This is a genomic window from Holdemania filiformis DSM 12042, assembly GCF_000157995.1.
Lineage (GTDB): Bacteria > Bacillota_I > Bacilli_A > Erysipelotrichales > Erysipelotrichaceae > Holdemania > Holdemania filiformis.
This window is the reverse complement of record NZ_GG657556.1, coordinates 1-49,088: the sequence shown is the minus strand read 5'-3', so window position 1 is coordinate 49,088 and position 49,088 is coordinate 1. Positions and strand designations below refer to the sequence as shown.

37 protein-coding genes, 9 tRNA genes, 2 pseudogenes and 1 riboswitch are annotated in these 49,088 nt (G+C 50.9%); of the genes and pseudogenes, 6 read left to right on the top strand and 42 right to left on the bottom strand.

Features of this window, described 5'->3' with window-relative positions; translation table 11 throughout:
* From HOLDEFILI_RS06075 to pheA, 7 genes and pseudogenes are all read right to left on the bottom strand, one after another.
* Positions 1 to 474 (bottom strand): annotated as a pseudogene (locus tag HOLDEFILI_RS06075) (3-deoxy-7-phosphoheptulonate synthase); the annotation flags it as partial.
* 217 nt (positions 475 to 691) lie between these two features.
* Positions 692 to 1,924, bottom strand: a complete 1,233-nt coding sequence (locus tag HOLDEFILI_RS06070; protein ID WP_006058643.1) for a shikimate kinase — start codon at positions 1,922 to 1,924, stop codon at positions 692 to 694.
* The gene (gene aroC, locus HOLDEFILI_RS06065) at positions 1,909 to 3,033 is read right to left on the bottom strand and encodes a chorismate synthase (protein WP_039864176.1); all 1,125 of its coding nucleotides are present in this window, start codon (positions 3,031 to 3,033) and stop codon (positions 1,909 to 1,911) included. Before aroC ends, HOLDEFILI_RS06070 begins: the two co-directional genes overlap by 16 nt.
* A 110-nt stretch (positions 3,034 to 3,143) precedes the next feature.
* A complete protein-coding gene (gene aroB / locus HOLDEFILI_RS06060; protein ID WP_039864434.1) occupies positions 3,144 to 4,145 on the bottom strand; it encodes a 3-dehydroquinate synthase in 1,002 nt (333 codons plus the stop codon).
* Between the two features lie 308 nt (positions 4,146 to 4,453).
* On the bottom strand, positions 4,454 to 5,182 hold the full coding sequence (locus HOLDEFILI_RS06055; RefSeq protein WP_006058640.1) for a prepilin-type N-terminal cleavage/methylation domain-containing protein: 729 nt from the start codon (positions 5,180 to 5,182) through the stop codon (positions 4,454 to 4,456).
* Positions 5,183 to 5,294: 112 nt separating this feature from the next.
* On the bottom strand, positions 5,295 to 5,927 hold the full coding sequence (locus HOLDEFILI_RS06050) for a hypothetical protein (RefSeq protein WP_006058639.1): 633 nt from the start codon (positions 5,925 to 5,927) through the stop codon (positions 5,295 to 5,297).
* A complete protein-coding gene (gene pheA / locus HOLDEFILI_RS06045; protein ID WP_006058638.1) occupies positions 5,924 to 6,769 on the bottom strand; it encodes a prephenate dehydratase in 846 nt (281 codons plus the stop codon). The genes HOLDEFILI_RS06050 and pheA overlap by 4 nt, the downstream gene beginning before the upstream one ends.
* 93 nt (positions 6,770 to 6,862) lie before the next feature.
* Between pheA and HOLDEFILI_RS06040 the strand changes: the two genes are divergently transcribed.
* From HOLDEFILI_RS06040 to HOLDEFILI_RS06030, 3 genes are all read left to right on the top strand, one after another.
* Positions 6,863 to 7,456, top strand: a complete 594-nt coding sequence (locus tag HOLDEFILI_RS06040) for a hypothetical protein (RefSeq protein ID WP_006058637.1) — start codon at positions 6,863 to 6,865, stop codon at positions 7,454 to 7,456.
* A 179-nt stretch (positions 7,457 to 7,635) separates the two neighbouring features.
* A complete protein-coding gene (locus tag HOLDEFILI_RS06035; RefSeq protein WP_039864174.1) occupies positions 7,636 to 8,463 on the top strand; it encodes a MerR family transcriptional regulator in 828 nt (275 codons plus the stop codon).
* A gap of 305 nt (positions 8,464 to 8,768) precedes the next feature.
* The gene (locus HOLDEFILI_RS06030) at positions 8,769 to 9,221 is read left to right on the top strand and encodes a hypothetical protein (RefSeq protein ID WP_006058635.1); all 453 of its coding nucleotides are present in this window, start codon (positions 8,769 to 8,771) and stop codon (positions 9,219 to 9,221) included.
* A gap of 129 nt (positions 9,222 to 9,350) precedes the next feature.
* Here HOLDEFILI_RS06030 and HOLDEFILI_RS06025 read toward each other — a convergent pair whose 3' ends face one another.
* From HOLDEFILI_RS06025 to HOLDEFILI_RS05985, 9 genes are all read right to left on the bottom strand, one after another.
* Complete coding sequence (locus tag HOLDEFILI_RS06025; protein WP_006058634.1) at positions 9,351 to 9,932, bottom strand: TetR/AcrR family transcriptional regulator; 582 nt, start codon at positions 9,930 to 9,932, stop codon at positions 9,351 to 9,353.
* Complete coding sequence (locus tag HOLDEFILI_RS06020; protein ID WP_006058633.1) at positions 9,925 to 13,917, bottom strand: efflux RND transporter permease subunit; 3,993 nt, start codon at positions 13,915 to 13,917, stop codon at positions 9,925 to 9,927. Before HOLDEFILI_RS06020 ends, HOLDEFILI_RS06025 begins: the two co-directional genes overlap by 8 nt.
* Positions 13,918 to 14,077: 160 nt before the next feature.
* Complete coding sequence (locus HOLDEFILI_RS20040) at positions 14,078 to 14,890, bottom strand: response regulator (RefSeq protein WP_006058632.1); 813 nt, start codon at positions 14,888 to 14,890, stop codon at positions 14,078 to 14,080.
* The gene (locus HOLDEFILI_RS06010) at positions 14,880 to 17,441 is read right to left on the bottom strand and encodes an ATP-binding protein (protein ID WP_006058631.1); all 2,562 of its coding nucleotides are present in this window, start codon (positions 17,439 to 17,441) and stop codon (positions 14,880 to 14,882) included. Before HOLDEFILI_RS06010 ends, HOLDEFILI_RS20040 begins: the two co-directional genes overlap by 11 nt.
* Complete coding sequence (locus HOLDEFILI_RS06005) at positions 17,438 to 18,715, bottom strand: ABC transporter substrate-binding protein (RefSeq protein WP_006058630.1); 1,278 nt, start codon at positions 18,713 to 18,715, stop codon at positions 17,438 to 17,440. The genes HOLDEFILI_RS06010 and HOLDEFILI_RS06005 overlap by 4 nt, the downstream gene beginning before the upstream one ends.
* Before the next feature lie 446 nt (positions 18,716 to 19,161).
* On the bottom strand, positions 19,162 to 20,646 hold the full coding sequence (locus tag HOLDEFILI_RS06000; protein WP_006058629.1) for a DNA recombination protein RmuC: 1,485 nt from the start codon (positions 20,644 to 20,646) through the stop codon (positions 19,162 to 19,164).
* 173 nt (positions 20,647 to 20,819) lie between these two features.
* Entirely contained in the window at positions 20,820 to 22,778 is a 1,959-nt protein-coding gene (locus HOLDEFILI_RS05995) for an alpha/beta hydrolase family protein (RefSeq protein ID WP_006058627.1), read from the bottom strand.
* Positions 22,779 to 22,805: 27 nt separating this feature from the next.
* Positions 22,806 to 23,762, bottom strand: a complete 957-nt coding sequence (locus HOLDEFILI_RS05990; RefSeq protein WP_006058626.1) for a carbohydrate kinase family protein — start codon at positions 23,760 to 23,762, stop codon at positions 22,806 to 22,808.
* Positions 23,763 to 23,884: 122 nt separating this feature from the next.
* Positions 23,885 to 25,105: a GGDEF domain-containing protein gene (locus HOLDEFILI_RS05985; RefSeq protein ID WP_006058625.1), complete on the bottom strand. Its 1,221-nt coding sequence runs from the start codon at positions 25,103 to 25,105 to the stop codon at positions 23,885 to 23,887.
* Between the two features lie 311 nt (positions 25,106 to 25,416).
* Here HOLDEFILI_RS05985 and HOLDEFILI_RS19195 point away from each other — a divergent pair, with 311 nt between their 5' ends.
* A complete protein-coding gene (locus tag HOLDEFILI_RS19195; RefSeq protein WP_006058623.1) occupies positions 25,417 to 25,566 on the top strand; it encodes a hypothetical protein in 150 nt (49 codons plus the stop codon).
* A gap of 80 nt (positions 25,567 to 25,646) precedes the next feature.
* Here HOLDEFILI_RS19195 and HOLDEFILI_RS05980 read toward each other — a convergent pair whose 3' ends face one another.
* Complete coding sequence (locus HOLDEFILI_RS05980; RefSeq protein WP_039864171.1) at positions 25,647 to 26,516, bottom strand: retropepsin-like aspartic protease; 870 nt, start codon at positions 26,514 to 26,516, stop codon at positions 25,647 to 25,649.
* Positions 26,517 to 26,724: 208 nt separating this feature from the next.
* Here HOLDEFILI_RS05980 and HOLDEFILI_RS05975 point away from each other — a divergent pair, with 208 nt between their 5' ends.
* Complete coding sequence (locus HOLDEFILI_RS05975) at positions 26,725 to 27,603, top strand: DUF362 domain-containing protein (RefSeq protein WP_006058621.1); 879 nt, start codon at positions 26,725 to 26,727, stop codon at positions 27,601 to 27,603.
* Between the two features lie 81 nt (positions 27,604 to 27,684).
* On the opposite strand, the gene HOLDEFILI_RS05970 is transcribed toward HOLDEFILI_RS05975, so the two are convergent.
* The 23 genes and pseudogenes from HOLDEFILI_RS05970 to metK form a co-directional block, all read right to left on the bottom strand.
* On the bottom strand, positions 27,685 to 28,602 hold the full coding sequence (locus HOLDEFILI_RS05970) for a polyamine aminopropyltransferase (protein WP_006058620.1): 918 nt from the start codon (positions 28,600 to 28,602) through the stop codon (positions 27,685 to 27,687).
* Between the two features lie 424 nt (positions 28,603 to 29,026).
* Positions 29,027 to 29,102: transfer RNA gene (locus HOLDEFILI_RS05965), tRNA-Phe, on the bottom strand.
* Between the two features lie 2 nt (positions 29,103 to 29,104).
* Positions 29,105 to 29,181, bottom strand: a tRNA-Met gene (locus tag HOLDEFILI_RS05960).
* A gap of 23 nt (positions 29,182 to 29,204) precedes the next feature.
* A tRNA-Ser gene (locus tag HOLDEFILI_RS05955) sits at positions 29,205 to 29,295 on the bottom strand.
* A 9-nt stretch (positions 29,296 to 29,304) separates the two neighbouring features.
* Positions 29,305 to 29,381, bottom strand: a tRNA-Ile gene (locus tag HOLDEFILI_RS05950).
* Between the two features lie 20 nt (positions 29,382 to 29,401).
* Positions 29,402 to 29,478: transfer RNA gene (locus HOLDEFILI_RS05945), tRNA-Met, on the bottom strand.
* 14 nt (positions 29,479 to 29,492) lie between these two features.
* Positions 29,493 to 29,569 (bottom strand) — tRNA-Pro (locus HOLDEFILI_RS05940).
* A 40-nt stretch (positions 29,570 to 29,609) separates the two neighbouring features.
* Positions 29,610 to 29,686: transfer RNA gene (locus HOLDEFILI_RS05935), tRNA-Arg, on the bottom strand.
* 100 nt (positions 29,687 to 29,786) lie between these two features.
* Positions 29,787 to 29,873, bottom strand: a tRNA-Leu gene (locus HOLDEFILI_RS05930).
* A gap of 7 nt (positions 29,874 to 29,880) precedes the next feature.
* Positions 29,881 to 29,954: transfer RNA gene (locus tag HOLDEFILI_RS05925), tRNA-Cys, on the bottom strand.
* A 143-nt stretch (positions 29,955 to 30,097) separates the two neighbouring features.
* Entirely contained in the window at positions 30,098 to 31,180 is a 1,083-nt protein-coding gene (locus HOLDEFILI_RS20225) for an ABC transporter substrate-binding protein (RefSeq protein WP_006058618.1), read from the bottom strand.
* Positions 31,164 to 31,967: an ABC transporter permease gene (locus tag HOLDEFILI_RS20220; protein WP_006058617.1), complete on the bottom strand. Its 804-nt coding sequence runs from the start codon at positions 31,965 to 31,967 to the stop codon at positions 31,164 to 31,166. The genes HOLDEFILI_RS20225 and HOLDEFILI_RS20220 overlap by 17 nt, the downstream gene beginning before the upstream one ends.
* Positions 31,964 to 32,752: an ABC transporter permease gene (locus tag HOLDEFILI_RS05910; RefSeq protein WP_006058616.1), complete on the bottom strand. Its 789-nt coding sequence runs from the start codon at positions 32,750 to 32,752 to the stop codon at positions 31,964 to 31,966. The genes HOLDEFILI_RS20220 and HOLDEFILI_RS05910 overlap by 4 nt, the downstream gene beginning before the upstream one ends.
* A gap of 6 nt (positions 32,753 to 32,758) precedes the next feature.
* Positions 32,759 to 34,326, bottom strand: a pseudogene (gene potA, locus HOLDEFILI_RS05900) (spermidine/putrescine ABC transporter ATP-binding protein).
* A 25-nt stretch (positions 34,327 to 34,351) separates the two neighbouring features.
* Positions 34,352 to 34,891: a helix-turn-helix domain-containing protein gene (locus tag HOLDEFILI_RS05895; protein WP_006058613.1), complete on the bottom strand. Its 540-nt coding sequence runs from the start codon at positions 34,889 to 34,891 to the stop codon at positions 34,352 to 34,354.
* 527 nt (positions 34,892 to 35,418) lie between these two features.
* Positions 35,419 to 35,739 carry a thioredoxin gene (gene trxA / locus HOLDEFILI_RS05890; RefSeq protein WP_006058611.1) on the bottom strand — a complete coding sequence of 107 codons (321 nt, stop codon included), beginning with the start codon at positions 35,737 to 35,739 and terminating at the stop codon, positions 35,419 to 35,421.
* A 162-nt stretch (positions 35,740 to 35,901) separates the two neighbouring features.
* Positions 35,902 to 36,630 carry a glucosamine-6-phosphate deaminase gene (gene nagB, locus HOLDEFILI_RS05885; RefSeq protein WP_006058610.1) on the bottom strand — a complete coding sequence of 243 codons (729 nt, stop codon included), beginning with the start codon at positions 36,628 to 36,630 and terminating at the stop codon, positions 35,902 to 35,904.
* An 86-nt stretch (positions 36,631 to 36,716) separates the two neighbouring features.
* Positions 36,717 to 37,559 (bottom strand): aldose 1-epimerase family protein, encoded by an 843-nt coding sequence (locus HOLDEFILI_RS05880; RefSeq protein ID WP_006058609.1) that lies wholly within the window; start codon positions 37,557 to 37,559, stop codon positions 36,717 to 36,719.
* A complete protein-coding gene (locus HOLDEFILI_RS05875; protein WP_006058608.1) occupies positions 37,546 to 38,352 on the bottom strand; it encodes a Cof-type HAD-IIB family hydrolase in 807 nt (268 codons plus the stop codon). The genes HOLDEFILI_RS05880 and HOLDEFILI_RS05875 overlap by 14 nt, the downstream gene beginning before the upstream one ends.
* Complete coding sequence (gene nagA / locus HOLDEFILI_RS05870; RefSeq protein ID WP_006058607.1) at positions 38,345 to 39,481, bottom strand: N-acetylglucosamine-6-phosphate deacetylase; 1,137 nt, start codon at positions 39,479 to 39,481, stop codon at positions 38,345 to 38,347. Before nagA (HOLDEFILI_RS05870) ends, HOLDEFILI_RS05875 begins: the two co-directional genes overlap by 8 nt.
* A 234-nt stretch (positions 39,482 to 39,715) precedes the next feature.
* Entirely contained in the window at positions 39,716 to 40,852 is a 1,137-nt protein-coding gene (nagA, locus tag HOLDEFILI_RS05865; RefSeq protein ID WP_006058605.1) for an N-acetylglucosamine-6-phosphate deacetylase, read from the bottom strand.
* Positions 40,853 to 41,303: 451 nt separating this feature from the next.
* Positions 41,304 to 43,322: a YgiQ family radical SAM protein gene (locus tag HOLDEFILI_RS05855; protein WP_006058603.1), complete on the bottom strand. Its 2,019-nt coding sequence runs from the start codon at positions 43,320 to 43,322 to the stop codon at positions 41,304 to 41,306.
* A 268-nt stretch (positions 43,323 to 43,590) separates the two neighbouring features.
* Positions 43,591 to 44,691 carry a methionine adenosyltransferase gene (gene metK / locus HOLDEFILI_RS05850; RefSeq protein WP_006058602.1) on the bottom strand — a complete coding sequence of 367 codons (1,101 nt, stop codon included), beginning with the start codon at positions 44,689 to 44,691 and terminating at the stop codon, positions 43,591 to 43,593.
* Between the two features lie 89 nt (positions 44,692 to 44,780).
* A riboswitch (SAM riboswitch) is annotated at positions 44,781 to 44,869 on the bottom strand.
* 213 nt (positions 44,870 to 45,082) lie between these two features.
* On the opposite strand from metK, the gene HOLDEFILI_RS05845 reads away from it, so the two are divergent.
* Positions 45,083 to 45,916: a Cof-type HAD-IIB family hydrolase gene (locus HOLDEFILI_RS05845; protein ID WP_006058600.1), complete on the top strand. Its 834-nt coding sequence runs from the start codon at positions 45,083 to 45,085 to the stop codon at positions 45,914 to 45,916.
* 305 nt (positions 45,917 to 46,221) lie between these two features.
* Here HOLDEFILI_RS05845 and recQ read toward each other — a convergent pair whose 3' ends face one another.
* Both recQ and HOLDEFILI_RS05830 read right to left on the bottom strand, forming a co-directional pair.
* Positions 46,222 to 48,084: a DNA helicase RecQ gene (gene recQ / locus HOLDEFILI_RS05840; protein ID WP_006058598.1), complete on the bottom strand. Its 1,863-nt coding sequence runs from the start codon at positions 48,082 to 48,084 to the stop codon at positions 46,222 to 46,224.
* Between the two features lie 651 nt (positions 48,085 to 48,735).
* A partial coding sequence (locus HOLDEFILI_RS05830) for an SIMPL domain-containing protein (protein ID WP_006058596.1) occupies positions 48,736 to 49,088 on the bottom strand: 353 nt, incomplete at its 5' end.

Below are 49,088 nucleotides of genomic sequence, written 5' to 3'. Positions count from 1 at the left end.
GGTCTTTTCCCGCGCCTTGACCATCGCAAGAATCCCTTCGGTGCCCATCCCCTGGAAAGCGTAAGGTGAGGTTCTCGGCTTGTACGCGCCACCTCGTAACATCACGCCGCCGGCGTCTTTGACCTGTTGGGCGATGTCGCAGATCATGGCCTCCCCTTCGACCGAACAGGGACCGCCGATCACGACGATCTTCTCCTGGCCACCGACCTTGACGCCGCTGACGTCGATGACCGAGTCTTCCGGATGAAACATCCGGTTGGCCAGTTTGTACGGAGCGGCAATCCGGGTGACGTCCTCCACCCATTCGTTCGCCATAATCCGCCGCTCATCCAGCTTCGCCGTATCACCGACCAATCCGAAAACATTGTAATTCGCGCCGGAGATCATGTTGACCTGAACGCCTTGTTTTTCAAAGTTTTGGATCAGCCGGTCGATTTCCGGCTGCGGTGTGTTCTTTTTTAATGTGATAATCATGGTTTTATTCCCCCTGTTTTTTCAATCTGCGCTCGTTTTCTTTACCGAATACGATGCTGTCTTTCCATGTCATAATTCATTGCCTGTTCGCGTAACGACTGTTGCGTTTTCTCCGTTACTGCCGTTCAGACTTGTTCTTAGTCCTTCCTTATTCTATTTCAGGATGAATCCTCACTGTTCTTGACTTATTTCTAATCGATCAGTCCCGTTATTTCCGTCAGCCAGTCCTGCCATAACCGGCGGGCGGTCTGATCGGCGCTGCCGTTGTTTTCAATCTGTTGGTCGCAGGCAGCCCGGTATAAATCAATCCGCTGGTCATAGAGCTGCCGCGGGCTTCGCGGCTGGAGCTCAGCGGCCGGCTCGGATCGGTTTCCAGCTGATCCAGACTGCGGTCCAGGAAATAAACCTTGCCGCTCTGACGCAGCCGTCTGACATTTTCCCAATCCTTGACGATCCCGCCGCCCGTGGCGATAATCTGCCCCGTCTGCAGCGTAACTTCCGCCAGAATTTCCGCTTCGATCTGACGGAACCGGGCTTCGCCTTGTTGGGCAAAGAAGTCCCGGATCGGCATGCCGATCCGCTCCACGATCCGCTGATCAATATCAACGGCCGGACGGCCGCTGATTTCCGCCAGTTTCCTGGCGATCGTGCTTTTGCCGCAGCCCGGCATCCCGATTAAGACGAGATTCATTTTCTCCCGCGCCAGTTCTGCCGTCATGCGCAGAATGGATTCCGGAGCGACCGGCTTGCCGATAAACGCTTCAATCGCCTCGGCGGCCTGCGCCGTTAACATGCTTAATCCCGTCGCTGTCCGGCAGCCGCGTTTCTGGGCTTCGACGATCAGGCGGGTGCGGTGCGGATTGTAGATCACATCCGCGACGCTTTCCAGCTGAGGGAAGCGATCCAGCTCCACGGGAATGCCTTCCTGTGCCGGAAACATGCCGACCGGGCTGGTATTGACGATGACCTGCGCGCCGCTGTGATCGCGGTACGCTTCTTCGTAGGTCAGTGTTTCCGGCGACGGATTGCGTTTGACCTTGACGATCGCCGCCGCGCCTAAATCCTCCAGCACCGCCTGCACGGCCTGCGCCGCCCCGCCGTTGCCTAACAGGATCACTTTCCGGCCCTGAATTTCCATGCCTGCTTGTTCCAGCATGAACCGACAGCCGTAATAGTCGGTATTTTTACCGATCAGGCGGCCATGATCATTGACGATCGTGTTGACGGCCCCGATCCGCCGTGCCCGTTCATCCAGTTCTTCTAAATAAGGAATCACAGCTTTCTTATAGGGGATCGTGACGTTCAGCGCCGCGAAATCCTTGTTTTTCATCCAGGCGTCCAAGTCCTGGAGAGCCACCTCAATCAGCTCGTAAGGATAGCCGCCCAGCGTTTCATGAATCCGTTGGGAATAGCTGTGTCCCAGATGTTCGCCGATCAATCCTCGCCGCATGGCCGTTCTCCTTCCCACCACAGAATGCCGAAGCGCTCAGTCAACAGATCTGCCAGCCCGAAAGCAATCAGACTGTCGACGACGACCCGCGCCCGATGCAGAATCGCCGGATCATGCCGGCCTTCAATTTGCAGCGTCGTCGGTTCGCCGGTTTTCAGATTAACGCTGGGCTGCGGCTTGTAGATCGAAGGGGTCGGCTTAACGACCGTGCGGATGCGCAGCGGCATGCCGTTGGTAATCCCGCCGTTAATTCCGCCGTTATGATTGGTCAGAGTCCGAATATGTCCATTGTCGATCGTGATGCCGTCGTTGGCTTCGCTGCCTCTTTTTGCGGCAAAGTCGAAACCATCGCCGAATTCCACGCCCTTCACAGCGCCAATGCTGAACAACAGATGCGCCAGCCGGCTCTCCACCGAATCAAAGAAGGGCTCGCCCACTCCGGCCGGCATCCCGACCACCGCGCTTTCCAGAATCCCGCCCATCGAGTCGCCCTGGGCCTGAGCCTGTTCGATCCGCTGCTGGATCGCCGTCCGCGTTGAATCGCTCAGACATGCCAGATATTGATCCTCTAAGCTCAATAGCTGCGCCCGCAACTCTGCTTCCTCGTCCGCAAACGGCGCGTCCATTAATTCCTGCATCTGCGCGACATGCGTTCCTATCTCGATGCCTTTCGCTTTCAGCATCTGAAGGAAAATGGCGCCGGCCGCCACTAACGGCGCGGTGATCCGGCCTGAGAAATGACCGCCCCCGCGGTAATCCTGATAGCCCAGATATTTAATCTCCGCCGTGTAATCGGCATGCGAAGGGCGCGGAATATATCTTGTTTTCGAATAGTCCTTGCTTCGCATATTTTCGTTGCGGATAAGAATGCACAGCGGTGTGCCCGTCGTCCGGCCTTCAAAGACGCCGCTGACGATTTCCGGAACATCCGCTTCCTGCCGCTGAGTCGATATTTTGCCTTTAGGTTTGCGTTTCTCCATCTGCTTGCCCATCCAGGCTTCGTCGATGCGGATGCCCGAAGGCAGACCCTGAATCACGACGCCGATCGCTTCACCGTGGCTCTCGCCGAACAGCGACAGCTCAATACACTGTCCAATCGCACTTTTCATCGTTTGATCTCCTTGTTTTTTCCTGGCTTTTTTGTCATTTTTCCTTGTTCTGCCCTGAACGCAGAACAACTTGTTTTCCTTATATTCTTTTCATTAAAAGAACTTTTCGATTACAAATATTCTTTGATCTTCTCCGTCGGGATATCTTTTAAATACGCTTCACCGATCTTCCGCAGCAACACAATCGTTAACGTTCCGCCGTCGATCTTCTTGTCTTTGGTGATAAAGTCGTAAACCTGTTGGCGGTCGTAGTCGATATCTTCTTTCAGATTCAGCCGCTGATAAATCGGGTGCAGCCGTTCGCGGATCGTTTCATCTTTGATCATTTTCATCATGCCCAGCGCAACCGCTTCGCCATGGTACACGTCGTGCAGATGGTAATAGCTCTCGATACCATGGCCGATCGTATGTCCGAAATTCAGGATCCGGCGAACGCCGATTTCCCGTTCGTCGATCTCCACGACCTTCTTTTTCATCATCAGTGATTTGTATAAGATCTTCTCGATGTGCTCCATCGGATCGTCCGTTTCAAACAACTCAAACAACGATTCATCGCGGATTAAACCGGCTTTCAGCGCCTCGGCCAGACCGTTGTTGATATGCCGCTGCGGCAAAGTGGCCAGTACGTCCGGATCGATCAGCACCATTTTCGGCTGCCAGAACGCGCCGACGCAGTTCTTGATGCCATCCAGATTGATCGCGACTTTCCCGCCGATGCTGCTGTCAATCTGCGACAGCGTCGTTGTCGGGATGTTGATAAACTCAATCCCCCGCATATACGTCGCGGCGACAAACCCGGACAGGTCGCCGATCACCCCGCCGCCTAAAGCGACGATCAGATCTTTGCGGGAAAACCGTTCTTTCAGCATCCGCCGCAGAATCTGTTGATAAACTTCCATACTTTTAGCGCCTTCACCCTGAATCACGCGTTCGACATAACCCTGACCGCATTGCGCCAACACACGCTGGGCATATTCCTCCGGCACCCCCTCGTCCGTCACGATCATCACCTTCCGGTGACCTTCGAGATACTGTCCCACCTGATTCAGAAGTCCCCGCTGAATCAGAATCGGATAGCTTTTGTCTTTGAGATTGACTGTGATTTTTTTCATCATATTAACTTCTCCCCTCTCACACAACCTACAAAAAAACCGTACAGGCTTATCCTGCACGGTTCAGCATTTCTTTTCGCATTCCCCTTCAGAATTAGCCTGATTTCAAATCAAAACGGGCTAATGTCCAAAGTGAACCAGCCCTCTATCTAAAGGTAAAATAAAAGTAAGAAGAACTCGGATGTTCAATTTTTTCGCAGATATTTTTCATCATACTCAACACCTCGATGTTTTTACTATATCACAATTCGATTGAAATGCAATCTTTTTCTGAAACTTCAGCTCTTTGTTACAACCTGGGAAACCGATTATTTCACAGATCCCAAATCCAGATAATTAAAAGTCGTGGAATCTACTTTTTTTGATTTAATGCTTCCTGTAAAAGTTTTTCCTGTGGAATTGCCAATAAGGTTCCTGTCTTTATCGTATTCGTAGACCACCCCTTGAACTGAATCTCCTACTTTCATATCCGAAATTCCATCAAAAATATAAACAGAATAAGTACCATTGTTATTTTTCATGACAGTGAAATCAAAGTTATCAGCATTCAAACCATATTTCTTCGCGATGGTCTGCTTAAATCCTTTTCCAAAGTTCGGCCCTGTAGAGTCCAGCTGACCGGTTTTATTGCTTCCATAAAAACCATTAACAGCCATTTCCAACATATCTTTGGAATAATTACCCAGAATCTGTTGTTCTGAACCACCGTGATTGGAACAAGTGATTGAAAATTTACTTGGATCCACAGGATCAACCAGAACGGTGATTGTTCCGCCAGTAGGACATAATTTTTCATGATCTCCTAATTTTTCGTCAATCGCTTTTTTGGCAGATTCCTCATTAAACGGTTTTTCACCTAAAGTATATTCCATAACCATGATTTTATACGCGTTGGCCTGATTGGCATGGCATACTGTGTCCGACGCTGTTTTAGTAAAACCTGTCACTTTCGGTACCAGCATCAACATCAAAAGCACTAAAATCACCACAACGACGATCAATTCAATTAATGTAAAACCCTTTTTCCGCCGTTTCATCGCTTATCCCTGCCTTATCTTGTTTCCGACTAGAAACACTGCCGGAAATCCATATTTATTATATCATTACGACTTCGATAACCGAATCTTTTTTATGTAAAAATCCATAGTTTTAAGCCGCGGAGGTCAACTTTTTTATCATCTCTGTATAAATTTGTTTCAGCTCTGCCTGTTCCGCTTCGCTCATCGGTGCGGTATACGGATCGTGTGAATCGACGGTCGCGATATGATTAGCCGCGACCCGGCCGTTAACAATCAATGCAACGTCCGGCACATAAAACCCTTCCTCGCCTTCCTCATCCTTCAGCAGCCAGCCTTCAAAAAGCGTCATGATCTTTTCAATCATCGCTTCCGAGTAATTTTCAGGCTTGCTTGTATCGACGTAATAAACAACTGCGTCGTTTTCCTTAGCCGCTCCATTTAAAACCGGCACCGCTTCAATACACCACGGACAATTCGGCTTGCCATAATAGATCATGAACGATTCGCCCTGTTCGATTTTTTCCAGCGAAGCTTCCAGACTGATTTCAACGAAAGCATTCTGCTCGTCCGTGAAGCCTTCATAAGCGCTCAGGTCGGCGGATTTGTCGTTGACCGTCGGATCGGGAGTCGCTGCCGGCGAAGGCATGGGCGTTTGTTCGATTGCCGGTGAAGGCGTGAGGGACGGCGTGGGTTTCACTTCCGGCGCAGCGGCGCATCCGCTGAGCATCAGCGCACCCAACAGAATCACAAGTTTCCTTCTCATAACAGCTCTCCGTTAAACGCCCGCTTGTAGCTGCCCAGAACTTTAACCTCCAGACAATGCTCGCGAACCTCGGCAATCGCTTCCTGCGTCTTTGGCTGAAGCAGACTGCCGTCGAAATCAATATAGAAACAATACTCAAACATCCGTCCGCGGATCGGCCGGGATTCCAGCTTCAACATGTTGATGCCCCGCTGAGCGAAAACTCGAATGACCTCATACAACGCACCCGGTTCATGATTGACGACGAAATACATGCTGATCTTATCTGCCTCCTGAACGGTCTGCTCGCCTTTTGCCACACAGAAAAACCGCGTTGTATTCAGCTGATTATCCTGTACCCGTTCCTTTAATATAGGCAGATGATAATATTCCGCCGCCAGCCAGCTCCCCAAAGCCGCTTTCGACGGATCCTGGCACTGCGCCACATATTCCACGCTTTTCGCCGTATCCTGATAGGTCACCGGTTTAATCCACGGATGCGCCGCAAAGAAACCGGAACATTGATCAAGCGGTTCCGGATGGGAATACACCTCGCGCAGATCCTCGATGTTCGTTCCCGGCAGACCGATCAGCTGCTCGTCGATCCGCACTAAAATCTCGCCGACCGCAAAGATATCGCTGTCCTTCAACAAATCATAAGTCCGATAAATAATCCCTGTCGTCGTATTCTCCACCGGCAGCAGCGCGTAATCGATAGCACCGCTTTCAACGTCGGCAATGATCGACGGGAAATTGGCATAATTACAAGCGGTGAACGGCCTGTCCTTAAAAAACTCCTGTACGGCAATTTCACTGAAGGTGCCGTGCGCCCCCTGATACCCCACCTTAATTTTCTTATCCATGATCTTCCTCCAAAGTGAATTTATTGTATCACACTTTTTTCCGCTGCGAAGTCCGGATTTGAATTGAAAGACGCTTTTCGCTATAATGGTGTCATGAAAAAAATACGTTCTGTCTTGAATAAAACCGAGCTGGCGGGCGGTGTGCTGTTTCCGCTGTTCACGCTGTTTCTGATCCTGCGCGATGATCCGCTGACTACCAACTTATCCTGGGTTGGCAACGGTCTGGACTACCGCTTGTTGCTTGTGATCTGGGCTATCGTCGGCGCGCTTGTTTTCCGGGCGATGATCCGCGCGTTGGCTGAAGCGCTCGGCGTTTCGTTACAGCGGCGGGAAGATCTGACGTTTCTTCTGATGATCGCTTCGATGCTTGTGCCTTACCTGCCGGAATCCTTTCCGTTTCTGGCCCAGCTGCATATCCTTGTCAGCAATCTGGCCTTCCTGGCGCTGAATCTCTTAATCCTGCGCGTCTTCTATGCCGGACAGCGGCGAAGATGGCAGTTAGGCCGCTGGGGAATCGAAATGACCGCAGGGATTCTGATCATCTGCGCTTTATTGTATATCCGCTTTCTCAGCGTCAATTCCCTACTTGAAATGTTTTATACCGTGGCGATGGCCTGGCTGTTGATCCTCGCGCGCCGAAAATGCGGGCCGGCTCCGCAGGATAAACGTCCGGATTCTTCCCAATAAAATGAATCCATTCATTTTCACAAAAGCAGATCTTCGCCGGTCTGCTTTTCCTGTTTATCCCGGCTTGATAGTCAAAATCTACTGTTTGTCAAAAACTCCGGGCCTTATCCTTGAGGCAGACAGCGGGGTGGCTTATAATAAAACCAACAAAGTTCCAGACCAGGAATCAGGTGACAAGCATGGAAGAGAAAGAGATTTATACCATCACGGAATTCGCGGAGATGTTCCGCATTACCAGACAAACACTGATCCATTACGATAAAATCGGATTATTTAAGCCCGCGAAGATCAATGACAACGGTTATCGGCTGTACGAGCATTCGCAGAAACCGAAAATGATCGAGATCATGCAGCTGAAAGATGCGGGGATGTCGTTATCGGATATCATGGAAGTCATGAAAAAAAATAATGCGGATTCAATCTTAGCGCTTTTCGATACACAGATTGCGAAATTAGATGATCAGATTCTGGAATTACAGATGAAAAAACTGATTACACATCACCGGAAGATGTACTATCAGTCGCTATTTGGAAAATACGAATTAAACAAGATCTTTGTCAGTGAGGAACAGGAAAGAACCGCCTTCTTCGCCCCCTTTGATTTATCGCTGGAAGAAGACGCGATGATCGACGCCGCCTATCGGAAATGTGTGGAATTGACGTTACAGCACACCAATATCCAATTTGAAGGCTGCGGCGTTCTCTTTCGCAAAGGAGCGTGTCACAGCGCAGATCCTTACCGCGACAGCGGCGTCTTCTTCATCATCGAAAATATTTCGGCCGATCATTCCAATGTGATCACCCTGTCCGGCGGAATGAAAGTAAAAAAATATTTCTATGGCAATCCCGGACAATTTGAACTCTTATGCGACGTCATGCAATATATTGACGACCATCATTATGAAGTCACCGGCAATATTATTCTGCACAATATCGTCGAAAATTATTACATCGCCGGTAAAAACGATTTGAGTATGCTGGAAGTTCCGGTCAGAAAATTACCCTGAAGAAAAAACTGATCCCCTTCAGGATGAATCCGTCAACTCATTTCTACCACGCTTAAAATTTGAAACGGCATCACGCCGGCAGCGCAAAGTAAAAACAAACCTCTTTGTGCCGCCGGCCTTTTTGTATGTTGGGGTTGAAGAAACATGGGAAAATCGATGTCTGTTTTCAGCGATGCCTGCTTTCATCCTTTAGTAAACTTTTTTGAAAGTTAATTTAAATGGGAAAAGGGATTGACTGTATTCCTGCTATACAGTTTATCATGGTCAACGTATGATGCTTACAAAGCACGGAAAGGAATAGAAAGATGAAGAAATTTTTAGCTTTAGTCCTGGCAGCGGCCTTGCTCGCAGGCTGCAGCGCTCCGGCAGAACCAAAACCGACACAGGAACCTACCCCGACGCCGGAGACAGAAAATAAAGAAACCGAAAAGAAGGAAGTGGCAACAAGCGGAAAATACGTTGTTGTCAACACGACGGGAGAAACAATCACTGAACTGTATATCTACAAAACAGGTTCAGAAGAGAAAGGCACGAATTACGCGGATGGCGGCCTTGCGGATGGCGAAAGCGTAACGATTGAAGTCCAGGTTGATGAAGCGGAAGCGGAGGGCTATGCCCAGACCCTAGAGTTCGTTAATGAAAGCGGAAAGGTTGAAAATGGTTTCCAGACGCTGCACTTGGAAGATGTAACGATAAATCTGCTTGCGGAAGGTGCGGACGCTTACACAGCGGCTACGCCGTTCCAGTTTGCTCACTAATTTGATTTTATCCTGACTGATAAATGAAGAAAAGAAGATGGAGTCTTAGGGTCTAACTAAGTTCTCTCATCTTCTTTTTTTATTTCAGATTCTAATGTTCATTATTGCTTTGTCATTTTTAATTGCCGTTCATGCCAGCGCTTCCCGCAACCCCTGCCAGGCATAGTCCGCGGCTTGAGCGGCGGAGATCTGTAACTGCGGGTTGGTAATTTGGAAGCAATACGCCTGCATGACGCCGATCAAGACAAAGCGCTGATACTCCCGCGGCCGCTGCGGCTCGATTACGCCTTCCTGCAGCGCCTGGTCCAGCAACAGATCGATTAAACGGATCATCTGGCGCATAATATTTTCCATCGCTTCCTCGCTGACGTATTGTTTTAGCTCCCGCTTGCCGACGCTGGACATCAGCGTCTGAAACGGCGAGAACTGACTCAGCGCTTTTTCCATCACTGTCAAGATCTGCCGAAAGCCGGCCTCGAAGCCCTGTTCGAATTGAAGCAGGCCGCAGAAGTTGTCAAATTCTTTATGAAATGTATACAACAACGTTTCCCGGATAATTTCCTCTTTTGAAGAAAAGTATTCATAACAGGTGCCCTTGCCGATCCCGCTGGCTTCGGCAATTTCCGAAACCTTCAGCTCATTGAGCGAGCGGCCCTGCTGCACCAGGCTGATCACGCCGAGATAGACCTGAGTCTTCTTCTCCTCACTCATGCGCCGGTTCCGCCTTTGCTTTTTTGCGGTCCTTGCGGCGGCTTGTCACTTCGATCATGATCGGCACGACAAACAGCGTCAGCACCGTGGAATAAGTCAGACCGCCGATTGTAACGATCGCCATGCCCTGCATCATATCGCTGCCGGTGCCGATTCCCAGCGCCATCGTCGTCATCGCCAGAATCGTCGTCAGCGCCGTCATCAAGATCGGACGCAGACGGGTCCGGCCGGTTTCAATGATCGCTTCGCGGGTGGCATAACCCCGTTCTTTCAGCTGGTTGGCATAGTCGATAAAGACGATGCCGTTGTTGACAACGACGCCGCACAGCACCAGAAAGCCCAGCATCGCGACAATGCTCAATTCCTGACCGGTGATCAACAGGCCCAGGAAGCCGCCGGTAAAGGCCAGCGGAATCGTAAACATAACGATAAACGGGGATAACAGGCTCTGGAACTGAGCGACCATGATCATGTAGATAAACGCGATCGCCAACAGAATCATTTGAATCATCGTGACCATCGTTTCCATGATCGTTTCGTTTTCACCGCTGAACTCCAAGCTTACTGATTCCGGCAGTCCGCTGGTATCCAGCTGCTTCTGCACGTCGCGGGTAACGAGGCTGACGTTGTAGCCCTCCTTGATCGTACCGCTGACATTGACAAACCGGCGGGAGTTTTCACGGTAAATGCTGTTCATGCCGGTGCCGTTTTCGATATCGGCAATCCGCCACAGCTCGACTTCCTTTTCTTCCTGATTTTCGGTTCCCTTCAGCTTCATATCCTGCAGGTTATCCAGCTGGGTTAAGGAAGCGGCGTCCTGAACGATGACGACGGGATAGTCCTTGTCCTGAATCGCCAGAGTCGTGCTGGTCGTTTCCTCTTTAATACTGGAAGCGACGCTCTGATAGACCTGCGCTACGGTCAGGCCGTATTTCATCGCTTCATTCTTATCGACGATGACGCGGACTTCCTTGACCGGATCCTGCTGACCGTCGTCCACGACGTCGATGCCTTCGATCTGCTTCAACTGATTGCCGATTTGGATCGCGGACGCCTGCAGCTCGTCCAGATCATCGCCGTACAGTGTCATCGCGACGCCGCTGCCGCCCAGCACGCTCAAATCCATATTGCTTGTGGAAACTGCCGCATCAACAGGCAGATCCGCCAGAACCTGCGGGATTTCCGCTTCCATTTTTTTCGTATTCGCTTTTTCTTCCGTGATGATATAGAAGGTCGTGGAGGTATTGCCGCCTCCGCCCATCATCGTGGACAGGCCGCTGCCGCCGCTGGTAACGCCAACGGTCTCAACGCCTTCCACCTGCATCAGCCGTTCCATGACCTGATCGTACATCGCGAAGCATTCCTGATCGGAAGCCTCCTCATTCTGCATCGTTACGCTGACCGACATCTGGCCGGAATCCATTGACGGAATCAGCGTCATCCCCATGTTCATAACGCCGATCGTACTGAAAATCAACAACGCGATGACGCCGCCCATGACGATCAGCTTGTGACCCAGCGACCATTTCAACAGCCCGGTATATCCGCTGACCAGCTTCTCAAAGAAGCCGTGCTTCTTTTCATTCTGCTTTTTCAGCATTTTGCTGGCAAGCATCGGCACCAGAGTTAAGGCGACGATCAGCGAGGCGAGCAGCGAGTAGGCAATCGTCAGCCCCATATCGACGAACAGCTGACGGGCCAGACCGGTCGCAAACACAATCGGCAAGAAGACGCAGACCGTTGTCAGCGTCGAAGCGATGATCGCTCCGGCAACCTGTTTAGCGCCTTCAATCGCCGCGTCGATCAAGCCGACGCCCTCGTTGCGCATCCGGTAGATGTTTTCAATAACGACAACGGAGTTATCGACAAGCATCCCGACACCTAACGCCAGACCGGACAGCGAGATAATATTCAGCGTCACACCGCTGAAATACATCAGCACCATGGCGAACATCAGCGAGATCGGAATGCTGAGGGCGATGATCACCGTCGGCTTGAGATCGCGCAGGAATAAGATCAGAACGATAATCGCCAGAATGGCGCCGTACAGGAAATTCTCCAGAACGGAATTGACGATCATATCGATATAGACGCCCTGATCCATCAGGGTTGAGAAATGCAGACCTTCATACTGCGTGCCCAGCTTGTCAAAGGTTTTATGCAGGGCTTTGCAGACGTCCGCGGTCGAGGCGGTCGAGCTTTTCTGGAAGGAAAGCATGATGCCCGGATTGCCGTTGACGCGGGTATATAATTTTTCACTGTTATTGACGATCTGAACGCTTGCCAGATCCTTCAGCCGGACTTCTTCCAATCCGTCGATCTCCATCGACATGAGAAGCAGATTTTCCACTTCTTCCAGCGAAGCGAACTGATCTCCGACCTTGATCAGCAGCGAATCGTCGTTGGAGGCGATATAGCCGGCCGGCATCGAGAAGTTCTCCGCCGTCAGCATCGTCGAGATCATGCTCGGCGAAAGGGCTTCGGAAATATTTGCTTTTTTCAGCGCTTCATCGCGGGCGTCGGCAATCTGTTTCAAGCCGTCCTCAATCTGCGTCTTGGCGGATTCCAGCGTTGTCTTGGTCGTGGAGATCGTCATTTCGCCCTTGGTAATCTCACCGGCCGCAGTCAACTTTCCGGATTCCAGCTTGGACTGCAGACTGTTGAGGTCGGAAACGTCGATCCCGGCTTTTGTCAGCATACTGCTGGCCGCCTGCTTCACGCCTTCAGCCGTCGCGATTTCGATTTCAACATTGCTTAACTTGACCTTCGCGTCGTCGTACTTTCCTACCATTTCTTTCATGGCGTCTAAATTAGACGAAAGTGCATTTAACGGGGTTAAAGCTTGATCTATGGTTGCTACTGCGCCCGACAGTGCTGCTTTGACCTCTCCATAATTTGTTATTTTAGTCAGATCAACTTTAAATTTGCTTAAAATGAAAGTTATTTCCTCAGGTAATGGCTGATCAGCTAACGAAGTATCATCTGATATTTCATTAATAAGAATTTGATAGTTCGCAAGTGCATCTTTACTTTGTGTCAACATAGTAATGGTCGCAGGCAAACTCTCCAGATATTCTATTAATTCCTCATTCGTTGCATCAGGATTGTCCGGAACTTGTGTTCTCAGCTGATCCACGCCGCTGACGATCTGTTCAAAGGCCGCCTTCTCCGCTTTCAGCTGAGTGATCTGCGAATCCATCGCGATCAGATTCGTCGCCGCCTGCTGCAGCTGAACGGAAGACTGCGCCAGCTTGTCATAGGTTTCATTTTTCGTACTGGTTAATTCCGACTCACCGTCGGTGATTTTCTGCAGGCCGTCGTTGACCTCCTGCAGCTTTTCCCGCAGTTCCCGTTCGGTCTTTGCCAGCTCGGAATCGACGCTGTCCAGCACTTTGTTGTTGATCGCATCGATCTTGTCATGATCAAGCACGATCTGCACGGTTTCTTCCAACAAACCGGTTGGATCCACTGACGCGACGCCCTTGGTCTTTTCCAGCTCCGGTACGACCTTCTCATTGACAAAGTCGCTCAATCCCTGCAGGTCATGACCGTCATAATCTGCCGTCGCCATCATGATCGGCATCATGTTCGGGTTGATTGCCATCAGCGTCGGACTGGAAATCGTTTCATCCAGATAGCCCTTCACCAGATCAATCTTGGCATTCAGATCGAGCATTGCCGTATCCATGTTGGTATCGTCGGCAAACTCCAGAATAATTAACGATAAATTATCCGAAGAAATCGAACTCATATTCGACAGGTTTTCTGTCGTGCTGACCGAGGATTCCAAAATCCGGGTCAGACTGGTTTCTACTTTTTCGGCGCTGGCCCCCGGATATGTCGAATAGATGACGACATAGGGCAGCTCCATTTCGGGCAAAAGGTCAGTTGTTGAATTCATAAATGAAATCACGCCCAGCAACAGGCACATGACCACGCCCACAATCACAGTATAGGGTTTCTTAACACTAAACTTAGAAAACATAGGCCTCTCCTTTTTCCGACCGACTGGTCGGTCACTTCGCTATTGTATTCCTTTCCCTGCGAAAATACAATTGACAAACGCATGAATTTATCAATTTCCAAGCCTTTCCAGCAAAGTAAAATCCCACCCGAAGGCGGGACGTGGAAAAGAACATCAATTATTATTCCGGCAGATTCTCATCCGAATTTTCGTTTGAGAGAAACCGGCGCAGGATCTCCGCGAGCCGGTCCATGTCGATCGGCTTGGCAAAATGGGCGTTCATCCCGGCCTGCATCGCCAGCCGCACGTCTTCTTCAAAGGCGTTCGCGGTCATTGCGACGATTGGCAGCGTTTTACTATCGCGGCGGTTGAGCTTTCGGATCTGACGGGTCGCCTCGTAGCCGTTTAAGCGCGGCATCTGAATATCCATCAGCACCAGATTGTAATACCCCTCGGGACTGGCCGCGATCCGGTCCACCGCAGCCTGACCGTCGGCCACTTCGTCGAGTTGAACGGTGATCAGACTGGCAATCATTTCCCGGGCGATCTCGCGGTTGATCTCGTTATCCTCGGCCAGAAGCAGGCGGCATCCGCTGAAATCCGTGATCACCGGCTTTACCTCAGCCGGCTCACGCCGTTCGTCCTCCAATTCGTTAAGCAGGCGGCAGATTTTGAAACGGTAGAACGGTTTGGTCAAAAAGCCGCTGACGCCGCTTTGCCGTGCCTGTTCTTCGATATCCGACCAGTCGTAGGCTGAAAGAATGACAATTTCAGGCTGGGCGCCCAGTTTTTGCCGCAAGGCCTGAACGGTTTCCAGTCCGCTCAGCCCCGGCATTTTCCAGTCGATCACGATCAGCCGGTACGGATCCTTTGCGCACTGTGCCTGTTCCGCGGCGTCCAACGCCGCTTCCCCCTTGTCGCGGTAATCGCAGCGCAGCCCCAGCGCCGTCATCAATTCTCCGGCTTCCTCGCCGATCTTCGGATCATCGTCCACGACCAGAATGTGCGCGCTCTGCCAGCTGGCAGGAATTTGTTCTTCGGTTTGACTTTGCAGCGGTAAAGGGAAGAATTACAGTGAAGACCGAACCCTGTCCTGCCGTGCTTGTGACCTGAATCTCGCCGTTCATCAGATCAACGAGATTTTTTGTGATCGCCATGCCCAATCCAGTTCCATTTTCATTCCGGGCCTGCGGGTGATCCGAACGTTCAAAGGGCTGAAACAGACGCGTCATGAACTCCGGCTCCATCCCGATTCCGGTATCCGCACACCGGAACACAAAATTCTGACACCCTTTATATAAGCTGGAACGCTGACTGATTTCCAAGGTAATCGTGCCGCCTTCGGGCGTATACTTCACAGCGTTGCTTAAAATATTAATACACACCTGACGGATCCGCAGCGGATCGCCAACGACCCCTTCCTTCTCCAGCCGCTCCGGCTGGAACTCAAAGATCTGATTTTTTTCTTCTGCCTGCGGCCGGACCAGCTCGACAACCTCGGTGATCAGCTCGGCAAAATTAAATGGTTCCTGCGCTATCGTCAGCTTGCCGCTCTCAATTTTCGACATGTCGAGAATATCGTTGATCAAGCTTAACAAATGCTTGCTGGAAAGACTGATTTTGCGCAGACAGGCCTGGACGCGTTCCGGATCGTTGAGATGCGCACCGGCAATTGCGGTCATGCCGACGATGGCATTCATCGGCGTTCGGATATCGTGGCTCATATTGGACAGGAACTGACTCTTTGCGGCGCTGGCCGCAGTCGCGTTCTCCAAGGCGGTTTTCAGTATCTCCTGCTGGCGCTCCGCTTTTAAACGCTGTTCATCGGTCCGGCGGGAAATTAAAATTGCCAGCTGATCTTCGGAATACGGGTTATTGACATGGATGATCTGCGTCGTCGTCCAGTGAAGCTGCTCGTCGGTCAGCTTCATTTTCATCTCCAGCACAACCTCGCCGATTCCGCCGGCAAACGCCTCCTGCAACGCATTCAGCTGAAATTGGCGATAATCCTGCCTGAATTCCAGATCAATGGACGCTTCCAGTTCAGCGTATAACTGGCTGTAAGTTTCTTGTTCGCCCAGCCGTATCATCAATCCCGGCCGGACATAGACGAACTGCACCTGGTCCTGCGTCAGATTCAGGCTGATGATCACAGGATAGGCGTTGGACAGCGCGCTGACCAGCGTCAGCCGCTCCTGCAGCGTTCTTTGTTTTTCTGCTTCTTCCGCCTGCTTTTCCTTGGTGATGTCGTGAAACGCGTAGATCAGCACCGGTTCGCCGTTTTCATCCAGCGTTTTTTCAATAATCCCCGAGGTCCAGAACACACTGCCGTCCCTATTCTTCATCATCTCGACAAGGTTGATTTTTTCCCCGCTGCAAATCGCCGCTTCAATTTGTCCGGCAAAGTGTTCGTAATCCAATTTAGGCATCGAAGCCCGCAGGTCAAGATTGAGAACTTCGTCTGAATTTTCCAGCGTATAGCCCATCAGCCGCCAGCCTTCCCGGTTGAGCTGAAGCAGGCGATAAGGCTGAGTGGTGGAGATTAACGCGACCGCTTCCGGCAGCGCGTTATAAAGATGACTGATATAATTGGTTTGATGCGTCAGACGGCGCTGCGTCTTGGTCATGTGGCGCAGATAAAGCAGAACCAGCGCGCTGATCCCCAGAACTGCCGAAGCCACCAAAGCCAGCGACTGTCTTAGCAGCGCGTGAGTCTGAGCATTGACGGCAGCTTCCGGAATTATTGAAATTAACGCCCAATCCGAGTGCAGCCCGACCGGCGTAAAACAGAACACCGTGCGTTCGCCTTCATAGGTAAAAATTGCCCAGCCGGTTTCTGCGGACTTCAGTGAATCCGCAAATAAAGCCAGAGCTTGGGAATCATTGCTTTGGGAAGAAAGCATATCCAATAAATTCTGCACCGTTTTGTTGCTTCGCGGATGCGGAGAACGGATCAGGACATCGCCGTCCGCGTCGACGACATACGAAAACCCGGCGTCGTTATAGAAGGACAGCGTAAACGTATCGACAATGCTGCGGACTTCAAACTCCTTTATCAAATACCCCTTTTGGTCATCTGAAAAATCAACTTCGAGCACTAAGTCGAATACATCCATGCCGGTCACGCTGCTGATGTGCGGATCGATCACGGCCTGATCGCCGCCATGGGGATCCAGCTGCGCGAGCGCCTGCTGATCACAGGGCTGGTCTGACGGCAGGCAGACTTGTTCGCCGAAAATCAGATGGACGCTGCTTTCCAGCGTGTTGATTTCACGAAGCAGCGTGTCGAGAGCGGCAGAATCGGATGCCGGATAGTCTGCCAGACGTCCGGCGATGTTCCGCAGATCCGCATAATTTTCGTCTAACTGCACAGCCAGCGTACTCCGGCCCTGACGCGTCGATTCTAAAATCGTATTGATCGACTGCTGCCACAGCTGGGTTTTCACATTGCTAATAAAGTGTGTCGTCAACAGGCAGAGCGCCAGCGCCAGCGCTGCTGCCCCTACTGTGACGGTGCGGCGGGTATTGCGTACAAGTTTCTTCATGATTGTTCCTCTTGTTCAGCGTCCGCGTCCAGCTGTTCCATGACCTGATCCAGAGCTTCGCCTTGAAGCAGGCGGACGACGGCTTTCGCGGTCAATTCCCAGATCGGTTTATCCAGCAGGGAATCCGAGCCGATCACAACTCGTCCGTCCGCATACGCCGGAATCAGCGGCTGAATCTGCGTCAGCGTGGAATGACCGCCGTTTTTTAACGGACTGAACGAAGCCTGCTGATCGGCGAACTTTTGAATGTTCTCCGGGCGGGTAAAAAACTCTACGAAACGCAGCGCTTCTTCGCGATGCGGACTGTCAGCATTGACGCTCAGCCGGGTGTCGGCATTGATTACCGCAAAGCTGCCGTCCTCCAGCAGCGGATAGGGAACGACAGAAAACGCAAAATCCGGGTTCTTCTGCGCCAGCCGTCCTGCAGCCCAGGCGCCGGTCAACAGAAATGGTGTCTGTCCGTTCGCAAAAAGCTCCAGATCGTCGGAGGTCTTCTGTGTCGCCAACGTGGCTTCCGGATCCAGATAGCCGTTGGCGATCATCGCTTCGACATACGCAAAACCCGGCCTCAGCTTTTCGCTTAAGGTTGCGGATCCCAGATTCACCTGTTCAAAGTAGTCCGCCTGCTGCCGGGTCTGATAGAGCGCTGCCAGTCCGATACCGATCGCGACCGTCTTCAGGGATATATCGTTATTCGCGATTACCGGTGTGATTTCCTGACTGACAAAGTAATCGCAGACCGCTTCCCATTGAGCCAAGGTTTCCGGCACATTTTGATGGTGTTTTTGCAGCAGATCAAGATTACAGTAAAGACCAAACACAGAGACTGTCGTCGGCACCCAATAGATATGCTCTTGTTCCCGCATTTGACTCAACATTTCATCCGTGTAGTTTTCTATGGTCGCCAGGCCGGAGAGATCGGCGAGCTGTCCCTGGGAGGCTAAGATCAGTTCAGTGTCATGATTGATCATAAACACATCGTCGCCCTTGCCGTTAGCCATGCGTTTGAGCAGCGCCTCATAATACGCCGAGCCTTTAAGACTTTCGTAAGCGACGCGGATATCCGGATTTTCCAGCATGAACTGCGAGATGATTTCTTCGATCACCTGCACGTTTTCCGGTTCGTATTTATTGCCGAAGTAGGTCAGCGATACCCTCGATTCTTCATTGGAAGGCAGAATGATGACCGGATTGGCAGGCCCTGCGCAGCCTGTAATGATAAATAAGACAAGAGCCCAGACGCCCAACGAATGTCCTTTGTTTTTTCGCCGCATCGTTTCCCCATCTCCCTTTTAGCTGCCTTCTGCTTTCAAATCAGACCAGGCAGCGTATTCTTTTTTCTGATATGATCTAAATTGAATCAGATATGGACTATCAAAAATAAAAATTTCTGATTCCCAAAATCCGCTTTTCCCTATTAGTGAGTCTCCGATCTTTCTGGTATTTCATCAATTCCAATTTTGTCTTTTTTAGCATACCATAAAGGGACTTTGATCAACAGAGTTCACAATTTAGGAACATAACGGAGGATAGCTTGGAAAACAAGAGAAAACCAACATCGGTCAACGCTAAAAAAAGAAGCCGGGGAATTCAATTCGAATTTCCGTGCTTCTTCAAAAAACGATTTTCCCTATGATCTCTGCACAGATTTTATGAATCAACTGATCGCGGCTCCTGCGCTCCCCGCGATTCTTATCCGCCTTGTCAGTTCATCAAAAGCTTACACTTCGACCGGACTGTCATCCTCAGCCGCGGTTTCCAGCAGCTGGGCTGACTGAGCCGGATCGAGCTTGTCGACCGCCTTCAGCTTGCGCTGAATCATCCGCGTGCGTGTGCCGACGAGCTTATCGAGTTCTTTATTCGCCTGATCCAGCCGCTGCTGGGTCATCGCCAGTACGTCGTGGAACTTATCAAATTCTGTTTTCACCGCACCCAGGATCGTCCAGACCTCGCTGCTGCGCTTCTGGATCGCCAGCGTTCTGAAGCCCATCTGCAGACTGTTGAGCAGCGCTGCCATCGTGCTTGGTCCGGCGATGTTGATGCGGTAATCCCGCTGCAGCGTTTCGACTAAGCCGCGGTTGACGACTTCGGCGTACAGGCCTTCAAACGGCAGAAACAAAATCGCAAAATCGGTTGTGTAGGGCGGTTCGATATATTTATCGTGAATATCCTTGGCAAAGGAACGGATTCGCTGCGACAGCACGTTGACAGCCTGCGTCACGGCTTCCTGACTGCCGGAATCGTAGGCATCCTGCAGGTTGGAATAGGCGTCGGCCGGGAATTTGGAGTCGATCGGCAGCCATACCGGCTGATCGTCCTCCCCCGGCAGCTTGATCGCAAACTCGACGACGTTCTTGCTTCCCGGCACTGTCGCGACGTTGGTTGCGTATTGTTCCGAGGACAGAATTTCTTCCAGGATCGCGCCCAGCTGGATTTCCCCGACGATGCCGCGGGTCTTGACGTTGGACAGCACTTTTTTCAGATCGCCGACGCCGACGGCCAGCGTCTGCATTTCGCCCAATCCCTTATAGACCTGTTCCAAACGATCGTTAACGAGCTGGAACGACTGCGTCATCTTGTCCTCCAGCGTCTTCTGCAGCTTTTCATCGACAGTCTGCCGCATTTCATCCAGTTTCCGGTTATTGTCCTGCTGGATCGCGGCCAGTTGTTTTTCAATCGTCTGACGCATGTTTTCCAGTTTCTGCTCGTTCCCGGTTTCAAAGGTTTTCAAGCGGTTTTCCAACACGCTGAACTGATTGGCCATCGCTGTGTTGAGCGTATTCTGCTTTTCCGACAGCGACTGGCTGATCTCGGAGAATTTCCGGCTCTGCAGCTCCGAGATTTGTTGCTGATTGGAGCTTAACAGCGCGCTTAAGGACTGCAGCATTTCACGCTGGGCTGCCTGCTGCTGCAAAACGCTGTGATTCATGGCGTCGAGCTTCTGGCTTTCCGCCTGAAATGCGGTCTGTTGATTGGCGCTCAGCATTTCGCCGACTAACCGCACGGCGTTCTGTGCCCCGTCGACAATTTCCTGCCGGCTCTGCCGGTCCTGTTCCGCCAGCGTCGCCTGCAGCGTACTCAGCTTTTTATTGAAATCCTGCGCTTCAAGTCTGGCCAGCCGCCGGTTGACGGCCATCATCTGAAACAGACAAAACAACGCGGCGCCGGCGGCGATTGCCGTCAGAATTAAAATTCCTGTTTCCATTCGTTTATCCCCGCTTTCTCATGCCAACAGCCGGCCTTGGCCGGCTGTCCGGTGTTCTTCATTATACAGGAAAAACGGCTTGAACACCACTGCGCCGCAGCGACTTTCAAGCCGTTAAAAATCCAAACCTGTCTTTCAATCCAACGATACGGATTTCTGATATTCTTCCAACTTTATTTCTGACAATGCTGATTCATCCAGCCGGTGATCTCGCGCAGACGCTTAAAGCGGTGCAGTGGTTTGCCGCTGCGGGACAGCTCGTGGTTTTCCCCCTTGAACAAGCAGGCGCGGGCTTCGACGTTCAGCACCTTGAAGGCCGTAAACATTTCCATCGCTTGCGATACAGCGCAGGTATAGTCCTCAAAGGAATGAATAAACAACGTCGGCGTTGTGCAGAAATCCGCGTATTTCAACGGCGAGTGATCCCACATTTTTTCCATGTGATTCCACGGTTTGCCGCCGTCATGCAGATCGTCGTCATAGCTGATCCCGGAGGTTCCGTAATCGCTGATCCAGTTGGAGATGCTGCGCTGACTGGCGGCCGCGGCGAAGCGGTGCGTATGCGTGATGATCCAGTTGGTCATGTAGCCGCCATAGCTGCCCCCGGTAACGCCCAGCCGCAGCGGATCGATCTGCGGGTTCTGTGCCAGGATGTGATCCGTAAATTCCATAATATCTTCATAATCGATCGTTCCATATTTCAGACGCAGATCCGCAAAGGCGTCGCCATAGCCGTCGGATCCGCGATGGTTGCAGAAAAAGACATAATAGCCCGCGCTTGCCCAGACCTGCATTTCGTGGATCAACAGTTCGCCATACGTCGTGCGCGGACCGCCGTGAATGTCCAGGATCGCCGGATATTTCTGATCCGGCTGCCAACCGACAGGTTTGATCAGCCAGCCATCGATCGTCTGACCCGCGGAATTGACAAAACCGGCGTACTCAACAGGCTGAACAGCCTTGTTTTGGAGGTCTTGCTCGCTGATCTGCGTGCGCCCTTTCAGCGTTCCCGATTCGTCTGCCGTATAGACTTCCTGTAGCCGGCCTGGTTCCATCGCGCAGAACACATATCCGGATTCCGTCAGATCAAAGCCGCTGACGGCGCCGTTGAACGCGACTGCTTTTTCCAAGCGATCTCCCTGCAGCCGCATCAGTTCCGTACGATACCCGATCGTGGATGTAAAATAAAGCACATCATCTTTCATCATGAACGTTTTTCCTGATCCATAGCGGACGTCGCTGTTAACGCAGCTGCCGATGGAATATTCGTAATCCAGTACCTTACGGACTTCCCCGCTCGCAACATCGCAGCGGTAGAAATCACAGCTCGTACCGTTGCCATAGGCCTGCATATCGGTTGCCATCAACATCAGCACATCGTTTTCCGCGGCGATCGCGCCGATCCGCAGTGCTCCCTGCGGCACTAGCGTGCGCGAGGTGTGCGTTTCAAGATCATAACAGACCAGCTCCGATGTTTTCGGCTGCACATCCCGCCAGTTCTTTCCCGTATAGAATATCCGCTGACCGCTGACGATCACCCGGCCGCAATCATAGCCCTCCGGCGTGATCCGCTGATGCTGACCTGTGCGTTTGTTCCAGAGCAGGCAGCCGCAGCGGTCTGAATCGATGAATCCGGCGCCGTTGGCAACAAACGGGACTTCATGCAGAATCACATAATCCTGCGCGTCGTCCAGTTCTTCCTTGGATGTCGTCTGGGGATCTAAAGTATGTAAATTTTCCTGAATCTTCAAAACCACCCAATCGCTGTCCGCTACCGGCGTCATCTGCAGGACGGCGTAGGGAACTTCAAACGCTTTCCGGGCTTCGCCCTGATTCAGGGATAGCCGGTAATAAACGGTTTTCTGTTCATACGGTTCCGGTTTATCCTGCGGCTTGCGCTCCGCCGCGAACAGCACCGTGTTGTCATCCTCAAAGCAGAATGACGAAACCTTGCCGTCGCTGATCAGCGGCTTCAGCTGCATCGTCGCCGGCTCCAGTTCCATCAAATTGGTGCGGTAGCCATTTTCCGCCTTGTCCATCTGCGTTTGCAAGCACAGGATATGCGTTTTGGAGGCCGCCAGGCTGTGTACGAAATGGTAGTCGGTTAAGTCTTGAATTTGTATTCTTTCCATGTTGTTTCCCACCTTACTATGAATTGGTTACAGGATACCGCACTTTCCCTCCGCCGGCAAGTCCTTTCCGGCGTTTTTCCGCCAGGTGTTCAGCACGGCATCGAATTCGGTTTCATCCAGACGGGCAGAGGATCGGGCGACAACCCGGGCGGCCATCGCATTAGCCAGATCCACCGCCATGGCCAACGGCCAGCCCAGCTTCAGTCCCGCCAGCACCGTTCCAGCATGGCAGTCGCCGGCGCCGATCGTATCGACAACCTCTGCCGCGACACCCGGAAGTTCCTGGACATTGCCCTCTGCTGAACAGCACACCGCGCCCTGTTCGCCCCGGGTGATGATCACAGCCTGACCAAACCGATCATGCAGCGTTCTCGCGGCTTCTTCAATCTCTCCGGTCTTGCTTAGCCAGCACGCTTCCGCTTCATTCAAATGCAGGATCGGCCGGCACGCTTCCATTTGCTGCCAGTGGAATGCATCTAAATGCATCAGCCGCGCGCCCGGGGCGAAGAAAACCTGCGGCCCGGGATGATCGCGCAGCCATTTCAACATGGCCTGTCCGCTCGGCTCCTCCAGTTCAATTCCGCAAACATACACATAGTCCAGCTGCGCCGGATCGAGGTCTGCCAGCCATTCTTCGCAAAAGCCATATTCCGCGCCATGGGTTGATAAAAACGTGCGCTCGCCGCTGTCCTCCACCAAACACAGGCAGCAGCCGTTATCCTGACCTTTCACCCGCACCGCCGGCGACAGTCCTTCTTCCCTCAAAAGTTTCTCGGTCAGCTGGCCGAAAACACCGTCGCCCGTCGGCGAACAGTGAAACAGCGGCAGCTGGAACAGCCGCAGCATCCGCGCCGCATTATAGGAACAACCGCCCAGCGCCATCGTCATGGAACGTGTATTGATATCCTCCTGGGTTACCGGCAGATGCGGCACCCGGACGATCATATCGATCACCGTCGAGCCCAGAATCAAGGTTGTTTTCATTTTCCTTCCCCTTTCATTGATCCGTTGATTTTATCATACCACGCCCATTCGCAAAACGGACGGCAATCTCACCCAATTAAAAAGGGAAGCGTCGAAAACATAAATCAAGAATTCAACATGAATTAATAGAATACACAGCTGTTTTTTCCCTGGCGCTTAGCCTGAATCAACGCCGCGTCGGCTTTCAGAAATAATTGCCGGTACGTCGTTCCCTGCACGGGAAAGAAGGCGCAGCCGATGCTGCAGGAAATTCCCGTCAGGACAGCCGGAGGCTGATGCCGATGCTGCAGCTTCTGACGGATCTGTTCCAGACGGGCACTGGCCTGTTCGCCAGTGCCCGCTTCCTGCAGTAAAACGACAAATTCATCACCGCCGATCCGGCCGACTAAATCCTCCGGCGCAAACAACTCGCGGATTTCAGCCGCGGTCTGCCGCAGCGCTTCATCGCCGCAGTCGTGTCCATAAGCGTCGTTGATCTGTTTGAAATTATCAATATCCATCACTGCCAGCGTCATGCGTTTCCCCTCCGGGGCGCAGCGCAGCGTTTCCTCGATCAGCTGCTGGATCTTAAAACGATTATATAATCCCGTCAGGCAGTCCTGGTGCGCCAGCCGCCGCAGCCAGTGAAGCTCGCGCCGCTGCTGATCGATATCGCTTACCAGGCCCAGCACCTTCACCGGCTGGCCCTGCCCATCCTTTTCAGCCGTCAGCTCCAGCTTATACCAGCGAAAGTCTTTCCCACCGCAACGCAGGCTGAGCTCAATGGGCGGGACCGGCTTTCCCTGCCGCAGCTGACTCTGGATTTCCGCGATCTGCGCACCGGAGAGTGAGTGCTGCCGGCGTGCCGGATCCTGAAACAGATTGGAAAGCGCAGGCTGGAAATGAAAATGCGCGAACCAGTTCTCCGACACCCGCAGCGTATCCTGACAAAGATCCCATTCCAGCCAGAATTTCTGCGTCTGCGTTAAAAGCAGCTCCAAGTCAGAGCTGCGGCCGGATGTGGCTGCGCTTTCTGTTTTCACTGCCGCTTCCAGCAGCGTCAGATGAACGAGCTGACCTAAAAGCACATCGATCACAAGCCCATACCGCAGCGGCTTTCCCGCGCACTGCACCGTTCCCCGCTGCAGCATCAGCTGACCGGAAAGCATCTGGATCCGGGGTTCGCCGAGCGTTGTCAGCTGCGGCTGTTCCCACAGCCACCGCGCGGCAGCTTCCCGGCCATAGATTTCGATCTCCCCGCTCACAACAGCCGCTTCCGGCCGCAGCCGGTGCGCGAGCTCCGTCCGCTTTCCCGCCTGGATCAGACGCGTTAAATCTTCTAAAAAACAAACGTTTCCCTTCATCAAAATTCCACCTCTTATCAGATTTATTGTAGTGGCTGATTGCGACGAAGGTTGTCAAACTTTGTCAAGTGAAGAAAGCCGTTGGCGGATCTGTGCCTTGCAGAAGTGGAAGTTTTCTTGGAAAAAACATCAGATTTCACGTTTTTTCACGACTGTTCTGGGAAATCAAGGCTGTTTTAAGCGGCCGTCAGGAATCTGTAATAAATTGTTAAGCTGCCGTTCATTTCCCCAACGGCTTCGTATGTTATAGTAAGATCAAGAATAAAAGAGCGTTTGGCGCTTATGCTGAAAATAAAAGGAGGGAATCCCCAATGCAAAAAAACCTGACTGCACTCTACAAGTTAGCCGCAATCCTGATCGTGATCGCCTCTGTCTTCTATTTCTCTTCCGGCGCGCTCAACCAAACGCCGAATTTAAACACTCCGAATATGCCGCTGTCGCAAATTCTAATTCCAAACTAACGTTGCGATTCTCTGAAAACGCCGAAGTTGAAAGTCCTCCCTGCTTTCAGTTCTCCGGCGTTTTTTGTTTTTATTCTATGTCAAACCCGGCGTACCGGCCGATTGGAATTCGTAGCCTCCGGTTTGAGCTCCAGGCGGCGATTAGGATAATCCAGGCGCCAGCTGCACCCTGCCAGCACGTCTGCGCCCAACAAGCCGGCGACCGCCTGATCCCGCACGGGATATAACGTTTTATTGATCACGGGAACGTCGCTGAGGATCATTTCGGCTGTTCCGATCCGCAGAGGAAGTCGAGCAAGCCGTTTGGCCGGAACCTGCGTCGTTCCATCAACGCCCGTCAGCGTTTCCAATTCCAGCGGCAGTGATTCAGGCAATCTTGAATAAAACAAGGACCCGCCGGTCGTGCTGGTATTGCCGCTGTCAAACCCCCAGCATAAAATCTCGCCGTTCGTTTCCGCCTGCACCACAGGCATAGAATCCCAGCCAGTCAATTCATGAATCGTGCTTTTTTCCGGAAGCGACGGCTTCCCTGACAACCGCTGACTTTTTTCATCCCATTGCCAACAGCCGAACTGAAGAACGTCCCACCCCAGCAATCCGTCGATTTGTGCGGGATGTCCAGTTTCCAGCTCAAAGACAAAACAGGCGTCCGGCAGCACCATCCACACCTGTTCCGTCACCGTCAGCGGGCCGATCTGCACGGTTTCCGCCAGCCACTTCTCGGCCTGAATCCGTCCCAGACCGCTCCCGCCGCCCGCAATCTGTTCATGCAGCGGCCGCAGCCCCGCCGCTTCCGCAACCGATCTGCGCACAGCACTGCATGAAGCGCCGGTATCAAATAAAACAACGGCCGGCTGCCCTTGAAGCTGAATCGGAATCGGGAACACGTTGGGCAGACCCCGGTCAATCCGGGGCAACGGTTGTTCCGCCTCCATCCATGTTAATTTCATCACTCGTCCTTCTCCTTTCAACTTCCTGCTTTCAGTATAACAGGAAAACCTATCCCTGCCGCACCCAATCCCGGATTTCTCTGCTGCGTGAAAGAAAACGCGGACAATTCCATAAAAAAGGATTGACTTGGAGTGAACTTCAGGCGTTACAATAAAGTCACGAGGAAACTGACGCCTAGACGGTTTCCAAAGTAAGGAGGTCCATTCCATGGAAAAATCAAAAGTTTATTTTACCAAGATCATCACGCCGGAAAAAATGATCGAGATGGAGGAAATTCTCGGCCGCGAGCTGAAAGGCAAAGTCGCGGTAAAGCTGCACAGCGGCGAAGTCGGCAATCAGAACTTCCTGCGTCCTGAATTTATGAAACCTGTCATTGAAAAGGTAAACGGCACGGTCGTTGAATGCAACACTGCTTATGAAGGTCAGCGCAATACAACGGAAGCGCATTGGCATACAATGGAAAAGCACGGCTGGTCTAAACTGTTTCCCGTCGATATTCTTGATGAAGACGGCGATCTGGAGCTGCCGGTTGAAGGCGGAAAGGTAATCCAGAAAAACTTTGTCGGCGATCATCTGAAAAATTATGATTCCATGTTGGTGCTGACGCACTTTAAAGGACATCCGATGGGCGGCTACGGCGGCGCGTTGAAAAACATCTCGATCGGTCTGGCGTCCAGCTATGGCAAAGCTTACATCCATGGCGCTGGGGTCGCGGAGAATATCTGGTCATCCGATCATGATCAGTTCCTGGAATCGATGGCCGACGCTGCGAAATCCATTCTCGACTATGAGAAAGAAAACATTGTCTTCATCAACGTAATGTGCAACATGTCGGTTGACTGCGACTGCTGCGCGAAAGCGGAAGATCCGAAGGTCAGAGATATCGGTATCCTGTCCTCGCTGGATCCGGTCGCATTGGATCAGGCCTGCATCGATCTGGTCTATCAGTGCGAAGATCCAGGTAAAAAAGATTTGATCGAACGGATTGAATCCCGCCACGGCATCCATACGATTGAGGCCGCTGCCGCATTGGGGATCGGTTCGCGGGAATATGAACTGATCGACGTCGATTCCCTTACAAAATAAACGAACTCAACTCTAAAAAAGAGGAATTCAGCGGCGGGCGCCCCTTGATTAATCAAGCGACCTGTCCAAATTCCTCTTTTTTTATTGATCCGCGTACTCCTTCATGACCTGATTCCAGCGCAATACGGAGTTGACCGAGGTTTCCAGCCAATAAAGAAACCGGGTGCCGGGCAGCCGCGGCTCCCGCGTCCGCATTGCCTGGACTAACGGCGCTCCATCCGCGGCGTTATGCCACAAGTCGACGAAGATCGTGTCTACTTCGCCGGGTTTCAGTCGGTCCACCGCCGCGAAGGCATCGTCATGGATAATTTTTAATTTTTCCGGCTGTTCCCACTGCGGCAGAATCCACTGCGTAAACCATTGGATGACCGCGGCTTCCTTCTCCACGACAATAATCTGTTCGACATTGTCCTTGCGTGAAAGATGATAGGCGAAATAGCCTAAACCCAAGCCGCAGACCAGCACCCTTCCCTGGGCTTGTTTCAGCAGCGGGCGCATTGTGTTGATCTCGCTGGGGATCACGCTCATCCACTCAACGCCGTTTTCATATACACAGGGATAGCGGTATTCCGTGTTAAAATAGCCCAGCTGCGGACACTCCGCTCCGGTTTCATCCACCCGGTAGTCGTCATAGATCAGGATTTCAAACGGCTGATAGCGTTCCCAGCGCACCGTCCAGGCACCCTGGGCCGTATCCGGAAAATGGATGTTGCGCAGATAAGCGTCGGCTTCATATTCAGCCGCGGACAAACAGCGGAATCCCGGCTTGAAATATTGGTCGGCCAGACGGTGGTGCAGCGGATTTTCATCCAGCTCCAGACCTGCGATAATACAAAACAGAGTGTAGACGGCGTCCGTTTCTGATAATCCGCAGCTATGGCACAGAGATTCAACCATCTCCCGTTCAATCGCGCAGGCATTTTCTCGCAGATAATCCGCAGCGATCTGCGTCATTGCGGAGTTAAGTTCCAATCTTTGTTTCAGCTGTTCCTTTGTCATTGAAGTTCCTCCTGAATTGCCGTGGGGTTTGTTTCGAGATCAGAGATAAGATCTGCCGCCTTCAGAACGCTCATTGCGTATTGAGCTGCGACGGGATCTCATTGGCTTTGCCAATCTGACCGCATTGGGTTTATGGGATCGAGGGATCGCAGGAAACAGGAAATCGGGCGGAGTCTCATCCTCGCTTCCCCTAAGCCGGCGCTGGCTGCCGACAGGGTCCGCCAGGCAACGCAGATTGAGAGAATCCCAAGATTGAAAACCGGAGCGGATCTCCCTCCGCAATTTGCGGACGAAAACGGCTTGGGCGCCTGGATCCACGTAACTTTGATTCGTCGGGCTCCGCCTGAATCCTTCCCCCTGAACACCGTTCAATCCCTTCGTTTACTATACAAAAAAACCTGTCAGCGACAGGATTTTTAATAAGTGGTGGTTCCAGCCGGGATTGAACCGGCGACACATGGATTTTCAGTCCATTGCTCTACCAACTGAGCTACAGAACCATTGGTTGCGGGGGAAGGATTTGAACCAACGACCTCCGGGTTATGAGCCCGACGAGCTACCAGACTGCTCTACCCCGCGATAACTAAGTATAAAATTTTCAATGGCGGAGGAACTGGGATTCGAACCCAGGCGCCGGTTTCCCGACCTACCGGTTTTCAAGACCGGACCCTTCAACCACTTGGGTATTCCTCCAGAATGACTTGGTGGACCCTGTAGGACTCGAACCTACGACCAGCCGGTTATGAGCCGGCAGCTCTGACCAACTGAGCTAAGGGTCCGCAGATCCTAAACAATCAAATGGTAGCGAGGGTGGGACTCGAACCCACGACCTTCCGGGTATGAACCGAACGCTCTAGCCAACTAAGCTACCTCGCCAAAAATTTAAATCATGGTCGGGATGACAGGATTCGAACCTGCGACCCCTTGATCCCAAATCAAGTGCACTACCAAGCTGTGCTACATCCCGAAATATAAGTTCCCGAAGGGAACTGTTTTTTTTAATAAAATGGCGCGCCCAGTAGGAATCGAACCCGCAACCTTTTGATCCGTAGTCAAACGCTCTATCCAGTTGAGCTATGGGCGCGTATCTCGTTGTTCTTATCAACAACGCTTTGTTATTATAACAGAGTTCGTGTCGATTTGCAACAACTTTTTTTATTTTTTCACAGCTTGATTTTTAGGATTGGTGGGGATGACGGGACTCGAACCCGTACGATGTTTCCATCACCGGATTTTAAGTCCGATGCGTCTACCGATTCCGCCACATCCCCAATTTTATGGAGGTACCTGCCAGATTTGAACTGGCGATCACAGAGTTGCAGTCTATTGCCTTACCACTTGGCTAAGGTACCATTTCGCTGTGCTTTATTATTATATATGAACTCCTATTAAAATGCAAGGCTAAAATGAAACGAATTTCAGCGTACTTTCAAAACAAAAAAGGCGCCGATCTCAACGCCTTTTCCGTTCTGTTTCGCTCTGATCCGTCAGACTTTTAACTGTTTTTGACTTTAATCCACAGATCCGCTAATTTCTTTTTCAGGATCTCATTATGCTTGAATACTTCATCCTTGGCATATCCGACACGCGGCAGATAAGCCGGATTTCCGTCATATTCCCCGCCTGCGGCGCTCATTTCGTCCAACACGTTCTTGTTGCTGGAAGCGTAGCCGACCGTACTGGAATTATCATAAGAAGCGTCGTCAGTCAGAATGTAATTGATGAATTCATTGGCCAGCTTCGGACATTTAGCGTTCGCCGGGATGACCATCGCATCGCTCCACAGGTTTGTGCCTTCCTCCGGCAGCCAGTAGGCCATATCCTCATTTTCCGATAAAATGTAAGCCGCGTCGCCGCTGTAAACGACGGCGATATCCTTTTCACCGGTGACCATGCCGTCGATGACTTCATCCGTCACATAGGAAGGATCGACCTTCTTATCCATGTCCAGCAGCCATTCATAAGCTGCCTGAATCTCGTCTTCATTTTCTGTATTCATCGAATACCCCAGCGCCTTAAACGCCATCATAAATGAATCCCGCTCGGAATCATAGACGAACACATGTCCCTTGTATTTCTCATTGCGCAGCACGTCGAAGCCCTGCGATTCCACATCTGCCGGATCGACGTTGTTCTTGTTGTAGACAATTCCGACCATGCCCCAGAAATACGGTGCGGAATAGGTATTATCCGGATCGTAGGACAACCCCTTGACGCCGTCGGCCAGGTTCGCCAGATTCGGAATCATCGACTTATCCAGCGGCTGAAGCATATTTTCGTCGATCATCCGCTCGATCATGTAATCGGAAGGCACCAGCACGTCGTACTGACTGCCGCCCAGCAGCTTCGTATACATTTCCTCGTTGGAGGCAAACATGGAGTAATTGATTTTGACATTGTACTGTCTTTCAAAATTGGACAAAACGTTTTCCCCGACGTATTCACCCCAGTTGTAGACATTCAGCGTGCTGCAGCCATAGACCTCCTGCGGATCGATGTCGCTCTTGCCGCCGCCCCCGCAGCCGCCAAGCGAAACGACCATCAGGCCGCACAAACCCAGTTTAACCCAGTTTTTCATTTTTCTTCAATTTCCTTTCTTTCACCAGCGGAATGACGTTGACCAGAATCAGAACGACGGTGATCATCACCACAATGATTGTGGACAGCGCGTTGATGCTCGGATTGATTCGTTTATACATCGAATAGACGTAAATCGAGATGTTGTTAATGCCCGGACCGGTCGTGAAGAACGAGATAACGAAGTCATCAAACGACATCGTGAAGGCGATCAAAGCGCCGGAAACAATCCCCGGCATGATCTCCGGAACGATCACCTTGATCAGAGCCTGCCATGGCGTCGCGCCCAGATCCAACGCGGCTTCCGGCAGGTTGGGATCCATCTGGCGGAGCTTGGGCATGATGCTAAGCATGACATAGGGAATACAGAACGCAATATGCGCCAACAACAGCGTCATGAAGCCGGTTTTAATATTTAACGAGGTGAACAGAAGCATTAAGCCGATCGCCGTGACGATTTCCGGATTCATCATCGGCAGATTGTTGATCTGCAGCGTGAGTTCCTTGACGATCCGCTTGGATTTAGACAGACCGATGGCCGCGATCGTGCCGACGATCGTAGAAACCACCGTTGCGATCACCGCGATGACCACGGTGTAATAGATCGACTCCATAATCGTGCGGTTAGCAAACATCTTTTCATACCACTGCAGCGAGAAGCCGGTGAATTTACTTAACGACTTACTGTCGTTGAAGGAGAAGACGATGACATAGAGAATCGGCAGATAGAAGAACGCGAGAACCAGCACCAGATAAAACCGGGAGAACAATGATTTCAATTTTTTCATGCGCGGGTTTCCCCCTTGTTCTCATAGTCGACCTTCTTGGTGATGAACATCGAGATCATGATGATCACCGCCATGATCAGCGAAATCGCCGAACCGAAGTTCCAATCGCCGGTGGAAATAAAGTAGTTCTCGATCAGGTTGCCGACCAGGACGTAATCGCCGCCGCCCAGAAGCTTCGGAATGAAGAAACTCGATACCGCCGGAAGAAAGACGAGCGTAATGCCGGAGATGACGCCCGGCATCGACAGCGGCAGCGTGACGCGCAGGAAGGTCTGCACTTTGTTGGCGCCCAGGTCCTCCGCTGCGGTTAACAGGCTTTGATCCATTTTAGTCAGCGACGTATAAATCTGTAAAATCATAAAGGGAATAAAGTTATAAACCATGCCGACAAACACCTTGAATTCGCTGCTGACCGGAAAGTTCAGCAGAATGCCGCGCCAGGCGTAGGTTCTGACCAGCATGTTGATCCACATCGGCAGTGTGATCAGCAGCACCATGACCGATTTGCGGTTGCCGTCGAGCTTGGCGATGAAATACGCCGCCGGATAGCCTAACAGCACGCAGATGACCGTCGTGATCAGCGCGATCTTTAACGACCGCCACAGCACGTTGGGAAAAATACTGTCGGAGAAAAAGCGGGCGAAGTTATCGAGCGTAAACTGCAGCGTCAGCACCGAGTTGCCCTGCTTGGTGAACGCGTACAGCACGATCAGAAGCATCGGCGCCAGAATCATGATCGCGATCCATACCAGATATGGATACAGCATGCGCGCAAACGATTTCATAGCGGCTTACACTCCCATCTTGGACATGACGTGAATGTCCTCCGGCGCGAATTTGAGATCGACTTTCTTGCCTTCCTCCTGGAAATCCGTGGTGTGGATCTTGAAGATGCGGCCCTTGGTCGCAAAGGTGATGTCAAAGTCGCCTTCCGCAATCGTTTCCGGATCGAAATCGTATTTCACTTCGCTGATCTCGATCGGACTGTCGTCCTCCAGATCCCAGGCCTCGGCGCTGGCCCACATTTTCAAATCGGTGTTCAGCGCGACGCTCTCTTTGATTTCATCCGGTGTTTTATAGAAGTCAAAAGCGGTAATGCCGATATTATGCTTGTTGTCCTCGACATACTTCGGCTCGACGACGCTGATTTTAATCGTGATCGAAGTGCCTTTGGAGGTGCCGAAGGTCGCCGGATAGGTGCCGGGCTGGGCTTGATATCATATTCGACGGTAGACAGGGAAATAAATTCATCTTCCTCATCCCAGGCCTGCGCGTTGGCGCGGGCGATGACGTCGGCGTCGGTCATCTCCGCGACGTCCTCCAGGTCCATCGTGAAGTCGTTGGCGGAAATTTTTTCGTTAGCTTCTGGATTTACTTTGTCATGATTAGCCAGAACGTGCATCTTGACCGTTTTCGCGGTACCCGACACGGTCTGGACCATGATTTCGTAATGAACCCCCTTGAACAACAGCGATTTAACCTCGCCGTTGAGGATTCCCTGGCCGCGCGGCACGATGTCAATGTCTTCCGGACGGATCACGATATCGACGTTTTCATTCTTTTTAAAGCCGAAATCCACGCAGTCATAGATCTTATCGTCGAACATGACGCGGTAGTCTTCCTTCATGACGCCGTCGATGATATTCGATTCCCCGATAAAGCGGGCGACGTATTCGTTTTCCGGCTCGTTGTAGATTTCTTCCGGGGTGCCGATCTGCTGGATTTCGCCGTCCTTCATAACGACGATCTTATCGGACATTGTCAGGGCTTCTTCCTGATCGTGGGTTACGAAGATAAACGTGATGCCGACTTCCTTCTGAATTTTTTTCAGCTCGTGCTGCATTTCCTTGCGCAGCTTGAGGTCCAGCGCGCCTAACGGTTCGTCTAAAAGCAGAACCTCCGGCTCGTTGACCAACGCGCGGGCTATCGCGACGCGCTGCTGCTGACCGCCGGAAAGCAGGGTGACGTTGCGTTTTTCAAAGCCTTCCAGGCCGACTAAGGAAAGCATCCGCATAACCTTCTGTTCGATGACATCCTTGGACTGCTTCTTGATTTTCAAGCCGAACGCGATGTTTTCATACACGTTCATGTGCGGAAACAGCGCATACTTCTGGAACACGGTGTTGATCTCCCGTTTATAGGGCGGGACCTGGCTGATATCCTGACCGTCGAAAATAATCTTGCCTTCCGTCGGCTCCAGAAATCCGCCTAAAATTCTGAGCAGCGTCGTTTTGCCGCAGCCCGATGGACCGAGCAGCGTGACAAACTCGTTTTCATAGATATCCAGATTGACGCCCTTTAAGACGATCTGGCCGTCAAATTCCTTCACGATATTCTTAAACTGAATTAGTTTTTTCATCCGTAAATCCCCTTTCTCATTGGTTCTAAAAGATCGGCGGCGTGCAGATCCACAGCACGCGGGCCGGCTGGGCCGAATCGTTTTTCAGACAGTGGCTGAACGATCCCTTGACATAAAATGTCTGCCCTTTTTTAACGGTATAGACCTTTCCTGTGTCCAGATTGACCAGTTTGATCCGACCGGACAGCACGTAGCCGAATTCCTCCCCTTCGTGAACAGCGACCTCATGCGACTGGCCCTGCGGCGGCAGTTCCAGCAAAATCGGCTCCATTTCGTTTTTCTGGGCATTGGGCACGATCCAGTGGATCGTACAGTCCTCGCGTTCATCGACGAAGTAGTCGTCGTCGGTAAAGACCAGCTTTTCCTCGGTTTCTTCCTGGAAAAACTTCGCCAGCGTCGTCCCCAGCGCTTCGACGATATCCTGCAGCGTCGCGATTGAAGGCGAGGTCAGATTCCGTTCCAGCTGCGACAGGAAACCCTTGGTTAATTCGCAGCGGCTGGCCAGTTCTTCCAGCGTCAGGTTGTTCTTCGTCCGCAGCTGTTTGATCCGATATCCGATATCCATCCAATCCCTCCTTTTTCGCTTCGATGTTTAGTAACACTAAACTTCTCGGAAGCATTTAATAAACACAGATATTATTATACATACGCGCCTGTAAAATTCAATAGTTTTAAACAAAAAGATTACTGCCGTTAAACTTTTTTTCAGGATTCAGGTCAGCGCGGACCTGAGCTGACTAAGTTCATCAGCGGCGCGAGGTTGGACAGCGGCTGGATTCTGACGGATTGTCTATTCTCAGCGTTCTGCCTTCTAAGAAACTTTGTCCTTCAATTCATTCCGGAATGCGCGTCTGCGTTCTCCTTTGCCAGCGCTCCCCGCCTGGGCCGGATGCTTCCGCCTTCTGCTTTAACTTCATGAACAGCCGTTGCTGATCTTACCCTGCTTTCCAGCCCTTTGCCTGTATCCAGTTTTCCCTGATCTGTCCGCTTCATCCCTGCTCTCGCCGATCGGCCGAGAATAAAAAAACCGGATACATGGAGTACCCGGCCTTGTAAAACGATCTGAAAATTAATTGTACCGCAACAGACGATTTACAGCAAACCGTCGATCATGTTTTCCAACATGTTTTTCGGCTGGAAGCCAACGCTCTGCTTCACAGCTTTTCCGCCCTTGAACGCGATTAACGTCGGGATCGACATGACGCCGTAGCGCTGCGCCAGATCCTGCGACTGATCGACATTCACCTTCACGATGTCCAGCTTGCCTTCATACTTCGCCGCAACTTCTTCCAGCACCGGCGCCAGCATTTTGCACGGCCCGCACCAATCGGCGAAGAAATCCACGAGCACCAGCCCGTCCTTCGCTGTTATTTCATCAAATTCCTGCGTATTTACAATTTTCATATTCTTCATCCTCCTGTTCAGTAATCTAAGTATATCACAGTTTTTTCCTTTGCATACCGAAATGCTCACGGCTGAGGGTGGGGAGATCGCCTGTCAAAGTTCTTATTTGTGGCAAAAAACAAAACAGCCCGAAGGCTGTTTTAAGATTAGGCTATATCCGCTCGGAACGACTTAGAGCTTGCTTGCCGCGCCGCGGTCGACGATGACCGTAACATCCGGATGGTTCTGCAGGACGCTGGCCGGGCATTCTTCCGTAACCGGACCCTTGATCATGGCATAGACGGCATCCGCCTTGTTTTTGCCATTGGCAACCAACAGGATTTTCTTGGCTTTCATGATCGTCGCGATGCCCATGGTGATCGCTTCGGTCGGAACTTCCTCGCCTAACGGATCGAAGAAACGCGCGTTGTCCTGACGTGTCTTTTCCTTCAGAACGACGGTGTGCGTCAGCGTATCAAACGATGTACCTGGTTCATTGAAACCGATGTGGCCGTTAGCGCCGATGCCTAACAGCTGGATGTCGACTTCAAAGTTCTTCATCGCTTCTTCATACTTTTCGCATTCCGCCTGAATGTTGTCGCTGTCGCCGACTGGAACGTGAACATTCGCATCAGGAATGTCTAAGCCGTTGAACAGGTTTTCATGCATGAAGGTCCAGTAAGTCTGGCTGTGATCGCGCTTCAGGCCGATGTATTCATCCAGGTTGAAGGTGACGACATTCTTATAGGACGTCCCGTTTTCCTTGTGATCCTTGATCATATTCTGGTACAGACCGATCGGGCTGGAGCCTGTCGCCAGACCCAGAACCGGATTGGACTTGGATGTGATGACTTCCTTCATGACTTCAAAAGCTTTTTCGCTCAGTTCGTCATAGTTTTCCGTCACAATAATTTTGAACATTTGAAATTCCTCCCTTTTTCATCTATAACAATAGCACGAAACCGATGTAAACTCAACGTCTCGAGCCGTTGTTGCCAAAATTAAAATTACGCGATTTCGATTGTGTACGAAGTCGTGAAGCTGCCGTTTTCCTTCAGCTGGATCGTGCCCTCGCGTTCTTCAAACGGAACGTGAACTTCCTCGAAATCACCATGCCCGTGCCAAGGTTCAATGCACAGGTAAGGCGCGTTCTGCTTGGTCCAGAAGGCCAGCCAGCGATAACCGGCAACGCTGACTTTAACGCTGTTTTTACCGTTGGTCAGCGTGACATACGGTGAGCGTAGATGCTCGAACAGAAGCGTCGGGATGTTGTTGAACGTCGCATAGTCCAGGGCGATTTCCCGTTCCTCATTTAAGCTCAGCGACGCGTTGGAACTGGAGGTCGTCTGCGTTTCCGGGCAGGCGAAAACGAGTTTATAATCTTCGAAGCGCTCGCCTGAAGCCATCGGACAGTTAAACGCCGGATGCAGGCCGAAGGAGAACGGCATCATCCGCGGTGAATGATTGTCAATCCGGTAGGTGATCGTCAGCTTCCGGCCGGACAGCTGATAGGTCACCGTGAGTTTGAATTCAAACGGATACTGCGCGCGGGTTTCCTCATTATCGCTTAATGATAAAACGATCGTATCTTCACTCACGCTTTCAACGGTGAATTCGCTGTGGCGGGCAAAGCCATGGTTGCCCATCTTGTAGGTCTTCCCGTCAATCTGGTAGTCCTTGGTCCAGGTGCTGCCGACCATGGGGAACAGGATCGGATTGCGGCCGGCCCAGAACTGCGGATCGCCCTGCCACATGTGTTCGATATTCTTTTCTTTGTCATAAAAGCTGGTGATTTCCGCCGCCAGCGTTTTTACTTCCACCACGGCGACTTCATTTTCAATTCTCGGCATGATTTTCCTCCTCGATCAATCCAAAATGCAGACAGGCTTTGTAGACACCGTCGCGGTCGATATCGTCGCTCACATAATCGGCGGCCTGCTTCGCTTCGTCGCATCCATTGCCCATCGCGATCCCCAAACCAGCCCGGCGAATCATTTCCACGTCGTTGTAGCCGTCGCCAAAGGCCACGGTTTGGGATCCGTCAAAGCCCCAATGCGACGCCAGTTCAAGCATTCCGCTGGCCTTGTTCGCATCCGCCGCGGTGACTTCGTTGGCGAAATGCATGACCATGAGATGTGAATTGTGCAATAACGGCCGGATCGCGTCGACCTGCTGGGCATCCCGGGTGTAAAAAATGATGTTGACTAACGGCTGATGCTTCCACAGTGTCTGGCCGGGACGCATCTTATACAGAAAATAGAACAGATCGCTGATTTCCTGGGTGTAGTGCAGGTCATGGCTGTTTTCGCCATGCACGCCGCTGTAGCGCACGACTAAGTTGTTGCGGCGGCAATAATCGATCACCCGTTCGGCATCGCCTTCGTCAATGATTTTCGAAGCGATGATTTTCCCATGGTCCATGATAATCCCGCCCTGAGCGCAGACAACGCCGTCCAGCAGATCCGTCAGCTTCGGCGGCAGATTAACTAATTCCTCCACCGCCCGGCTTGTGCACAGCGCGATCTGACTGCCGTTTTGCTTCAGTTTTTCTAAAGCGGTATAAGCGGAAGCGGGAACGTCGTGAAGGGTATGGGAGAACAGGGTGTGATCGATATCGAAAAAGACGGCGCGCGCTTTACTCATGCAGCATCGCCTCGCCCAGCACCCAGGTTTGGGCTACGCTGTAATCGTTGTTGAGCACGCATAAATCGGCGTCGTAGCCGGCTTCGATCAAGCCTTTGCGGGCAAAGCCCATGCGCTTGGCCGGATTGATCGTCGCAGCGTTGATCGCCGTTGCCAGCGGCAGCTTCATCATTTCGATCAGATTGCCGACCAGCACGTTCATGCGGTTGGAGCTGCCTGCCAGCTTGCCGTTAGGCAGCCGCCCGCAGCCGTCCTCGCCGACCGTCACGTCGCGGCCCTTCATGTGGTAGAAGCCGGGTTTCAGGCCTTTAATCGATACGGAATCAGTGACCAGGATGAGTTTATCCTTGCCCTTGACGCGTCCCAGCACACTGGCGACGGCCGGATGCACATGCACGCCGTCGGCAATCAGCTCGGCGTAAATGTCCTCAAAGAACATCGCGGCCCCGGCGGTTCCCGGTTCGCGGTGATGCAGGCCGAGCATGCCGTTAAACGTATGCGTGAAGCTGTCAGCGCCGTCTTCGATCGCTTTGGCGCATTCGTCGAATTTCGCTCCGGTATGCCCCATCGCCACCTTGACGCCCTGGGAAACACAATAGCGGATCAGCGCGTGATCGTCATCTTTTTCCGGCGCGATGCAGATCATCTTGATCTTGCCTTCAGCCGCCTTCTGATAGCGGTCAAACTGGTCGACGTCGGGTTTCTGAATTAAGTAGGGATTGTGCGCGCCCTTGAATTCATGGGAAATCTGCGGACCTTCGACATGGATGCCCTGGATTTTAGCGCCGCGGTGATCCTCGTCCATGATCTTGCTGATGAGCGCGAAGGATTCCAGCAGATTGCTTTCCGGAGCGGTCGAGGTCGTCGCTAAAAAGCTGGTGACGCCGTCCTGCGGCAGATATTCGATCCAGTTCAGCAGACCTTCGCGGGTTGCGTAGTTGCAATCCAGCCCATTGTAGCCGTGGCAGTGAATATCGATCAGCCCTGGCAGGATTCGCTTGTCGCCGTAATCCACGTCAGCTTTCTGAGCGTCATAGGATTCGATAGCCGTGATCTTTCCGTTGTCAAAAACAAGCTGAGCCGGAACGAATTGTTCGTTCAGCCAGACGCGAGTGCTTTGTATTCTCATCTTAATTCCCTCTTTTCTCTGGGTGTTTCTCTTTGTTTGCCGTTGCCGAATTGAACGGGGATTCCAATGACCGCAAAACCTGGGCGGCGCTTAATCGCGGCCGCCGGTCTGCGGTGTTTGCGGAAAGAACAGGCTGCCGGAAATTCTGTTATCCATTAAGATTCCTTGCGGCAGCTGTGTTTTTCCTTAGTTCTGACGGCCAACTACAAAGAAAAACCTGAAAGGTTCAGGTTTTTACAGCATTTCTTTTCCGAGGCAGTATGTCTGAACCACGTCGTAATCGCGGTTGAGAACAACCAGGTCGGCGTCGTAGCCCGCCATGATCTTGCCCTTGCGGTCATCCATTTTCAAAAGACGAGCCGGGTTCAGGGAAACCATGTTGACGGCCCAGTCAAACGGCAGCAGCGCCTTTTCAACCAGGTTCTGCAGACCGCGGTTAAACTTCAAGGTACCGCCGGCCAGCGTGTCGGTGCCGTGCAGATAAGCGGAACCGTTTTCACGGATATCGATCTGATTGCCGCCCAGCTCATAGTAGCCTGGCTCGCAGCCCTTTGCGCACAGCGCGTCGTCGATCATGACGGCATAATCGCGGCCCTTTGCGGTAACGTAAGCGTTGACCGCTGCCCAGTTGACATGATTGCCGTCGCAGATGATTTCGCCATAGGTGTCGCGGCAACGCATCGCGGCGCCAACCAGGTTCGGCGTGCGGTGATGCAGCCCGTTCATTCCGTTAAAGACATGCGTCATGGAGTTTGCGCCGTTGGCGATGCCCATCAGCGCGTCTTCATAGGTCGCGCCGGAATGACCGATCGAAACGCAGACGCCATGGCTGGAGGCGTAGCGTGTTAAAGCCCAGTCCGGATCCATTTCCGTTGCCAGTGTGATGACTTTGATCATGCCCTTGGCGGCTTCCTGATATTTCTTGAACTGCTCAACATTCGGCGTCACGATGAACTGTTCCGGCTGCGCGCCCTTGTTTTTTGCGTTCAGGTATGGGCCTTCAAAATGAATGCCGAGAATTTCCGCGCCTTCATAGCCTTCGTCAACAACTTCCGTGACATTGATCAACGCTTTGGTTAGCACTTCCTCGCTCTGCGTGACTGTGGTTGGCAGGAAACCGGTGATGCCTTCCTTCGGCAGTCCGGCAGCCCAGGTCCGCAGCCCTTCATGATTGGCGTCGTTCGTATCAAAACCCAGACCTCCGTGGCAATGGATATCGATCATGCCCGGCAGGATCCGGTCCTCGCCGTAGTCCTTATCGACCGGCTTGGTTCCATATGGGTAAATTCCTGTGATCTTCGCGTCTTCGATCTCCAGCTGCGCTTCGATGAACGTACTGGAAACCCAGACCTGCTTACTTTGAATAATCATCTTTTAGTCCTCCCTTGATGTTCTTATTATATCCCCTTTGAAAATTGAATTCAACAATTGCACCCCGCAAAGATGGCTTTTTTATTCATTGATAAGAGTATGTTTTGTGATAATAATTTCATGAATGAAAGCGGTTCGGCTGCGGCCTGGAAACGAATCGGAAAAAGGAAGAAGAACATTAGCGGTTTTGCGCAGCTTCCTTGTCTTGGGCGAGCAGAATCCCTCATGAATAAGGATGAACTCGAGCTATCGCGCTGTACTTTCAGATTCCCCGTATTGACAGCCTTTTGGCTTTGGAGCGGCTTGGGAAGCTTGCGGATAAAGCTTTGGCAGAGATCGCCGGCGTTCAGCACCGGACAAGCCTAACGAAAAACAAAAAACGCCGCAGAAGTCAACCGGCGTTCGTTGAGACAAATAGCGATGGATTACCCGTGAAGCAAAACGGGTGGAATCATCCCTTGCGCTTGTTCGCAGACGAGGATGAACCCTGAGATGATTTTCTCCGTTGATCAAAACGCTTGCCCTGAGCTGCGTGTTTTTTTCCTACAGCGGATTCCTCACGCCCTTTTCCCGACTTTTGCGGGCGGCTTTCTGACTTGGTATTTCCGCTGCCGCTCCCCTTTCGTTTGCCCTCTTCTTTAATGAACCGATCCACCTTCCGGCCAGCCCCTGCCGCAGGCTTTCCCCAGGGAACAGGCGGAATCAGACAATCGCGGCCATAGCCGATCAGATCGGTCCGTCCGGCGCGGGTCAGCGCTTCTTGCACAAGCTTATAATTCCGCGGGGCGTTGAATTGCATCAACGCTCGCTGCAGCTGCTTTTCATGCGGATCCCGGGCGACGTAGACCGGTTTCATCGTCATCGGATCCAGTCCCGTCCAGTACATCGTCGTGGAAATCGTCGCCGGGGTCGGATAGAAATCCTGCACCTGCTGCGGAATGTGATTGATCGACTTGAGATAACAGGCCAGCTCGATCGCGTCGTTCAGATCGCAGCCGGGATGCGAGCTCATCAGATATGGAACGAGGAATTGATTCATTCCATATTCCTTGTTCAGCGCCAGATACTTCTCTCTGAATTTTTCATACAGGGCGTGATTGCATTTGCCCATCGTATCCAGCACCTTGTCGCTGACATGTTCCGGCGCTACCTTCAGCTGACCGGAGATGTGATACTGCACCAGTTCGCGGAAAAAGGTATCGTCTTGATCGTACATCAGATAATCGTACCGCACGCCTGAGCGCACAAACACCTTTTTCACGCCCGGCAATACCCGCAGATCGCGCAGGATGCTGAGATAATCGCGATGAGAAACCTCAAGATTTTTACATGGCTTGGGATGCAGACATTCCTTGCCCGGACAGGTTCCGCGCTTCAGCTGATCCTGACAGGAAGGATGATAGAAATTCGCGGTCGGACCGCCGACGTCATGGATGTAACCTTTGAAATCCGGATCCTGGATTATCTTTTTCGCTTCCTCCAGAATCGACTGCTTGCTTCGTGAAGAAATCACCCGGCCCTGATGATTGGTTAGCGCGCAGAAAGCGCAGCTGCCGAAACAGCCGCGGTTGGAGATGATCGAAAAGCGGACTTCATCAATCGCCGGGATGTGATGATACATCGGATGGAAGGTTCTTTTGTAGGGGAGTGAATAGGTAAAATCCATCTGCTGCTGCGTCAGGGGCAGCGCCGGGGTATTGGCGACGACATACCAGCCTTGATACGGCTCGACCAGCACCGCGGCATTGAGGGCATCGATGTTGAGATGCTGGATGCGGAAGCTCTCGGCATATTTGCGCTTATCCTGCGACACTTCCTCAAAGGCAGGCAGCAGCTTATGTTCAAACAGATGATCGATTGTCTTGCATTTGTAGACGGAGCCTTTAATCCAGATAATATCCTGAATCGGCAGGCCGCCGTCCAGCGCTTCTGCCAGCTCGATGATCGAGTTCTCGCCCATGCCGTACAATACGAGATCAGCACCGGAATCCAAAAGGATTGACCGCCGGACTTGATCATCCCAATAGTCATAATGGGCTAACCGCCGCAGCGATGCCTCAATCCCGCCCAGAATCACCGGCGTCCTGGGATAGAGTTGTTTGATTTTCTGGGAATACACAATCGTCGCGCGGTCCGGACGTTTGCCCATCTCGCCGTTATCCGTGTAATTATCTTTATCCCGGCGGCGTTTGGAAACCGAATAATGATTGACCATTGAGTCAATGTTGCCGGAGGACACCAGGAAACCCAGCCGCGGCTCACCGAATTCCATAAAAGGTTCGTCGCGCGTCCAGTTGGGCTGCGGGATCATGCAGACCTTATAGCCGTAGGCTTCCAGCATGCGCGTGATGATCGCCGGGCCGAAGGACGGATGATCGACGTAGGCGTCGCCGCTGACATAGATGAAATCGGGCTGCGTCCAACCACGTTGTTCCATTTCTTCACGGGTTACAGGTAAAAAATCAGTCATCGTCTTCCTCCTTGGCTGGCTGCCAGCGTTGCTTTTTCTGTTTGTTTAGAGCGGATGGGGTAGCGCAAATCAAAGTGGCGGGAAATCCGGTCGCTTTGAGATGAGGGTTTTCGCCAGCGGGCGCGTTTTCCTGGTTTGCGCTGTGAATAATATAAAATCTTTTATTTGCCTGTTGTCATTCCCATTTTCTTGATTAGTGATGGGATTGTCTTCATTGTACTTGAATTTTGTCGTTTTGTCTTCCTCAGCGGCGAAGAAAAAGCGCCGGTCAGCGCTTTAACTCAATTAATTTTTCCCAGGCGCAATCGCTGCGGCCAAAGTGACCGTAAGCGGAATAGCGGCTGTAGATTGGCTTTTTCAGGTCTAACTGACGAAGGATGCTGGAGACGCGGAAATCGAAATTCTTATGAATAATTTCCAGAATTTCCTCGTCGCTGACCTTGCCGGTCCCAAAGGTTTCGACATAGATCGAAATCGGTTCGCTCTTACCGATGGCGTAAGAGACTTCAATTTCCAACCGATCCGCCAGACCGGCCGCCACCAGGTTCTTGGCGACGAAACGGCTGTAATAGGCCGCGCTGCGGTCAACCTTGCTCGGGTCCTTGGAGCTGAAGCAGCCGCCGCCGATCCGTCCCATGCCGCCGTAGGTATCGACGACGATCTTACGGCCGGTCGTGCCGCTGTCGCCGAACGGCCCGCCAACAACGAAGGATCCGCTTGGATTAACGAGAATCTTCGTGTCCTTATCGATCAGGTTGGCGTCGATTACCGGATTGATGACCTCATTGATGATCTTGGCCCGGATTTCTTCCTGGGTCGCTTCAGCGATATGCTGCGTGGAAACGACGATGGTGTCAAGCCGGACTGGTTTGTTATCATCATATTCCACGGTGACCTGAGTTTTGCCATCAGGTTTCAGAATGGAGTGGGCTTCCTGTTTGCGGACTTGTTCCAGCCGCTCTGCCAGCCGGTGAGCCAGCGCGATCGGCATCGGCATGTAGTTTTCAGTTTCGTTGCAGGCGTAGCCGAACATAATTCCCTGATCGCCCGCGCCCATATCGGCTTCATCATGCATGACCGCTTCATAGATTTCTGCCGACTGCTTCGACACCTTGGTCAAGACTTCAAATTCTTCCGTATAGCCGATTTCGCGGATTTTGTCCTTCGCAATTTTTTCAAACGGCAGATCGGCGCTGGTGTTCGCTTCGCCATAGATAAAAATCAGATTGTCTTTGATCGTCGTTTCCACCGCCATCTTGCTGGCAGGATCCTGACGAAGCGCTTCGTCCAGAATCGCGTCGGAAATGGCGTCGCAGATTTTGTCCGGGTGTCCGCTGGTGACGGATTCGCTGGTAAAAAATTTTTTCATAGATTATCCTCCTTGTCTTTTTTATCAAGGCAGATATGACGCATAAGAAAAGCCTTCAGAAAGAAGGCTTCATGATTCATCGTCCTGCTTTCTTATCGTTGCCAGCATTACCACCTTGCTTCCAAGCAGGTTGGTATGAGTTCGTCGAGCTGACTCTCTCCCTCATTCTTGATAAAAAGACCAGGAATAGTAAACCATACCTGATGATAAAAAGCAAGGATTTCTCTACATAATCCGCAAATTCCAGACATTTCCGGCTTTCTGCCTGAGCTTGATTTGAATTCTGCGAAGCTTGCCCTCCATTTGTTATTTTCAGGCTTGTATTCCTTCTGCGGCTTTGGTATCATAGTTAGAAAATATTCTGAAAGAGGAAAGAGGAGGATTTTTGTTTATGAGTTCAATTCGCCTGATCGCCACCGACCTGGATTTCACATTACTGAACGAACATTTTGTCTTAACCGAGACCACAAAGGAAATTCTCAGCCGGATTTTGGACAGCGGCGTGGAATTTGTGCCATGCAGTTCCCGGCCCTTAGGGGAGATTCCGCAATGGCTGCGGGATCAGAAAAAAATCCGCTGGATCGTTACGGCCAACGGAGGCTTGATCGTGGATAATCAAACGGGCGAAACCTTGGTTTCCAATACGCTGCCTGCGGCCAGAGCCAAAGCGTTATTGACAAAGGCGGAACCGATGAATCCGCATTGGAGTTGTTTGATTGAAGGGCGGCTTCACAGTCATCTGGCGATTCTGGACGACCGAAAGGCGTTGAAGATCGACGGTTCTTATCTGGAAAACATTTTGAAAAACCGGATTTGGGAATCCGGGAAGGATTTCCTGGATGCCCTGCCGGACGCGCAAATCGCGAAGATTCATTTTATTACCAGCCGCGATTATCCGGAAAAGAAGCAGGCGTTGATCAATCTGTTATCGGATGAAGAGGGAATTGAACTGACGTCTTCGCATCCGTCAAACCTGGAGATTCTGCATCCGCAGGCGAATAAAGGCGAAGCCTTGAAATGGGTCATGCAGCAGCTGAACTGCACGCCGGAGGAAACGGCGGCATTTGGTGATAACGCCAACGACCTGCCGATGTTGAACGTCGCCGGACACAGCGTCGCTGTCGCCAACGCGACGGAGGAAGTGCTGGCGATGGCGCGGCATCATGCGTTGTCGCATAAAGAAGACGGGGCAGCGCGGATGATGGAGCAGCTGGTGTTTCAGTAGGGAGTAAAGAAGAAGATTTTTCAAAGTATGCCCATCACGGTTTATCCTTGTCTGTCAGAATACATGAATAGAAATTAAAATCATATATAAGAGGCCGGCTGGCAGAGACAATCTCACTCTGCTTTACCGGCCTTTTTCTTACCCTTTTAGTATAAAACATTTACTTGGCTGATTCTTCTTCAATCATTCAAATTACAATGGCAATAACATCATTACTCGTCAAATTTAATCTTTTATAAGAACTCCTTGCTTTCCATTCATCTCATAATACTTGTTTTTCTTCTTTTAACTCAAATATCGTAATCTTAAGCATCATCTTGAATTGAGGTTTTATCCTCTTGATGCGTTTTTTTAAAGTCCACAATGACCGCTAAGAATCGTTGTCCATATTTTTGTAGTTTATTAACACCGACACCTACGATATCCAACATGGCCTCTTCATCAAGCGGCAATTTAACACACATATCAATCAATGTCTTATCATTAAAAATGATATAAGGTGGTAATCCTTCCTCTCTCGCAATATCTGTCCGAAGTTTACGCAAAGCATCAAATAAAACATAGCCAGTGGAGGTAAGCTTGTCCGTATTTCTTTGTTTGCTCTTTAATTTTCCAGCTTCCTGTGTTTTTTCTTCAGTGACTTTTAAAATCACATGAGCATTCTCATCTTGCAGCATCGTGATATCGCCAAGTTTCAAAACTCCATATTGGTCTTCTGACTGAATCAAATATCCCTGATTAATGAGTTCATAGATGAGCTCTCGGATCTGTGACTCAGAGTATTTCTTTAATGCTCCATAGGTTTTGTAACGATTCGTGCCCACCTCTTTAAGTCTTGCACGATTTGCACCGATTAAGGTTCCCAATACTATCGTTAATCCGTACCGGCCTCTTGTTTCTGCAACGCAATTGATAACCTGTTTCGCTTCTTCAGTCATATCAATTTTTTTATAGTCTTTCATACAATTGCCGCAGTTATCGCAAGGTTTTATTACTTTTTCCCCAAAATAATCTAAAATGGTATTTCGCAAACATCCATTGGTTCTGCAATAATTCTCCATAACTTTAAGACGCCGAGCATCCCGTTGTTTTATAATCTCAATTTCCTCAGAAGAAAGATCTGAAAAATCTTTATTTTCCAGCAGGAACTTGTTGATCATGATATCTTGGGCAGAAAATAATAGGATGCATTGTGAAGTCTCGCCATCCCGGCCTGCACGGCCTGCTTCTTGGTAATAACTTTCCATGCTTTGAGGCATATTATAATGGATTACATACCGGACGTTCGACTTATCAATGCCCATCCCAAAAGCATTCGTTGCCACAATGACCGGAGTTCGATCATAGATAAAATCATCCTGATTTTGCTTTCTTTCTTCTTTGTCTAATCCGGCGTGATAGCGGGTGACAGAAACACCTTGTTTGGAAAGCAACATAAAAAGGTTATCTACGTTTTTGCGAGTCGCGCAATAGATGATTCCGCTTTCTTTTACATGTTTCTCAACATACTCTATGACAAAATGATCTTTATCTTTTCTTTTTTCTACACTATAAAATAAGTTTTTCCGATCAAATCCAGTCACAACCACCTCCGGTTCAATCAGATTTAAAACACAGAGTATATCTGTTTTTACTTCTTGTGTTGCGGTTGCCGTAAATGCACTGACAATCGGACGCTTTGGCAAACTTTTGACAAATTCGATGATTTTCAGATAACTTGGTCTAAAATCTTGACCCCATTGAGAAATACAGTGAGCTTCATCAACGGTAATCATGGAAATATCAGCTTGACGGGCAAAATGAATAAAATCGTGACTTTCTAATCGTTCCGGAGCGACATAGATAATCTTATAGACTCCTTTTTCAGCAAGCAGTAAAGCTTTAGCAATTTGAGTTTCGCTCAGGGATGAATTAATAAAAGCAGCGCGAATTCCAGCCTCATTTAAAGCCTTGACCTGATCCATCATCAGTGATATCAGCGGTGAAATTACCAACGTAATCCCATGCAACATCACAGCAGGAATTTGATAGCAGATTGATTTTCCTGCCCCTGTCGGCATGATTGCCAATGCATCGCGCCCCGCAAGAATTGCATTAATGATCTTCGCCTGACCTTCTCGGAAAGAATCATAGCCAAAGTATTTTTTCAGGTTCTGTCTTGCATCCATCTTCCATCCCTCAAATCTAATTTATTTGACTATGCCAATGATAACACAAATATTTAATAACCTGTCGTGGTATTTTATTTCTTTAAACCTATATAGAATGTTCTGTAATAATCTAATTATTGTAATGTCACTGTCTGAGTTTAATTCATAAGAGATTTACTCTTTCATATAGAATTCGTGAAATCTTATGAAATAGCAACATCCACATCAGTCTAATACAAAATCCTATAAATAAGTTTAGGAAAGAAAAGCTGACAAAGATCTTTTTATTAAGAAGATTGTTCAACGATTGGAAGATGGTAATTACCTGTATTATTGACAGCAGTACGGACATCGTCCAAACCTTGGCTGTAAAAAATTCCACCAGCGCCTGGATCGGATTGACTTTGGCCACACCTATATCAATTTTCTCATTGCGGATACAATCTCCTGGGAGTTAAACGGACGTGACAAGATGTTTACAGGCTCAACCACAGCTGTAGGTAGCTAACTGAACGGCTTTTAGCCATATACATATATAGAGCATAATTCTAGGAGATACAAACACTTTGATCTCAAGCCGGGCTTCATTTTTTTGGCATATTCGCGCAAGTCTTATGGCTGTTCTTTAATACGATAAAACTTTTGTTTATCACCTTCAAAAGAGACGTGTTACATAATTTCCCAGATATAATTTGCAGTATCTTTGATATGAATAGAATCCGGTTCCATCTTCATATACTTTGTTTTGGGGGAAGAATCATACGAATACTGATGCATAAAATCAATATTTGTCTCTGAATAGATGTTAAATTCTTTCCAGTCATAATCAATTGTAAGCAACTGTCCCAATTTCACATCTGAAGCTTCGCATAGTAACTCCGCTTTGTGTTTCGCATTCATCGCTGTTTCACGTAAAAGTGCTTCGTTCAATGCTGCTGTATCCTTTATTGTAAAAGCAATATTTAACTCAGGATATGCCAAACACTTTGCAATTGTAGACAAAACTTGTGCTAATTTGTCCA

What these genes read in the sequence shown, in the direction of transcription:
- aroB (WP_039864434.1), bottom strand. Translation starts at nt 4,145, where the DNA reads ATGAAAAAAATCACAGTCAATCTCAAAGACAAAAGCTATCCGATTCTG.
- HOLDEFILI_RS06050 (WP_006058639.1), bottom strand. Translation starts at nt 5,927, where the DNA reads ATGAGAAGGAAACTTGTGATTCTGTTGGGTGCGCTGATGCTCAGCGGA.
- recQ (WP_006058598.1), bottom strand. Translation starts at nt 48,084, where the DNA reads ATGGATGCAAGACAGAACCTGAAAAAATACTTTGGCTATGATTCTTTC.
- HOLDEFILI_RS05990 (WP_006058626.1), bottom strand. Translation starts at nt 23,762, where the DNA reads ATGAAAACAACCTTGATTCTGGGCTCGACGGTGATCGATATGATCGTC.
- metK (WP_006058602.1), bottom strand. Translation starts at nt 44,691, where the DNA reads ATGAAAAAATTTTTTACCAGCGAATCCGTCACCAGCGGACACCCGGAC.
- pheA (WP_006058638.1), bottom strand. Translation starts at nt 6,769, where the DNA reads ATGGATAAGAAAATTAAGGTGGGGTATCAGGGGGCGCACGGCACCTTC.
- HOLDEFILI_RS20225 (WP_006058618.1), bottom strand. Translation starts at nt 31,180, where the DNA reads ATGAAAAACTGGGTTAAACTGGGTTTGTGCGGCCTGATGGTCGTTTCG.
- nagA (WP_006058605.1), bottom strand. Translation starts at nt 40,852, where the DNA reads ATGATTATTCAAAGTAAGCAGGTCTGGGTTTCCAGTACGTTCATCGAA.
- HOLDEFILI_RS05985 (WP_006058625.1), bottom strand. Translation starts at nt 25,105, where the DNA reads ATGAAGGGAAACGTTTGTTTTTTAGAAGATTTAACGCGTCTGATCCAG.
- aroC (WP_039864176.1), bottom strand. Translation starts at nt 3,033, where the DNA reads ATGAAAAGTGCGATTGGACAGTGTATTGAGCTGTCGCTGTTCGGCGAG.
- HOLDEFILI_RS06020 (WP_006058633.1), bottom strand. Translation starts at nt 13,917, where the DNA reads ATGTTTTCTAAGTTTAGTGTTAAGAAACCCTATACTGTGATTGTGGGC.
- nagA (WP_006058607.1), bottom strand. Translation starts at nt 39,481, where the DNA reads ATGAGAATACAAAGCACTCGCGTCTGGCTGAACGAACAATTCGTTCCG.
- HOLDEFILI_RS05895 (WP_006058613.1), bottom strand. Translation starts at nt 34,891, where the DNA reads ATGGATATCGGATATCGGATCAAACAGCTGCGGACGAAGAACAACCTG.
- HOLDEFILI_RS05855 (WP_006058603.1), bottom strand. Translation starts at nt 43,322, where the DNA reads ATGACTGATTTTTTACCTGTAACCCGTGAAGAAATGGAACAACGTGGT.
- HOLDEFILI_RS06035 (WP_039864174.1), top strand. Translation starts at nt 7,636, where the DNA reads ATGGAAGAGAAAGAGATTTATACCATCACGGAATTCGCGGAGATGTTC.
- HOLDEFILI_RS06030 (WP_006058635.1), top strand. Translation starts at nt 8,769, where the DNA reads ATGAAGAAATTTTTAGCTTTAGTCCTGGCAGCGGCCTTGCTCGCAGGC.
- HOLDEFILI_RS19195 (WP_006058623.1), top strand. Translation starts at nt 25,417, where the DNA reads ATGCAAAAAAACCTGACTGCACTCTACAAGTTAGCCGCAATCCTGATC.
- HOLDEFILI_RS05980 (WP_039864171.1), bottom strand. Translation starts at nt 26,516, where the DNA reads ATGAAATTAACATGGATGGAGGCGGAACAACCGTTGCCCCGGATTGAC.
- trxA (WP_006058611.1), bottom strand. Translation starts at nt 35,739, where the DNA reads ATGAAGAATATGAAAATTGTAAATACGCAGGAATTTGATGAAATAACA.
- HOLDEFILI_RS06010 (WP_006058631.1), bottom strand. Translation starts at nt 17,441, where the DNA reads ATGAAGAAACTTGTACGCAATACCCGCCGCACCGTCACAGTAGGGGCA.
- HOLDEFILI_RS05880 (WP_006058609.1), bottom strand. Translation starts at nt 37,559, where the DNA reads ATGCCGAGAATTGAAAATGAAGTCGCCGTGGTGGAAGTAAAAACGCTG.
- HOLDEFILI_RS05970 (WP_006058620.1), bottom strand. Translation starts at nt 28,602, where the DNA reads ATGACAAAGGAACAGCTGAAACAAAGATTGGAACTTAACTCCGCAATG.
- HOLDEFILI_RS06070 (WP_006058643.1), bottom strand. Translation starts at nt 1,924, where the DNA reads ATGCGGCGAGGATTGATCGGCGAACATCTGGGACACAGCTATTCCCAA.
- nagB (WP_006058610.1), bottom strand. Translation starts at nt 36,630, where the DNA reads ATGTTCAAAATTATTGTGACGGAAAACTATGACGAACTGAGCGAAAAA.
- HOLDEFILI_RS05845 (WP_006058600.1), top strand. Translation starts at nt 45,083, where the DNA reads ATGAGTTCAATTCGCCTGATCGCCACCGACCTGGATTTCACATTACTG.
- HOLDEFILI_RS06025 (WP_006058634.1), bottom strand. Translation starts at nt 9,932, where the DNA reads ATGAGTGAGGAGAAGAAGACTCAGGTCTATCTCGGCGTGATCAGCCTG.
- HOLDEFILI_RS06000 (WP_006058629.1), bottom strand. Translation starts at nt 20,646, where the DNA reads ATGGAAACAGGAATTTTAATTCTGACGGCAATCGCCGCCGGCGCCGCG.
- HOLDEFILI_RS05875 (WP_006058608.1), bottom strand. Translation starts at nt 38,352, where the DNA reads ATGAGTAAAGCGCGCGCCGTCTTTTTCGATATCGATCACACCCTGTTC.
- HOLDEFILI_RS05995 (WP_006058627.1), bottom strand. Translation starts at nt 22,778, where the DNA reads ATGGAAAGAATACAAATTCAAGACTTAACCGACTACCATTTCGTACAC.
- HOLDEFILI_RS05910 (WP_006058616.1), bottom strand. Translation starts at nt 32,752, where the DNA reads ATGAAATCGTTTGCGCGCATGCTGTATCCATATCTGGTATGGATCGCG.
- HOLDEFILI_RS06055 (WP_006058640.1), bottom strand. Translation starts at nt 5,182, where the DNA reads ATGAAACGGCGGAAAAAGGGTTTTACATTAATTGAATTGATCGTCGTT.
- HOLDEFILI_RS06005 (WP_006058630.1), bottom strand. Translation starts at nt 18,715, where the DNA reads ATGCGGCGAAAAAACAAAGGACATTCGTTGGGCGTCTGGGCTCTTGTC.
- HOLDEFILI_RS06040 (WP_006058637.1), top strand. Translation starts at nt 6,863, where the DNA reads ATGAAAAAAATACGTTCTGTCTTGAATAAAACCGAGCTGGCGGGCGGT.
- HOLDEFILI_RS20220 (WP_006058617.1), bottom strand. Translation starts at nt 31,967, where the DNA reads ATGAAAAAATTGAAATCATTGTTCTCCCGGTTTTATCTGGTGCTGGTT.
- HOLDEFILI_RS05975 (WP_006058621.1), top strand. Translation starts at nt 26,725, where the DNA reads ATGGAAAAATCAAAAGTTTATTTTACCAAGATCATCACGCCGGAAAAA.